Source organism: Reinekea sp. (assembly GCF_046710285.1).
Lineage (GTDB): Bacteria > Pseudomonadota > Gammaproteobacteria > Pseudomonadales > Natronospirillaceae > Reinekea.
The window spans coordinates 1-57,671 of the sequence record NZ_JBKEGY010000003.1 but is presented as its reverse complement, the minus strand read 5'-3'; the positions used below and the strand labels follow the sequence as shown (position 1 = coordinate 57,671).

Here is a 57,671-nt window from a genome sequence, read left to right as displayed (position 1 = left end):
TCTTCGAGCCAATCCTCTAGCTCTTCGGTATCTTTTTCATCTAAATTCTCGAAAAGTTCTACTAAGTCCTCATCGCTCATATTCAGTCTGAGGTTCAAATCAATTAACCACAGCTCTAAATCTCCCGTAGATTGATTCGGATTGTTTACGAACAAGCGATCGAGCTCACTGATTAACTCCGAAGCATTTGTATCCCAAAGAAGGTTATCGGGCAAGTCATCCCAAGTTCCCCATTCATCGGCTAATGCGTAATAAGGAAAAAACATAACGAGTAAAGTGAGTCGCCATTTCATACTGAACCTCGCTTGCGGTCATGCTGGCTACTTTTAAGGCCGGGTAATTTGGTCAAATTGTCTTCTAGCGCTAATGGTAGGCTTACTACAATACAACAACCGCCTAAAGCCGATGCGCCAAGAGAGAGTTGTGCGTTGTAATGTGAACACACGGCGTGCACTAAACTTAATCCAAGGCCGTGGTTTTGCCCTTGTGATTTTCGACTGACATCTTTGCGTTGAAAAGGCATTAAAAAGCTTTCAAAATCGTCAGGTGATAAACCTTTGCCATCATCATTGACCCTCAGTTCAATGTTATCTTTAGACAGCAATAAATGTATCGACATCCGTTTGTTGCCATACTGCATAGCATTATCTATTAGGTTTTGTGATAGCCGACGCCAATGAGTGGGCTCTATTGGGTAGCTTATTTCAGGGTGGCTAAGCGTTAGGTTTATTTCAAAACTATCCGTAGCCGCTTCCTTTACTTGCTTTTGTAAAGCCTTGGAAATATTAAAAGGCTCAAAATTATCGTGTGTTGTCGAACTTAGCTGGTGGTATAGCAGTAATTCATTTATTAGGTTAGTGAGCAAATCTAGGTCGCGATTCATGTGCCCTAAAAAATCTAATTTATTAGTTTCTGCAGTCATTTGTAAGGCGAATTTTAATCGAGCTAAGGGTGTTTTTAAATCATGTGATACTGCAATGTTCAATTGACGGTTTTGTTCGACCTGCTTGATTAAACTATTGGCCATTTCTTCAATGTGCTGTGCCATTGCGCCTAAACTATCGGAATAGTCAGTTGGCAGTTTGATCAACCCTTGGGCGTGTGAAAAGCCTTCTAAGCCAATTCGTATTTCTTCAATACGGTGGTAAATGGGCCGAATGATTAAAGTGAGAGCAATAGCCAAAATAGTTAAAGCTAAGGTTAATACGCCAAACCACTGCGCGTTGCTAAAAGCTTCAAAGCGATCAATTGAGCCAATTTTAATTGCCTGCTCTGCTCCGGCGGGTAAGTATAACCAGTCAGATGTTTGATCTTTAGAAGGTAGCATAACCGCTTGACCTGCCTTCAGTTGCCTAATAGATAAGCGTGAAAGCGACTCAGCTTCTCTATCGACTCGCATTAGTTGCCATGGCACCTGCAATTGCAATTGTTCGAAGTATGCTTGGCGCTCGTTGGTGGGTTGCAGTGAAATGTTATTGAGCAGCAGCCAGCCGAAGCCAATGTACCAATCACGCCAATTACTGACTTGAACATTCGCAGCAAGGTTATTATTTAGGCGTATATTCACATCGGCAGTTTGCGTCGTCCAAGAAGAGCTAGACACTTCAATAGGGGCTTCTAAGTTAACAGGGTTTAGCGTCCAGCTTGAATTGGTCAAACTTGAAACGAGCTCAAGCCAACTGGCTCTATTTTCAGGTTCTAGAGCTAACCAACCTACTGATACCATATCACCCACTGGCATAACGTTTTTGCGGACAAAAGATTCATAGCGTTTATCGCCTAAAAACATTAGAACTGACAGCATCAAAATAATTGTAATAACCAACCCAAAGGCCATTCGGATGTAAAGTTGTGTAAACAGGTTGTTCATGAAAGCTCTCAGTACTATTCAGTGCCTACTTTAATGGACTCAAGCGTTTAATTACAGTCCTGCTACAAATAGGGAACGAATCAAGAACATTGTAGGTCAAGCAAAGAGCGTACTCTGTGTCCACTCACTCAAGCAAAGGATACTGACAATGAAATACGTAATACCAACGATCCTCTTTACTTCTATCGCACTTGTTGGCTGTAACCCAGGTGATAGCAGCAAAGGCACAATGACTCTTAACATTAAGGCAGACAAGGCACCCACCGCTAAGCAAGCGACCCGTGCAATTAATCGAGCAGCAACAGCAGCGCTAGCAATTGATGTGATAGATGTACTAGGAAGCGTGAAAGGCACGGTTACTTTGACCGATGCCTGGGTTGTGATTGAAGAAATTGAACTTGAACATGAAGACGATTACGCGCCTAACGAAACTGAAGTTGCCAGCGCAGAAGACATCGAGTTTGAAGGTCCGTTTGTTCTTGATCTAAAAACCAATACGGTTTACCCAGAATTGCCAATGATCAGCATCAAGTCAGGTACTTATACTGATATTGAGTTTGATTTAGAGCCACTACTTAATGAAGATTTGGCTGGATTGGTTGACCTAGATGAAGCCACGAAAGCGCAGCTAACAGGTAAAACGATTTATTTCAAAGGTGATTATCAGGCTTTAGGTAGTGCTGATACTGTTCCATTTAGCTTAGAAACCAGTGAGGAAATCGACTTTGAGTTGAATGCACAATCACTAGATGCTAATGGCTTTGTGATTGACAGTATCGGCATCAACGATGTGATCGTGGCATTTAAAATGGCAACTTGGTTTGATTTTTCGAACCTAGAAACAAATGAATATGATCACTTAGACCTATCTGTTTTTGATAGTACAACAGGGATCGCCTTAACAGACAATAACGCGCAGATACTTGATGTTATTGCTGAAAATATAGAGTTTTCTGCCGATTACGGTGTAGATGAAGACGATGATGGCGAGCTAGATGATGAAGACGAAGATTAAGCGTTAGTTCTAGTTAGAAAAATAACAGTCTATAGCGATAAAATTATAACGCGAACAGATAGCCAAAATTGGCTGAGTGTTCGCGTTTTTTTTGTTAAAATTGTAAGCTTCTTAGCCCAGACTAACTAACTACCGTTAGCTTTATCATGGTCGGTAAACTTGTACTGCTGCATACGAGCTTGCTGTCTTTACGATCAATAGGAAGCTTTATAGCTGCATGTTCATTGCTATGACGTTTATTGGATGATACAAAAGCAAGCTCTAGTATCTCAGACCACATGTCTTCAGTAACATCAATAAAGGTTTCGTGTTGGCTCACCGCACTAATAAAATCTTGATAAGTCAATTCAGTTTCTCTCGGCGCTTTTGATACTTCGGTAGAAAAATTTCGTCTATGGTAAAGGTGCGCGGGATACACTCGCCATGAAAAAGGTCTATTTAAAAGATAGGCCAACACTAAAATAAGGAGTGAGCTAAATAACACTGGACCCAGGGTATAATAAATCCCCAGAGGCTCAAGTGTACTGCCACCTAGGACCACACCTAACGCGGTAGCCCCTCCTGGTGGGTGTAAACATCGAAGTGCGCTCATCACGAGTACTGATAAACCCACAGCAACACTAGCGGATAAAAGATCAACAGGCAGAAATATCTGACAAAGTACGCCAACGAATAAGCTAATGATCTGACCACCTAATACTGGCCACGGCTGAGAAAGCGCACCATGAGGCGCAGCAAAAACTAATACAGCACTTGCGCCAATTGAAACAGCAATAAAGTGATTCAAAGGCAGGTCCAACCTGACACTTAACTGTTGCGCTAGCAATGAGAGAGTTAACATTCCCAAGGTACAGACCAACGCAGCGGTTAGTTTCTCTTTAGCTGAATTGGTTGTGCTGCCTATTCCCAAATATAACTTCACTTCAGGAAAAAAACGTTGAGTTGGTTTTAGGTTTTCGCTCATTTGATGTCGAAGTCCGGTTTCAGAACAGTATGATAGGTAACCAACATGTAGTTTTTTATATAAGTTAGGAATACTGCAATTCCACTATGGAATAAGATGTTTTTTAGCAATAGGTAATCAACTTCATTGTTACTTGGTTTATCAATACTCGTCTGTGCTATAAACCGACTAGTACTTATAGGTTTTGCTTGGATCAATTTAATGCCTTCAATTTTTAGTTGGAAAAATAGCGAATGATAGCTGTATGATGCGCTGCCAAATTATTCGACAGTCGACCAGCTTGAGCGGCGGCAGTATAGAAATTTCAATTTAATTAAGATAATGAAATAAAATGAATCACAGTATGAATATTTTTGATGGCCATTCCGATCGAGATTTCACATGGATGTAGTTTTAGCTAAAACCTTTTTAACTATTGTACGAACCGGTAGTTTTGTTTCTGCAGCAAAGTACCTAAATGTATCTCAAACGACGGTGACTGCGCGAATAAAGAATCTTGAAAGATCGCTGACGTGTACTCTGTTTAACCGCATACGCAGCGGCGTAGAGCTCACCGAACATGGGTTGCACTTTGCAACATACGCCCAGCAAATTCTCGATCTATGGGAAGCGTCGAAGAGGGAATTACCATTATTGAATAGCTCAGATGAGCGATTGGTGATCGGTTGTGCATCTTCATTATGGAATCCTTTAATCTCTTATTGGGTGGCAACGATACGAAAAAAGCACCCTCTGTTAAAACTAACGATTGAGGTGTTAGACCAAACTGTTCTAAATAGGAGATTGACCGAAGGCTTGATAGATTTGGCTGTTGTACATTTACCTTCTTATTCAAGCGAGGTGTATGTTGAGCATATTCTCGATGAGAAGTTAATTATGGTGAGTTCAATCGGGCAAGACCCGAACTATGTTTTTGTTGATTGGGGCTCTGAGTTTCAAGAGCAACACGATACCGCTTTACCAATGCTGTCGACCGATTCACTTAAGTTTAACTTAGGACCTGTTGCCCTTCAGTACATTTTGAGAGAAGGCGGCCGAGGTTATTTTAGAACAAGGGTAGTTAACCGTCATATTGAATCAGGGCAATTATTTAAAGTAGAGGATATGCCGGAGTTTTCTTATCCCGTGTTTGTATTGCAACGAGATCGAACGAATGCTATTGCAAATGACTGCCTTGTCAGCTTAAGAGGTGTCGCAAATAGCCAGGCCGATTGGTTTTAATCCGTGTTTACGGAGTCAATTCGCAAAAGGGTCACAATGATAAGCCTTTGGCGTCTCAAGATAAGTGACTTTGCCACATAGCCCTTAGACTGTCCGCTCTATAACGAGGGCAGTTTAATGAAACCTATTTATTCCTTTTTGGTTTTAGCGTTTTTAACCAATTTAGCTTCTGGCTTACTTGCGAATCAGACTCTATCTGAAGGCTGGTCGCAGCTACTAGAAGAGCATGCAGGCTTAGCCGCGCAAAATAGACAAGTTGCGGCAATGGAAGCGCAGCTGAGTGTGAGCAAATCGTTAAGATTGCCCGATGTTAAACTCACTGGTCAATGGAATGCCTTAGACCAAGAGGTCGGCGTTTGGTTTGATTCAAGTGCATTAATGCCGGGTGGCAGCCCGATTTATATGCCAGTGCAAGATCAACAATACGTTGATGCTGAAGTCACCGTCACCTTACCGCTCTATACGGGTGGAAAATTGAAAGCCGCTGCTCTAGCCAGCCAAGGTCAACTGCAAGAACAAGTAGCGGTGCAGCAGCAATATATAGATCAACTGTTTGTGGCCTATATCGAGCGATACCTCACGGCAAGTTTAGCCCATCACAACGCCAATATTCGACAATTAGCCGCAGATAATCTTCAGCAGCATTATCTTCGGGCTGTACGTATGCAAGAAGAAGGCACAATCGCCTATACACAGCGTCTCAGTGCTCAGGTTGAGCGCGATAAGGCGCGTCGCCAGTTAAACCAAGCCACGGTCGATGTGCAATTATCGAACTCGGCCTACCAAGCCTTGTTTGCATCTGAAGTGCCATTACCAGCAGCGAATTTATTGTTCGTAGAAAATGAGCCCTTATTGGTCACGGAACTTAGAAATCAAGGTATAGAGTATGCACCGGCTCTTAAACAAATAAATGCCAAGCAACTGCAAGCGCAAGCCGGACTGAAGTCGATCAAAGCGCAGTGGTACCCAAGTGTTGCTGCCTTTGCTCAATTCGAACTCTTTCCAGATGATCTAACCGATCTCGACCCACAGTGGGTCGCTGGTATCGCATTAGAGTGGCAGCTTTTTGGCCGAGGCAATCGATTAGCCGAGTCCCATCATTATGCTGCCCTAGCTCAGGCAGCAGACTTTAGCGCGATACAAGCTCAACGTGATCTATCGGTGTTAATAGAAAAAACCATCTTCGAAGTAGACAGTGCGAGAAGTGCGTTTAACGCCTTGCAATCGAGTAAAGCACTAGCAGCAGAGAATTTGAGACTGCAAGAGAAGGCATTCTTACAGGGTATAAATACTTCACTCGATATTATCGACGCAGAAATATTAACAACGGGAATCGCCCTGGAGAGTCAAAAAGCACTCTTTGATTTTTATCTTGCCCAAGCCAAACTTAGCGCCCTTATGGGTCAGCATGAAGCGTTTCTTGTGGATCTACAACATGCCCAGAAAACCAAACTCATTCAACAATAATTTAGAGAGTCCACGATAATGAAACGCACGACCAGCATCATCACTTCAATATATATTGCCGCGTTGATAGCCTTTATTGGCTATGGCTATTTTCTGCAGGAAAAAAGCGATATCGACATTATCCAAGGCACAATCGATGCACCCGAAATACGCATCAGTGCAAAAATACCCGGCCGAGTCAGCTCTGTCTTTGTAGAAGAGGGCCAATTGGTTGGGGCAGGAGACGCTATATTTTCATTAGAGAGTCCAGAACTCAACGCCAAACGTTCACAAGCACTTGCATTAGTTGAAGCTAAAAAGTCTTTACGAGACCGCGCGGAGCGTGGCGCTCGCTCCGAAGAGCTACAAATCGCAAGTGACAACTTGGTTAGAGCCCAAAACAATGCAGAGTTAGCGCAAAAATCACTCCAAAGACTGGAGAACTTGTTTAACGATGGTCTAGTATCGGCACAAATGTTAGACGAGGCAAAAGCCCAAGCAAGCTCAGCTTCGTTTGCACAAAAATCTGCACAGCAGCAACTACAGATGGCAAAAAAAGGTACCGAGCAAGAACTTAAAGATGCTGCAGAAAGTGACCTCAATGCGGCGCTGGGAGTGTTAGAAGAAGTTGATGCCGCACTCGCTGAAACAATGGTTTCGACCGTCAAAGCAGGCGAGGTAAGTTCAGTGCTCATTCACGAAGGTGAAATTTCACCTGCGGGCTTTCCGGTAGTTTCATTGATTAATACTAAAAAGGCCTATGTTCGCTTTCATCTTTCTGAGAACAAGTTAAAGGGTCTCAGCATTGGCTCAACGATTGGGGTAACAATACCGGCTCTCGACAAAACTGAGACGATGGAGATATTTTATATTTCTGCAATGGGCGACTACGCAACCTGGCGCGCCACAAAACCGGGTGAATACGATTTAAAAACTTTCGAAGTAAAGGCTCGTCCCAATACTTTTGATACTAATTGGCGAGTAGGTATGACAGCGATTATTGATGTATTAAAGGTAAGTGAATGAATCTGTTCATCACCGGTCTAAACCGTGAGTGGCAAAGAATTATTAGTCAGCCAAGTTATTGGGCTTCGTTGTTTCTTTTGCCTTTGGTTGCCTTTGTCATTGTCTGGGCCATTGTTATAACTCCAAATATCACCGATGTATCGTTAGATATTGTGGATTTAGATGGCAGTAAAGCTTCTCGTGATTTAGCATTTCGTTTAGACGCCAGCGCTTCGGTTGTCGTTGAGCATATACTGCACAGTGAACAACGGGCGTTGGAACGCGCCAAAGGTAAAGAGAGCTTTGGCTTTCTGGTGATCCCAAAAGGTTATCACGGCAAACTGGTTTCAGGGCAGTTCGTTGAGTTAAATGCTTATGTGAATCAGCAGAACTTTATGCTCGGCAATATACTTAGTAACCAAATTATTCGCCAAGTCATAGAAGACGGCACTAAGGAAAGTGCATTAGAACTCATGATGGGTGGTCAAATAAAAGAGCAAGCGCTGGCCAATGTTTACCCATTGAAATTATCACGCAGTGTTTTGGGTAACAGCTATCTGAATTACCAAAGTTTCTTGCTTGCTGCTTTGTTGCCACACTTATGGCACGTTATAGTCATGATGGTCACTGTTATTGCGTTAGGCAGTGAATTCAAAAATGGTAGCGTTAAACAGTGGATGCAGGTAAGCAATAACCGGCTATCATTGGCCATGCTGACTAAGTTTAGCGTACCCGTTTTGGTGATGGCAATTTGGATTTGTCTCATAGATATCTTTGTTTTTCGAATGCTAGGTGCTGGCGGTTATGCTTCACTAGGCAGTTTGTTGGTGGCCAGCTGGCTGACGCAGTTGTGCTATCATTTTGCCGGATTCCTCATTGTCGCTATTACGACAAACTACCGTTTAAGTTTGAGTGCGGCTGCATTTTATACCACGCCCGCCTTTGCGTTTGTCGGTGTGACATTTCCAACTTTCAATATGAATTGGATGTCGCAGTTGTGGCAATCGCTTCTACCCATCAGCGTACTCATACAAGTGCAGAACGACATCTTGCATTGGGGGGCAACACTCTTTGATGTTTGGCCAAAATTAACAATCGTTGCTCTATACGCTTTGCTTTTTGGTGTCTTAGGTATGTTGACGATTCGCAAAAAACTCTATGACAAACACTATTGGTTCAAGCATTGAGGGCAAGCAATTGAAAACACTGATACAAGAACTAGCCTGGCTATTTCGACATAAAGGCGCCTTGATCATTTTATTAGGGGCGCCCATTTTATATGCCCTATTTTACCCTTTGCCATACCAGCATGCGGTCGTAGATGATATTCCGCTGGTGGTTTGGGATGACGAGCAAAGTAATACGACCCGAGACTGGATTAACCAGCTCGATGCAAGTGCTAAACTTAATGTCATTGCAACACTGCCGGGAGAACCTAACACCCAGGTCTTCGATCGCTTTAGCAATGCCCAGCTGTTTATTCATTTTCCGAAGGGGTTAGACAAAAACCTCGCCTCGCAACAGCAAACCGTGATTGCATACGGTGGGAAAGCCGATAACTTTTTGGTGTACAGCGAGGGCGTGAAAAGCATGTCATTGGTGTTAGCCCATATTAATCAAAGTTTAGCACTTAAGGCATTTTACTTTTCGGAAGGTAATGCGGTTACGGCGAGTGCTGCCGCGCAGCCAATCGAGGTTAATGTAACACCATTATTCAATGCCGATTCCAGTTACATGCAGTACCTAGTGCCATCGGTTTTTATATTGATCGTGCAACAGGTGTTGATGATGACATTAGGAATGCACTGGGGTTATCGTTTTGAAATGGATCGCGATGTTGGACCTGTATTTTATGTCTGGTTGGCTCATATTGCTATTTATAGCTTACAAGGCTTGGCATTAATCGTATTCTTTTTTCGTATTATGTTGCCATTGCAGGGCGTGCCCTATACTGCTGATGGCTTAAGGTTATTGTCAGTCGCGTTGCCATTTGTCTTGGCTGTGGTGGGTTTTGCTATGGTGGTCAGTGTGCTGTTTAAAGAGCAGGAATCGGCAATTATTTGGTTACTGCCACTGTCGGTGCCGATCATGTTGATGGCAGGCATTAGCTGGCCTAACTTTGCAATGGCGTCGTGGGTACAAGTTTTAGCGCAATGCATACCGTCAACTTGGGGGATGAATGCGTTAATCGATGTTGCTTTTATTGGTCACCTTCCGAATTATAAAGTAGGTTGGACCGGTGCGTTTATTTGGCTTAGTTTAGCCCTTTGCGTTCGGAAAATTGTTGTCGATAGAGTACCGGTGGTTGCCCCGTCCATTGTTTGAAGGCTCGGGTAAAGTTAGCTGGCTCTGAGAAACCGAGCCGGTAACCAATTTCTAGTACGGGGATATTTTCGTACTGAATATACTGCAATGCGAGCTCTTGGCGCGTTTCATTGAGTAAACGTCTAAAGCTCTGTTCATTGTCGGTGAGTTTTCGTTGCAGGGTTCGTGTAGACATATTTAAAGCCGCGGCGACAGAAGCCTGAGTTATATCGCCCGACGGCAGCTGTTTTATAATTTCAGAGGTCACCAATACCACAACATCTTCTTTGAGCATGTTTAAATAGCTTTCGACTATTTGGTCGTTCAGTTTTGCTAAAAGAGGATTCGCAGACGGTAAAGGTTTATTTAAATCAGATTTTGAAAACCAAACCTCATCGTATTCCGCTTGATCAAGTAGGGTGCATTGAACATGTTCTTGGTACGGCTTATAAAGCTCACCTAGTGAGCGTTTAAGGGTCATGCGCTCTGCACTAAATTGAATACCAAAAAAACTGCGACATAAGCTTAATAAGCCTAAGGCGGCCGACTCCCGTAATTGACTAACAGACTCCGCAAGGGTGTGATCGGCAAATTGAGCTTTTAATGCTTCCAATAAATCTGAAGAAGAAAGTCTAATGCCGACTAAGTCATCCGTTTCAAGCAACGTCAGCTGCACCGAGGTTGTCAGCATTGGGTAGTATTGCTCAAGCCTCCTAATCGCCTCCATTCCGGTTTGGCTGGTTGCCATAGCAAAGCCTAACGCATGGAAAGTGCCCGCATTCACACCTCGGGCGACAATCAGTGGTAGCTCTGCCGGGCAGCTTTGTGCCGCGAGTTGCCAAAACCGGACCACCGCTAATGTCGGCAGTCGAGCATTAGGGTCTTCAAGAATAGAGGCGTCGATATTTAGCTTTTTCAATAAGGCTTGGGTATCGACACCTTGTTGTTCAAACACTTGAACAAATAATCTTGGCCAGCTGCTTAGTACCGAAAGCTGCACGAACGACTTCCTTTATTTGTGTGAATTAAAACTGATCTTTGGTTTTCAACCGAGGCTCAAGATAAGTCACAGCTTTTAGACCAGCTTTATATTGATCAAGCATGGTTTGCTGCTCTACCAACGGCAAGGAAGATTCAGTGAGCTGACGTTGAAAACCGCTCAAGATCATTTCTTTACTGAAATCGACATAACCTAATACATCTTGAATTTGATCGCCTTCTTTTAAGTTTGAAAGCACCAATTGCCCATCTTTATCAAAAATAACATCGAGGCTATTGGTGTCTCCAAATAAATTATGTAAGTCGCCCAAAATTTCTTGATAAGCACCGGCCATGAAGAAGCCTAGCCAAGGGCGCTCTTCATCTTTCCAGTCTGGTAGCGGCAGGGTCGACTCAACGCCTTCGCCGTCGACGTATTCATCAATTTTGCCATCGGAGTCACAGGTAATATCTTGAACCACACTGCGAATAGTTGGCTCACGGTCTAATCCGGTTAACGGCAAAATCGGGAAGATTTGATCAATACCCCAGACATCGGGTAACGATTGAAAAATGGAGAAGTTAACAAACAGCTTCGTCGCTGTTTTTTCATTAAGATCAGTGAGCATTTCTTGATGCGTGCGCTTTGCAGGGTTTAGTTGATCTCTAATCAATACATTAATGGCTCGTGCGATTTCTTCCGCTAGTGCGCGTTGAGTTAATGTTAGCTGGCCTTGGTTGTAAGCTTGATGAGCGTCGTTCATAAAATAGCCGGCGTCATGGTATAGCTCTGCATAAGGGCGCTCATGCTTTAGGGTACTCTGGTAGCAATACCAAAGCTCTTTAAGAATATTCGGATCGTCATCTTCTGGCTTATTTGGTGCTTCTAAACTAGGCGATTCTTGCTCGGCTACATCGGTAATAATAACCGCGTGGTGAGCAGTAACGGCTCGGCCAGACTCACTGAAGATTTTAGGATGAGGCAGTTCTGCTTGCTCGGCTGCTTCACGGAACGCATAAACAACATTGTTCGCGTACTCTTGTGTTGAGTAATTCATTGAGCAAGATTCACGTGAGCGAGTACCTTCGTAGTCAACACCAAGACCGCCGCCAACATCGACAGACTGAATCGGCACACCGAGATGACGTAGTTCCACATAAAAGCGAGCACACTCGCGTAAAGCGACTTGAATATCTCGGATATTTGCAACTTGAGAGCCAATATGAAAATGCAATAACTGGAAACAATCGAGCCGGTCGTGCTGCTTTAATTGCTCAATGACATTAATGATTTCTGATGCAGTTAAACCGAATTTTGATTTTTCTCCACCGGAGGTTTGCCATTTACCACGACCCACACTTGACAAGCGCGCACGAACACCTATGCGTGGAATTACATTCTGTTCTTTCGCAATGTCCAAAATCCAGTCAACTTCGCTGGCCTTTTCGACAACGATGTAAACTAGATGACCAAGCTTTTCGGCGCTTAAGGCAAGGCGAATATATTCTTCGTCTTTATAGCCATTACACACAATGGTCGTTTTGCCTTTTGCAGCTTCGGCCATAACTGCAATAAGTTCTGGCTTACTGCCCGCCTCTAAACCAATGGTTTCAGTCCCGGCTAGTTTCTGGCCTTGAATAATTTCCTCAACAACACGGCGCTGCTGGTTAACCTTAATTGGGTATAACGGCTGATAGGTATTTTGGTAACGCTCAGAGGTGATCGCGTTTGAAAAAGCCGTGGTAATTTGGCTAACACGGTCATGTAAAATATGCGGAAAGCGTACTAATAAAGGCAGCTTTAAGCCTTTGTTTCGCGCTTCAATAGCGATGCCCTTAAGCGTCACACCTGAGCCATTGTTTAAAATAGTGTCACCTGCCTCATTGACTGAGAAGTAACCTTCAGACCAGCGGTTGATGTTGTAAAGTTCAATCGCGTCATTTACCGTCCATTTCATAAGCTCTCTCCTGAAACGTTCATTAGCATTCTGCACCGTTGGCCTATCGTAGCATAGGTGTTTTTAAGGGGGGCTTATTGTATGTATTTATCGGCAATTGAATAGTGTTTTTTACAGAAAGGGAGTCGTAATGCTTAACAGTGTTGCACATGAGTAGAGGTGCTGTAAAAATGGGGCGTTCATTGGCATAGATGCCAATGACGAGCCCCCATGGATGGGTTTACGGCGTCCCCAGTTTTACAGTACCTCTGCTCAGACGGCCACTGGGTATTGGGCTGACTACGTACCTGCATTTAAAAATTGACTTACCGAGTAAGTCTTAACTTTTGCGGAACAGCTTCACAATAGGGTGGTGCAATAGGTTGTCGATGTAAACTTGTTGTGCCATTTGACGCAGTGCATCGGAGTAAGTTGGGTACGGGTGAATAACCGCCTGAAGCTTACCGAAGTTTAAGCCTAGGGTTTTCATCACCTGTACTTCGGCGATGAGTTCTCCTGCTCGTTCGGCAATAATATGGGCACCCAATACTCGGCCTTTGCGATTGACGATGAGTTTGATTTTGCCAAAATCACCGGCTTTGGTGATGGCGCGGTCAAGCTTTTCAAAGTCGTAATGGTAAACCCGAATGCTATCGCCATGCTGCTCTCTTGCTTCTGCTTCGGTCATACCGGCGCGGGCAAACTCAGGGTCGGTAAAAGTTGTCCAAGCCACATGCTGGTAATTTACTTTGCGGTTAATGACCGGGAGCAGCGCATTCATGGTGGCAATTTTGCCTTGGTAGTTTGCCATGTGCGATAACAAGTAAGGCCCAGCAACATCTCCACAGGCGTAAACGCCTTTAGCGCTCGTTTGCAAGTGAGCATCAACGACGATGCCGCGATCTACATTAATACCAACGCCTTCTAAGTTCATGCCTTTAACATTAGGAGATCGTCCGAGGGCAACCAGAATAGTTTCTGCTTCAAATACTTTTTCTGTACCGTTATTGTCGGTAACTAAGCGAATGCCCTGTTCTGTTTTTTCAACCTTTACGGCTTTATGATTTAAGGCGAATTTAATCTGTTCTTGTTCAAGCTTTTCGCGAATAATTTTAGAGAATTCAGGCTCTTCGCGGAACATGACTTCAGGCATCATCTCAACCACTTGAACATCAACATTCAAGCGTGCCATTGATTGTGAAAGTTCCATACCAATGGCGCCAGCACCTAATACAATGACCGACTTAGGCAGTACGGTCTGTTGGAAGAAATTCTCATTGGTTAAAAATGGCACATCGGCCAAACCAGGAATTGGTGGCACCATTGGGCTTGAGCCCGTCGCAATGACCACTTTTTTGGCTTTATATTGCTCGCCACTAACTTCTATTACCTTTGGCTCAATAAATTTAGCATTGCCTTGAACGAAAACAGCTCCGGCTTTTTCAAGCACCTCAGGCGTTTCGTGGGTGTAAATTTTTTCACTGGTGGCGCGGACTTTGTCGAGAATGTCTGCGCTATCAATAGTGATGTCAGCATATTTTTTAGCAATATGGATATCTTTAGCTTGGTTAATTAAACCTTTGCTAGGAACACAACCTGACCAAGTACACTCACCACCGGGCCGGTCTTTTTCAATAATCAGTACTTTTTTTCCAAAACCCAGTGCAGTAAATGCGCTGGTTAATCCGGCTGCACCGGAGCCGATAACGATAAGATCATAAACTTTCACGGTAAATCCTTAATGAATGAGTTGCAGGTTTGCGTAACAATTTGACCTAAAGCGCTTGGTAAAGTTCAGCAATTTTATTGTAGCGCTCACGGTTTAGACCCATATCTGAATAACCGGCGCGGCTGGCAGAACGAAAATGAACCTCTTTGTTGGCTTCATCAATGTAAAACTCAACGTCATCGCGGTACTTCATCAACGCTGTTGTGAACACAACATAAAGGTAGTGGTCGGTTTGCTCTATGATTGAGGCGTTGCCGTACTGCGCAGATGCTGCCACTAAAGCCTGCATTGTTGCAGTTGCCGTGCTTTTCATTGCTAGAGGTGCAACGTGCTTTTCAGGGACGTCGGTTTGGCTAGAAACGTTGTTAGGCTTTTTATCAATAGCTGACAACTGGCCATCCGTAACACCTAAAGTAGGCGCTTGGCTATTTTGATAATAAATACGGCCAAAGTTAAAGACGATGAATATAGCGATAATGATTAATATAGTGTTCATGTGTGTTCTCCAATGAGTAAATTACTTTGTGCGCAAAATAATGCATGGAAAAGATTGACTCGTCAATAGTTTGTGCGCAAAATAATGTTTTTTTATTGCTGTAGGTATTCACGTGTCAGAATATGCTCAATTAAAGCTCGAAAATCAGATTTGTCATTCTTTGTACTCAGCAACGAATGCGTTAATAAGAGCCTATCGACCACTACTTGAGGTGCTAGATCTAACCTACCCCCAGTATTTGGTGATGTTAGCGTTATGGGATGAAGATAATGTGATGATTAAGCGCTTAGTCGAACGGACGCGCTTTGATGCCGGTACCTTAACGCCTATTTTAAAGCGTTTAGAACAAAAAAATATCATAGTACGGCAAACCAGTGCGGTTGATTCAAGACAGAAGGTGATTATTGTCACTGGTAATGGGCGGGCATTGGAAGCACAAGCAGCCTCCGTACCCGAGGCCTTAGCGTGTAAAATAAAGTTCAGTGAAGAGGAAGCTGTGATGTTGAAGCAGCTAACAGAAAAGCTCTACAGCGCCATTTAAGACGCCGTTACTAGTTATTAGAAAACGTAAAACAGCACTGTGAAGAAGTGAAGCCCGGCGCCCATCAATACAAATAGATGCCAAATAAAGTGGTTCAACCAAATGCGATCATTTAAGTAAAATACTAAACCCAAAGTATAAGTGATGCCGCCAGCGACGAGCATGCCAAACCCGATGGGCTCTATGGCTTCAATGAGTGGCACTACAAGTAATAGGGCAGACCAACCCATGATCAGGTTCAATAACACCATAAATAAGTGGTAACGGCGCAAAGGCGTTAGGTGAACAATGGTTCCGGTGATGGCGCAAAACCATACAAAACTAAATACTAGCCAGCCCCAAACACTTTGTAGGCTAACCAGTGCAAATGGCGTAAAAGTGCCTGCTATCAAATACAAAATGGCAATATGGTCAAAGCGTTGCATTAACCTGCGTAATTTGGGGTTTTCAATTGAATGATAAATAGCAGAAGCGGAGAACAACGTAATCAAGGAGGCACCGTAGATAATCGCACTGACGACAGCCCATGAATTGTGGCTGTTAATAGCGACAATCAGTAATAAAACAGTGCCGACAAATGAAAATAAACTGCCAATGGCATGGGACGCGGTGTTTAGATTATCTTCTAAACGCGAGTAAGCAGGAAGTGACATGGTCATAATAAACCTTCTTTAAAACGACGACGGTTACTCCTTATTATCGGCCCTAATCTGTATTTCGCCACAAAAACATCGTTCGAAAAATGAAACATTACAAACTGTCAACGGCTTGGCGCAGAAATGGGTCGCACCGAAATTATGATGCGACCTGATTGCTATTATTCGTTGATGCCGAGTAATTCAACTTCAAAAATAATAACCGCACCTGGTGGAATTTTACCGGCTGCTTGCTTGCCATAGCCAAGCTCACTCGGAATAGTTAACCGAGTTTTTTCACCCACAACCATCAATTGTAGACCTTCAGTCCAGCCTTTGATCACTTGGTTTAAGCCAAAGCTGATCGGCTCGCCACGATCAACAGAACTGTCAAAAACAGTGCCGTCTGTAAGTGTTCCATGGTAATGTACTTTTACTCGATCAGAGGCTTTAGGGTGTTCGGTTCCAGTGCCTTTCGTTAGTACCTCAAGCTGCAAACCAGACTTTGTCGTCACGACATTAACGTTTTTAGAATTCTCAGCTAAATACTCGATACCTTGTTGAATGTTTTCTTCAGCCAGTTGGCTGTTACCTGCGTTGCGTTTTATTAACACCACAACCGCAATAATAACGATGACAACTAAGATTAATTTGGACATGCATTACCTCTTTTTAAAAACGCCTTTTAGAGCGTATGTTTGGATGTATTGAAATTTATAATGAAGCGCTGCTGCGATCTTGCAGTTCAGCCCATTGTTCCCTAAGCGCCATTAAATGCTCACTCCAATAGCGATCGGTGCCAAACCAAGAAAACGCCACAGGAAAGGCTGGGTCTTGCCAGCGTTTAGCTATCCATAGGGCGTGTTTAATCATGTGGACTGTTCGCAACGCTTCTGCGAGTGGGATTTCTTTGCGCGGAAACTCACAAAACTGTTCGTAACCTTCTTCTAATTCATTTAGTTGTTGAGCTTGTTCGTGAGCACTGCCAGAAAGTAGTTTCCAAATATCCTGCATAGCAGGTCCCGTTACCGTATCGTCAAAGTCGACTACCAACAGTTGATCATCGCGCGTTAGAATATTTCCAGGGTGAAAGTCACCGTGAATACGGAACTGCTCTGATTGATCAAAAATACGTTGAAAATAAGGTAACTGGCTCTCAATGCCCGTTAAGCAATCTAAGTAGTTGTGCTTTATATCTGCGCTCATCATGTCGCTATCTTGAAAAAACAAACGAGCTTCTTGGATTGGTTCGAGTAGCGTCATAACCGGGCGGGTTTTAAATGAAGCTTGCTTGCCGACACTGTGCAAACGTCCCAAAAGCTGGCCTACTCGGTACAGCTGATCGGGATTATCTAACTCAAAAGCATGGCCAGCCCGCATCGGGAAACTCGCGAATAAAAAGCCATCTTGCTCATGCAAGTTTGCTCCATTAATTTGCTGTGCCGGTACAACAGGAATTTCCGCCTCAGCAAGTTGATCGGTAAAGTCGAGCTCTTCTTGAATTTGCGCTTTGCTCCAACGATTAGGGCGGTAGACCTTAATAACAACGGGCGAGTCGTCTTCTACCCCTACTCGGTACACTCGATTTTCATAGCTATTAAGCGGGTAAATTCGGTAATCGGTATAAAGCCCAATTGCTTCAAGCCAATCAATCAATCTGTCTTGTGTAAGCCGTTCGTACGGGTGTTGAGTTTCCATAGCACCGAATCACAAAAAAGTGGAATTGGCCGCAGTATAACGGAAAGCCCCAGAGCACGACACGGGAATTATTACCTCTACTCAGTCTTGACATAAACTGCTATTGAGCTCGCTTTAACGGTGTTCTGGCGAGAACCCATACATCGACACGTAGGACTCCTGCTTTTTTAAGTAAGCGCGCAATTTCTCCGACAGTCGCCCCAGACGTAAAAACATCATCGACCAGCACAACATGAGATGGGGGTGACTGGGTTAGCCGAAATGCACCTTTAAGTGTTTGCCGCCGCTGACGCTTGTTTAACCCTTCTAATGGCTTGGTTTCAATGATTTTTTCAAGCCCTTTGAAAATAGGCACTTTATGTTGCCTTGAAAACTGTTGTGTAATCCAGTGCGCTTGATTGTAACTACGGCGAATCTCTTTGCTAGCGGTCATGGGAACAGCGATAAACGCCTCGGGCAAAATGAACTGCCTTGTATGTTCTTGCCAGTATTCGGTTAAAGCAAAACCAGCTGAGAAGCTTTTATGGTATTTAAACTGGAGAATTAGATGTCGAGCCAAAAATTCAAATGACCAGGGCACATATAGCTGATCCCAGCGAGCCGGGTGTTTTAAGCAATATCCGCATTTATGGCCATTAGATTCGGGTTCTCCACAAGCAGGGCAAGCTAAGGTAATGGTTGGCAAAAAACTTTGGCAAACTAAGCAAAGGCTTTGGTCTTTAAGGGGTTGCTGGCAACCAGGGCAAATGGGCGTGAAAAGTCGGTTCACCCATCGACGCAAATCGAGGTTTTTCATGGTTCGTCCTTGAACTCTGAGATTAGTTCTAGACTAGTGTTCTAACGGGAAATTCTCAATCAGCAGACGTCTAAAATGCGATAGAAGTCATGATTTCAGTGTTTCATAAAAATAGTGTGAAAAATCCACCGTTTAGATGTTGCTCAATGGGTAAAACAGGGCTATACAGCATAGATACTTAACACTATTTGGGATGACCCAAATAAAACAATTTGGGTGGCGAATGAGCCACCTTTTTAATAGGAAATTCAGTGTATAAAACGCTTATAGTTATTGATGAAAATAGTCTCGTTGGTGATGACTTACCAGGGGTTATAAATTTTCATACCTACCTAAAAGATTACCCAAAACGCAATGAACCTAAAACGCGCATTATTAACTTATGCGACAGTGAAGCTTATTTGAGTAAAGGGTACTACTGTTCGCTGCTTGCTGAAGCAAGAAGCCATAAAGTTGTGCCGAGTGTTAAAACCTTGAACGCGTTACGTAACCAAACGGCAGGTCAACCTTTTTTAACCATAGCCTCTGAAAGCAAGCTAATGGCCGAATTGGCTGGTCAACAAACGGTTTATGCTTTTTTTGGCAAATCGGGCCAATCAGAAATACAAAAGTTAGTGAGCCGTGTTTACGCTCAGCTACAAACACCCTTGTTAAAGCTAACGATACAGCCTAATAACGAGCGATTAAGCATTTACGTCGAGCAACTTTGCCTGTCTGATTTACCAGAGGATCAACGGGTTATATTTTCTGAGCGCCTACAAAGCTTCTCTGAATCTATTTGGAAGGTGCAGGCGACGAAAAAGCAGGCACGTTGGGACATGGCCATTCTCGTTAACCCAGAGGAACCGTCACCGCCCAGTGACAAAGCCGCCATTACCCATATGATTCGTGCCGCTGCGAAACACGGAATACATGCTGAAGCCCTAACGATTGATCAGATTTCAAATATTGGCCATTTCGATGCCTTGTTTATTCGTGAAACCACAGCAATAGATCACCACACTTATCGGCTCTCGGTAAAAGCAGAAAATCATGGTTTGGTGGTGATGGATGACTCTCAGTCAATTTTGCGCTGCTGTAACAAAGTGTTTTTGCACGATGCCTTTAGCTACCACAATGTGCCAAGCTTAAAGACTGAAGTCGTCACCGATGCCGAAGACGCGACCTTAGATTTTATTGAAACTAACTTTGCCTACCCGGTGGTGTTAAAAATGCCAGAAGGGTCATTTTCACGTGGTGTGTTTAAAGTAGCCGATCGTTTTGCTTTACGAGAAAAATTATTATTGTTGTTAGCAGACAGCGCACTGGTGTTGGCGCAAGAATACCTATACACCGATTTCGATTGGCGGATAGGCGTTTTAGGCGGCCGAGCCATTTTTGCCTGCCGTTACAAAATGGCTCGTAATCACTGGCAAATTTATAACCATGGTGCTAAACGGAACGTCTCGGGTGATTTCGAAACCTTGCCTACATTTGAAGTACCAAAAATTGTTTTAGATGCAGCTTTAAAATCTTGTGCGATCATTGGTGATGGTTTATACGGTGTCGATATCAAAGAGCTTAATGGTAAAGCCTATGTGATTGAAGTTAACGATAACCCAAGCTTAGACCGCGGCGTAGAAGACTTGTATTTAGGCGATGAATTGTACATGCAAATTATGGGCGAATTCCAAAAGCGATTAGAAAATCGTGGCCGTTAATATTCGCAGAGCGCAAAAACAAGACTTAAGCGCATTACATAAAATAGAGCAGGGCAGTTTTCAAACAGACCGGTTGAGTAAACGCAGTTTGCAACGATGGATTGCTGCCAAAGATGATATCTTGCTGGTAGCTGAAAACGAAACTCAAGCATTGCTGGGCTATGGCTTGGTCATGTGTAACAAGGGTACCCGACTAGCGCGCCTTTATTCATTAGCTGTCTCAGCAGAAGCACGAGGCCAAGGCATTGCGGGAAGGTTATTAGCAGAGCTAGAAGCAACGGCGGCTAAAGCAGGTCGCTTGTATATGCGCCTTGAGGTTGCGAAAAACAATCAAGCAGCCATTCAGCTATACGAGCGTCGCGACTATCGTGTTTTTGGTGAATACTCTCATTACTACGACGATGACAGTGATGCTTTGCGAATGCAAAAAACCATTCGTCTGGTCGATGAAACAGAAGTGCTTCGAAAAACAACTTGGTATCAACAAACCACAGACTTTAGTTGCGGACCCGCTGCGGTAATGATGGCAATGTCTAGCATGGACCGGGTCGCTGCGTTATCGCAAGAGCTAGAACTTGATATTTGGCGTGAAGCAACGACTATTTTTATGACCTCAGGCCACGGTGGCTGTCATCCTATTGGCTTGGGGTTATCGGCAGCTAAACGCGGCTTTGCAGTTAAGGTATTTATTAACACCCAAGAACCTTTATTTTTGGATGGCGTTCGGTCGACTGAAAAAAAGAACATCATGACCACAGTGCATTATCATTTTGTTGAACAAGCAAAAGAAAGTCATGTTGAGATTGTCTATGGTGACCTTGTTCAAGCGCAAGTAAATGAATTGCTCGCAGAAGGTTACGCCATTTTAGTGTTAATTAGCACTTACCGGCTAGATGGTAAAAAAGCGCCGCATTGGGTGACGGTAACGCATGCGGACGATGCCTGTATTTATGTGCATGACCCAGATCTTGATGATGATCGGCAATTGCCGATAGACTGCCAGCATGTGCCTATTGCGCGTGCTGACTTTGATAAAATGTCCGCCTTTGGTTCGACACGGCTAAGAACCGCGATCGCCATTAAAAAGGAGGTATAAATGCCTGGCTCAAGGCAAGAAACGCAGAAGCTCAGACGCAGCCTTAGCTTATCTCAAAAGGAGAGCTTTGCGTCCTCATTGATGACGGGAAGCTTTGATCAATTTGTGAATGCGTTTGCAATTTTCCTTGGTGCAACGGCAGTACAGATTGGCTGGTTAACGGCATTACCGCAATTAATCGGCGGATTGTTTCAATTAATCGCGGTTTGGTTTGGTCAATGGATTCATCGGCATCGGCTGATTGTTGTCAGTGCTGCTATGCAATCTACTTCATTGGCGGTGATTGCATTACTGGCATTGCCTTACTTTAAAGATGACTCCTTAGGGGTCATGCTAATTGCCCTCGTTGTCTTCCATGTCAGTGCAAACTTAATAATGCCGCATTGGCGAGCATGGATGGGGCAATTAGTGCCTGACCAAATTCGCGGACGGTTCTTTGGGCGTCGCAGCAGAATTGCCATGCTAACGTCTTTTATCACCTTCTTAACGGGCGGCGTGTTGCTGACTTTTTTTGAGTCGATTGCCTTAACCTGGCTCGGTTTTTTTATTCTATTTATTGTCGCGGTCGGCGGACGAAGTGCATCAACGTCGTTACTGTATAAAATGCATGATGACCATACTCAGCCTACGCTAGGAGAGCGCCATTCATTAGCACAGTCGTTTAAGCACTTATACCTGCTCTGGGGTGATATTGACTTTCGCCGCTACAGCTTTTTTATGGCGGGTATGCAGTGTTTCGTTGCCTTATCGGGCCCGTTCTTCGCTGTTTATATGTTACGTGATTTAAACTTTAGTTATCTGCAGTTTACCATGAGCACCGGCAGCTCCATTCTGATGCAGTTCCTACTGTTACCGCTGTGGGGCAAAATATGTGATCGTAAAGGCAATCGCTATGTGATGGCGATCGGCGTGACGGTTATTCCATTGTTGCCCGCCTTGTGGTTATTTTCAGATAACTTCTACTACATTATTTGTGTGCAAATGCTTGGTGGTGCTGCCTGGAGTGGCTTTACCTTAGCAAGTGCTAACTATTTATATGATCAGAAGCCGCGGCATATCCATTTTGCCAGTTATTCCGCCATACATTCGTCATTGTCGGCCTTAGCGATTTGCTTGGGAGCATTGAGCGGAGGCTATATTATTAATTGGCTGCCAGAAAGCATTTCGTTTGCGGGCATTTTTATTCAGATAGAGCGCCCCATTGCGATCATCTTTATTTTGTCTTCGGTGCTTAGGGGCGCGATTGCCATTTGGTATATTCCTAAAGCACCTGAATTACGAGTGGTTAATCGTGGCCGGGTACGCGATCTAATGATTCGTATTGCCCGATTTACACCTATTTCAGGTGTTGTGATTGATGTGGTGAACCGCCGTCGTCGAGATACTGATTGATGCTAATGCTTCAAACCCACCCTGTTGCGGTGTTATGTGAGTCGAGTCAATATACGATATTCTATATGTTGTAACCTAATTGTCATAAAAATAAGTAAAGATTGCTCACTTCACTTATTAGAGATATGACTTATGAAACGTGTGGTTGCTTTACTGATGTCATCGGCATCCCTTTTGACCTTAAATATGGCGCATGCTGAATTTTCACTAGACAGTCGTTATGTTGATAACGATAAAGATCTTATTGCTGACATCCAACCGACAAAGCAAAACTTATTGATCCAAGTACGCTAGTTTTTGCTTACACGCCGGTTGAAGACCCCGCAGTATATGCAGATGTTTGGTCTGGTTTTTTAGAACATATGGAAGACGTTACTGGTAAAAAAGTTCAGTTTTATCCAGTTCAATCGAATGCTGCACAAATCGAAGCCATGCGTGCAGGTCGTCTGCATGTAGCTGGATTTAACACTGGTTCGAATCCGCTCGCGGTTGCCTGTGCTGGATTCCGTCCGTTCACGATGATGTCAGCAGAAGATGGTTCTTTTGGTTATGAGATGGAAATTATCAGTTACCCTGGTTCTGGTATTGATTCTCCTGCCGATATTAAAGGCAATAAACTAGCCTTTACATCACAAACGTCTAACTCTGGCTTTAAAGCACCGTCAGCCATTTTAAAAGCCGATTTTGACCTGATTCCTGAACGTGATTTCGAACCGGTTTTTTCTGGTAAACATGATAATTCAATATTGGGCGTTGCGCATAAAGATTATAAAGCGGCGGCAGTAGCTAACTCTGTCTTGAAACGTATGATAGAACGTGACGTTGTGAAAGCTAACCAAATTAACTCAATCTACAAGTCACAAACCTTTCCCACTACTGGTTATGGCGTTGCTTATAACCTAACCCCAGAGCTTCAAGAAAAAATCAAACACGTCTTTTTTAGCTTCCAATGGGAAGGCTCCAAGTTAGCCGAAGAATTTAAAAGTGAAGGTCAGTTTTTACCAATATCCTTTAAAGATCATTGGGATGTTATCCGTAAAATTGATACCGCCAACGGCGTAAAATACAGCTGCATATAGGTCGTTCAGTGCTTAAAATAGAAAATTTAAAAAAGCGATATAAAACAGGCCCATGGGTACTCAGAGACATTAGCTTTCAAGTACCTAAAGGTGAAATCGTAGGACTTATCGGCCCCAGTGGGGCCGGCAAGTCTTCGTTGATTCGTTGCATTAACCGCTTAATCGACCCAAGTGGCGGCTCCATTTACTGAGACAATGTATGTCTAAATAAAATATCGTCCAAGCAAATACGCGAGCAACGCCGCCATATTGGCATGATATTTCAAGAGTATGCACTCGTCGAACGACTCAGCGTTATGGAAAATGTGTTGTCTGGTCGTCTAGGTTACTTACCTTTTTGGCGTTCGTTTTTCGGCGTTATCCAGAGCAAGATATTGAAAGCGCCTTCGAATATTTAGATCGCGTTAGCCTGATCGACCATGCTAATAAACGCGCGGATGAACTTTCTGGCGGTCAACGGCAACGAGTCGGGATCGCCCGGGCTTTGGCTCAAGATCCTCAGTTATTGTTAGTGGATGAACCAACTGCGAGTTTGGACCCTAAAACCTCTCGACAAATTATGCGCTTGATACAATCCATTTGCAGAGAAAAAGGATTGCCTGCAATTATTAATATTCATGATGTGCCATTAGCCGTTCAATTTATGGACCGCATTATTGGCCTGCAAGGCGGCGAGATTGTGTTTGATGGTAAACCAGTTGAATTAACCGAAGATATGTTGACTCGGATCTACGGTGATGAAGATTGGCATGCCATAAAGCCAGACGAAGAAGAACTCAGTGAGGCGTTAGTCTAATGCGTACATGGCAAAGACCTCATTATCTCGTTCCGGATAAACGCTGGCGAATCGTTCTTTGGGCAGCTTTCGCACTTTACCTAATCGTTGGAGTAGGCAGTGTTGACGTAAATTGGCAACGCGTGTATCAAGGTATGGAAAGAGGCGTACGCTTCATGGAAGGCTTTTTACGCCCAGATTTCATCACCAGATCAAAGGATATATACGCTGGAATTTTTGAAAGTTTAACAATCACTGTGACTTCAACTGTGGCCGGCATCTTATTGTCTGTTCCGTTTGGGTTAGGTGCCGCTCGAAATATATCGCCAAAACCAATTTATCTTTTTTGCCGTTCTTTTATTGCGATCTCACGTTCAATGCAAGAAATTATCGTCGCAATATTTCTCGTCGCATTATTTGGTTTTGGTGCGTTTGCAGGTTTTCTAACCTTGACCTATGCCACGATTGGGTTTTTAGGAAAACTCTTAGCAGAAGAAATAGAAGGTATTGATCGCAAACAACTTGAAGCCATAACCTCAACAGGTGCGTCTTGGCTTCAAAAAATTCACATAGCTGTATGGCCGCAAGTTATGCCAAGAATGATAGGGCTCTCCTTTTATCGATTGATATTAATTTTCGAGAATCTGCCGTGATTGGTATTGTTGGCGCGGGCGGGATAGGCGCTACTCTTAATACTTCTATTGATCGTTATGAATACAATTCGGCCGGTGCGATCCTAATTATCATCATTGTTATCGTAATTGCGTGCGAATATTTATCTGGTTGGATACGAAAATGGGTAAGTTAGAGCAAGAAGTATTGTGGCACAGCCACAACCGACGGAAGTCATTAATTGTTTGGGGTGGTTGGTTTGCACTCGCCTTATTAAGTGTGTTTTGTTGGCAGTTAATGACAAAAAATACCATTTGGATGTTTGTATCGGATGCCCCAGAGCAAGCCGCAGATTTAATTAGCCGCATGTTTCCTCCAAACTGGCGTTATATTAACCAACTTTATCAAGCGCTATGGGATACCCTAAATATAGCAACATTAGGGACATTGTTAGGGGTGGTACTCGCTATTCCCGTCGCGTTTTTGGCTGCCCGAAACACAACGCCATCCACCGCCTTTGTAAGGCCGATCGCACTGTTTATCATTGCCGCCTCACGCTCTATTAATTCGCTTATTTGGGCCTTGTTGTTGGTTGTGATTTTAGGACCGGGAATCCTCGCTGGGATCATCGCGATTGGATTGAGATCAATTGGATTTGTAGGGAAGTTACTTTATGAAGGTATTGAGGAAATAAACAGCACGAGTGTAGAGGCGGTTCAAGCCACGGGCGCCTCACGCTTTCAGATTATCGATTACGCTATTATCCCGCAAATTTTGCCCACCTTTTTTAGCATTGCTATCTTTCGTTGGGATATCAATATTCGAGAGTCAACTATACTAGGGCTTGTTGGTGCGGGAGGAATTGGTTTATTTCTTTCTTCATCGCTGAATAGTTTAGCTTGGTCCCAAGTAACTCTTATTATTTTGGTTATCTTGGCTACCGTTGTCGTATCAGAAGCACTGTCTGCAAAGGTCAGGAACATGCTAATTTAAGTTCCTCCGATTAGGTTCTGGCCAATCAGCAGACTTAATACTTCAAGCACGGGCATTTAACCAATGGCCGATAGCAGGCTTTTAAAAAATAAAGCAGCACCCGCTAAGTACAGCGAGTGTTGCTTTTAACGTGATAAAAACAGATTAGATTTAAGGCACAGTGATACCCATATCCAACGTTGGCAGCATGCTGCTATCGCCAAATAACCACGGGCTGATGATGTCGGTGTTGTCATCGTGGTCAATCGCCTCCCAACCTTCATAAAACGTTTCGCCAGATAGGCAGGTGGTGTTATTGGCTGAGGTTGGGCATTTGAGTTTGCCTTTTAAATAGGTAGTAATAACTTAATAACGAACTGGATACTCACTTTGGATGCATTGATTTTTAGTTTTTAAGTTCTGCCTTTAACTTGCGGACGAGTCGTATGGAAATGCATCATTTTCGTTATTAATACCGTCACCATCAAAGTCGGCCAGGCTAAAAACTATTCTGACTTCAACGGGCGCGAGCGTATCGGTAACGCCATCAGTAGCGACCACTATCACTTCATAGATACCGTCAATGTTGGCATCGGCCGGAGCGGAGAAAAATTGGACGTCGATAAAATTAAGTTCACCTGTTGTGGGGTTAATTGTGAAAAAGTTAACATCGTCTCCGCCATTAATGGCAAAGGTTGGGATTTGGCCATCGGCATCAGTGGCGGTGAAGGTTTCAACGGTAGTTTCGCCTTCGGTTACATTTATTTCTAATAAGGCGGCGTTTTCGTACCTATTGATACCATCACTGGCGAATTGAGCAGTCACAATATCGGCACGGTCATCATTATTTGAGTCGATAACCAATACGTTGGATAGACTCTTCACGCTAGCGATAGTGGTCTCGCTGAAGTTTTCATCGCCGTCGTTTTGGAACCAAATCAAGGTGCTGTTGCTTTGCTCGGTGATAATGTCAATGTCGCCATCGTTATCCATATCCGCCGCTTGGGCAAATCCATGCTTGGTGTCCGTGACCAATGTCGTTTGCGTAAAACCACCTACACCGTCATTTTCGAACCACGCAACCGTCTCACCGTTGCCGGCGGTAGCAATTAAGTCGATATCCGTATCGCCATCGATATCAATGGTCACCATTGAGTTGGTGTTGGCCATCGTGGTTGTGATACTGACTTCGGTAAAGCTTTCAGAGCCGTCGTTTTCAAACCAAAGGATTGGTGTGCTGCTGTTACTTGATGCCACGATGTCCAGTTCGTCATCACCATTCACATCGATAAAGGTGATTGAGTTATAGGTACCGCCATCGGCTTTAATTAACGTTTCGGTAAAAATTTGTGTGCCATCGTTGATAAACAAGCTGACACTGCTACCTGCGCCCACAAAGTCCATATCGCCATCGTTATCAATGTCTATGGCATGGACGCGATTGACGTTGCTGAACGAAAATTGTTGGCTTACATCTACGGTAAAGCTTTCGCCGGTGCCGTCGTTTTTATACCAGCTAATGAGGTCGGTGCCGGAGTCTGCGGCGAGTACATCGTTAAAGCCGTCGCCATCGATATCCGCTAAGAAAGTGTCAGAGCCCTTTGCGCCGTCATCGGCGATCAAGCCGACTGTAAAGTCTGTGCTACTGCTCTGTATCAAACTATAAATTTCACCCGTGGTAGCAGAGGTAAAGACAAAGTCGATTTTGTTGTCGTTGTTTAGGTCACCGGCGGTAATTGCCTGAGGGTCTTTATTGGTGTTGGTCGAATTTGGCGTTACGACTTTCAACGAGAGCCTATTGGCCAGTTGTGTACTTGCAAAGCTTGAACTGACGCCATTGGTAAAGTAAGGCGCAACGCTGTTGTCCGCATCGCTAGGCGATGGGTCGTTGAGGTTATCAACACCGTCGCCGTCAATGTCGGTATCGGTATTATCGCCAATGCCATCGCCATCGGTGTCGGTAGTTTCAGCGGCATCATTAGGGAAGGCATCTTCTGAATCGAAGACACCATCGCCGTCGCTATCAATATTGGCTGTCGCGTTTGTGCTCGACGAACCTGAACCGTCGCTGCTAGGATTGCAGGCGCTGACCAATAAGGCTGCACTTAGGGTCGTTAATAATATTAAGCTATTTTTTCTCATGATCTTCAGTCCAGTCAGTATTGGTTAATATAAATACAACGCGCCAGAGTCGCCGGCATCATTATTAGTTTGGTCACCATTAATACCGGTAGCGTTGCTGTCTTCGTTTTTGCTGACAACAGCAATGGCGTTGCCATCTTCACTGACGCTGACAGACGAACCAAAGTTGTCAGAAGCATCGGTATTGCTGGCTTTTAGGGTGCCGCTTTGGCTCCATACGCCGCTATTTAAACTAAACAGGTAAACCGCGCCGGAATTATCCGCGGTGCCATCGTCGTTAAAGGTGCTGTTAATGCCGGTACTGGCACTGTCGTCACCGGTGGCACTTACGGCTAAAAACGTGCCGTTGGCCGCTAAGCTGACAGCACTGCCAAAGAGGTCACTTGCGGCGCTGTTGCTGGCTTTAAGGTAGGCGGTTTGGTTCCAACTGCTGCCGGTTCGGTTGAAAATGTAAACGGCACCTGCGTTCTCAGTGCTGTTATCGGCTTGGTTACCATTAATGCTTGTTGCGTTGCTGTCTTCAAGGTAGGCGCCAACGGCCAAGGTATTGCCATCGGCACTGATGCTGATTGTGCTGAATGAATCATTTGCATCGGTGTTGCTGGCCTTAAGGTAAGCTTGTTGGCTCCAATCTTCGCCACTGCGGCTAAATACATATACCGCCCCAGCATCTTCTGCGCTGTTATTGCTGCCGTTGCCATCAACGCCGGTGGCGTTGCTATCTTCGCGACTTGCGCTAACGGCGAGGGTGTGACCATTGGCACTGAGGCTAACGATAGAGCCGAATCCATCATCTTCCTCTGTGTTACTGGCCTTAAGGTAGGTTTGTTGGCTCCAGGTGCCAGCGTTTTGGGTAAACACGTACACCGCACCAGAGTTGGATGCACTGTTATCGTTTTGGTCGCCATCAATACCCGTAGCGTTGCTGTCTTCGCCCACTGCGCCAACGGCCAGGGTGTTACCACTGCTGTTGAGGTTAACACTTATACCAAATTGGTCACCGGCACCGGTATTACTGGTTTTAAGGTAGTCGGCTTGGCGCCAACTGTTGCCAGTTCGCTTAAAGATGTAAACGGCACCAGCATTGCTGGCACTGTTATCGGTTTGGTCGCCATTAATGCCGGTGGCATTGCTCTCTTCACCGAGTGCGCCTACCGCTAAAAAATCGCCATTACCACTTAAGCTAACGCTGACACCAAAGGCGTCACCGGCATTGGTATTGCTGGCTTTAAGGTAAGCCTGCTGTTGCCAAGTACCATTGGTTTGACTAAACACATAGACCGCACCGGCAGCGTAGGCTGTGTCATCTGGCGTGCTGTTTATGCCGGAGCTAGAGCTGCTTTCTAGAGCAGCGCCAACCGCTAGTGTGGTGCCATCGTCACTGATGCTAACGGAGCGCCCGAACTGATCATCAGCATCAGCATTACTGGCTTTTAGGTAGCCAATGGCTTGGGTTAGGTTGTCGCTCACCGATAAGGTTTGTGAGCTGGTGCACCCCGCGCTGTTACAGGCATCAATAATGTATTGGGCGTTGGTGCGTGCGTACAACGGCACAGTGATATTAACGCTTTGCTCGCCGGCAGCAATGTTATCGCCTACTTGAGAAAAGCCGGATTGGCCATCGGTGTTTTCTAAAAGTTGGTAATGGGTGGCGTCGGCGGAATCTTCCCATGTGAAGGCGAAGGTTTTAATGGCCTCAATGCTCAGCGTGGCATTGGTTGGGCTGCTGGGTAAGTTGGCGACAATATTGGCGTTAGCGCCAGAGCTGCCGCTACCAGGATCGCAAGCGCTGACAAGCAACGCTGCGCCAAGGGTGATAGAGAGTAATAACGTAGGTTGTTGCATAATAGTCAGCCCGCCATAAAAATGGATCATAAAAGAAACGAATGCAGTACCCGCTTTAGGTGCAGCGAGTACACATTTTTTATCGTCATCCGTAACGAATTAGTGTTTGTATTAGTAACGAATTGAATGCTCACTTTGGATGCAGCAGCGGAATATTTTTTTACGGTGATATTGGCTTAACTGCATCACATGGCTATGAATCGCCTGCAAGTGAGTTGAAGGGTAAATAGGTGGGCGGGGTGAAACAACCCGACAGATGTCGGGTTGAGAGCAGTTTTTATTAGACCTATTAAGGTATTATAAGTGCTATAGGTTAATGCCTAGACGTCGAACTTCTCGTAATAATACTCGAGTAACCATTGCAGTCCATCGTTGATGATGTCATAGGAATAATTATAGAGAGTGACTGATTCAAAATTGCCGTCTCCGTCCGCATCTTTTTCTTCCAATCGGCTTTGTTGTTTTCCGTTCGCATTATAGGTTGAAGCTGTTTTTGTCGTGCTGTCTATAGTGCCATCCGCATTATTATCTATTTGGTAAAGTTCGCTTAGTTGGTTACCGTTATCATCATAGGTGTAGATACGGGCATAGGTGTAATCGATATCGCCGTTGCCATTGTTATCCCGTTTGTGTTGCCGCGTTAAATTGTTGCCATCGGCATCATAGGTATAGGTTGTCAGAGAACTATAATCGATCTCTGCTTCAGCGTCTATCGCACCATTACCGTCAGAGTCTTTCTGATATAACTCGGTTAATTTGTTGCCGTGCGCATCGTAGGTAAAGGTAAAGATGCTGCTATATCTAATAGCGTCGGGGTTGTCGCCGAAATAAAAGACACTGGTTAATTGGTTGCCATTGGCATCGTAGGAATAGCCATCAAAAGAGTAATAGTCGGTACTGCCATCGTGGCCATTGTCTTGTATGTATTCGCTTGTTATTCGGTTACCTTGCGTATCGTAAGTATAGGTGTAGCTATGGCTATAATCGATGATGCCATTGCCTTCAGAGGAGCTTTCGTAGCTATAGGTTAAGGTTTTGCCATTCGCATCGTAGGTATTAGTAGTGGTTGATATATAATCAGCCGTGCCGTCGGCATCATCGTCACTTACCGAGTGGGAAGTTAATCGGTTACCCTGCGTATCGTATGTGTCGGTTTTGAGCTTGTTAGAATCGACGATACCGTCAGCTTTATCGTCTTCTTCCTTTAATTCGGTGAGTTGGTTCTGTTCCGCGTCGTAGGTGTAAGTATAAAGAACACTTTTGTTTATGGTGCCGTCGTTCCCATTATCGGTTTTAGTTAAAGAGGTTAATATTTTCCCTGCGTCGTCATAAGTGCGCGTATAAGTATATTTGGTGTCGCCATCGGGGGTGGCGTTCAAGTAGCTTAATTGATTACCATTACTGTCGTAGCTGTAGATTCTTGTGATTTCAGCGGTGCCGTCAGCGTTGGTGTCGTATTCATAAGTGCGACTCAGTCTGTTTCCGTTCGCATCAAAGGTGTAGGTTTCTGTTTCAATGCTATCAACAACACCTTCATCGTCATCATCGTCTTTTATCACGGCCGATAGTAGGTTGCCGTTGGCGTTATAGCTGTAGGCTTTAGTGGCGTCGTTAATGCCGTCTCCGTCTTCATCTTCTTCATAGATTAAGGTGCGCCCAGCGTCGTCAATTGTTTGGTTCTCGGTGTAGTCGAGAAAGCCATCATTGCCGTCGTCTCGGGTTTCCATCGTTTGTATGGATGCTGCTATTTGAATGCCAAGTGCGTTATAGAGGTGTATCAGCCCATGCTCTTTGGCGTCTCGGGTTATATTGTATTGCTGAGCAAAATCATAGAAGTCGCCGTAATTGTAAGCAGAAAATACATATAAATTACCGTTGAAACTCAGACTGGCATCGGCGAGCGTTCTGTCCCAGCCCGTTAAGTCTAGGCCGTTATTTGGGTCGTTATCGTTATCGAGTTCGACAAGGAAATGGACGATGTTTGCAGCTCGATGGAAGTCGTTAGTCTGGTAAGTGTCGAGCACTCGGGCCAACTCAGTTTCAGTTGTCGGCAACGGAACACCGGCGGCATCAAACGGGTTCATCTGAGCCTTAGCTGAAACCGACCCCAGTTCAATACCGCCAATGGAAAAGGTAATGGTTTCGTTATCTTGGTATTTAAACCGACCAGCAGTATCGGTTACACCAGACTGGGTCGCCGTGGTATAAGTCACGCCAGAAATGTCGGTTAAAAAGCCGGTTTTAGTCGATGAACTTGACTCATCAGAGCTGCAAGCGCTGACCAGTATCGCCACACCAAGGGTGATCGGCAGAAATAAGGTCGATTTGTGCATAATTTAGAGCCCATTATAGGTTTGTAATATAAGAAACGAATGCAGTGTCCGTATTGGATGCAGCAGCAGAAAATTTTTTACGGAGACTTTGGCTTAACGGCAACAAATGCTATTTCTTAGCCTGCAAGTGATATAAAGGATAATTTGGCATAGAGGGTGAAACAACCCGACAGATGTAGGGGTTGGCGATGTTTCTTTAGCTATTAATTAAGCGCGCAGTGGCTCGAATAGAAAAACAGCTTTACCCATAATAAGCAGGTAACTTATATTCAGTTTGGAATTTAATGAAAGCTTCATTAGGTATAGCCCTAAAAGCTTAACGTGTAGAAATGGCGATTGCAGGAACATACGTTTGAATAACAATATAATAAACAATACGACAGGGTTTAGGCTTGCATGGTTTGCAATGATGTTACTCATGTTTGCTACGGCATATGGTGATAGCACTGCGTCATTACCACTACAGCATTTTACTTCTGTAGAACTAACTCAAGTCGATAGCCGATATTCTTTAGCCTCATTGCCGTATTCCTCAGGTTTTATGCAAGTTAACGAAAAAGATGAATTGGAATGGGCTCCTGACATTCCTAGTAGTACACAAAAACCTTTTGGTTTAAATCCTGATTTTGGTCAGTTAAAACGATATTGGTTGTACACGCGGGTGGCGAATCTCAGTGATTCAGATAATTGGGTGTTACACATTAGTAACTTTGGCTTTAATGCTTTTAAGGTTTTGGTTCGTGGAGATAACGAGCAAACTGTAAAGGTTTTTGATAATTCAATGCCTAGTCCTGAAGTAGATATCAATGCTTTAGGTCGAGCTGTAGAGGTGACGCTTAAACCAAAAGTAGAATACTTGATCATTGTTGAGTTAGCTGCAAGTCACGCAGTCTGGCATCCATATATTGGTTTGATGGCAGAAGGATACTATCAAGACTGGCAAACAAAAATGGATTTTACGGCTAAAGTTGCTATTGGCGTTGTGCTCGGTATGATTTTACTCGCCGTTCTTTGTTGGGCCTTACTAAAAGACGTAACTTTCTTTTGGGCGGCTTTCTCATCATTTTTATTACTTTGTTATTATTTAGAACACAGCAGTTTGCCAGCAGTTTTTTGGGGTTACAATTACGAAAAAACTGGCTTATTCTGGTTTCTAGTATCTGCAATGTTTATTTCTGTACTTGGGTTTGCCGCTAGTTTTTTACAGGTAGGTCGGAAAGAAAAATGGTATTACCTTTTTGCTGGAGCAGTTTTAATGACTGTTCTAGTATATGCCTTGAGTACAGTCACTACGTTTTATATAAGCTCACTTCTGTATGCATTTAACTCGATTGTTGTTTGGATTGTCATTTTAAGTTCAGGCATTGCAAAGGTTCGTAGTGAGGGTCGTTATTATCTTATTTATATCTTAGGTTGGCTGCCTTTGGTGTTGTCTATACTTCAAGTTATTTGGGTTGTCAATACACAACAAAAATATGTACATGAAGTAAGCATCTCTTATAAAGTTATCGAAGTGCTTTATATTCATATTGCTCATATGATTATTCACGCCATCGCGATGATCCAACGCTATAAAACAATGCGCGCAGATAAGCAAAAAGCCGAATATTTGAGTTTTGCTAAGTCTCGATTTATTGCGCAAAGTAGCCATGATTTACGTCAGCCACTGCATTCGATGCACATATTTTTAGAATATCTGAAACCTCATATCAACGGAGAGGAGGCCAGTGATATTTTTAATAAGCTCAATAAAACCTACAGGCATATGGATGAATCGTTTAGTATTTTGATGGATCTAAGTAAGTTAGAAGCTGGGGCAGTTCGAGCAGATATACATCAGGTTGAGTTAACCCATTTGTTTTTAAAGCTTGAACAAGAATATAAGTGGCAGGCTAGTGAAAAAGGCATTCAATTTATTGTACAAAAAAGTTCAGTCGCTGTATTTACTGACCCTATTTTATTAGAGCGTATGTTAAGAAATTTAATTTCTAATGCTTTGAAATTTACGCCGTCGGGTAAAGTAATTTTAGGGTGTCGACGACGTGGTCGTGATGTTCATATTCAGGTTGTCGACAATGGTAAAGGCATCCCTGAGCAGGAAAAAGAAATTATTTTTGATATTTACAGTCGATCAATGTATTTTCCCGATCAAGTTGAAGGCTCTGGCATTGGTTTGTCGGTTGTGAAACATTTGGCCGATTTGTTGAACCATCCGTTGTCAGTCTCATCAAAGCTCAACCAAGGTTCGATCTTTACCTTAGCGGTACCAAACGCGAGCGAGTTAAGCATGGAGAGCGAGCAAAAAGAAGATAAGAAAATCGCTTCAGTAATAAATGTGGGTCTAATTATCCGTGATGATCAATGCAGGCAAATCGTTGAGCAGCGTTTGCAACAGTGGAACTGTCGTTATCAGCTTTATGATAGCTTCGATTCGGCTGTAAATAGCGGTGCAGCAACAGGTGCTTTAATTTGCGATGATTTTAGTGTAACCAATACACTTATACGAGCATCAGACTTAGCGTACATATCGCAACAGAAGGCGATTGCTTGTATTACTTATTCGCCTGAGCGTTTACCTTCGACTTGGGCAATTTTATCTTATCCGGTACTACCGACTCAACTACGAGCATTTCTCAATTTTGCTAATCGCCGTGTAAAAACAATAGTGGAACAATCTTGAGAGTGATAAAGTTTTAATGAATTCTGATTCAGTGTTTTTGAAACCGGTGAAAATGGACGTTAAAGTGTTAATTTCTGAAGACCACGAATTGTATCGTGATGGTTTACGAACGCTTTTGCTTGATACCTTTCCGAATATTCAAATTACGGAGTCGGCTCATTTTGCAACCACACAGACTATTTTGGCTAAACATAGTGACTTTGCTCTGGTGTTGTTTGATATAAATATGCCAGGTACTTCCGGTTTGGATGGGCTTAGTGTAATTAAAACATTGTATCCGGCGCTGCCGCTGGTTGTGATTTCAACCGTTGATTTTAGCGCCACTATTGATCAAATGTTGGCATTAGGCGCAGATGGTTTTATTACAAAAACCAGTTCAAAAACTGTGATGGTCAATGCATTACGAGCCGTTATGGATGGTGAGCGTGTGGTTATTAGCGATCATCAGCAGGTTGATGCGTTTAGCTTGTCGCCTAGACAAAGCGAAATTCTCAGCCTCGTTGCGCAAGGATTATCTAATAAAAGTATCGCGCTGAAGCTAAACATCGCGCCCTCTACAGCGCGCGAGTACGTTTCTGATCTATTAGAGTTGTTTAATTGCGGGAATAGAACGCAAATGGCATTGAAAGCTAGGCAACTAGGTTTTCTATTGGATTGATCGATATTTGATCTATAGTAAAGTTTCATTGTTCAATCGATTGACATAACAAGTGTCCTCACTAAAATCGCCGTTATTAATCAATAATGACGCTACCGACGTATGGCTGGTGGCTTGCTAAGGACTCGCTTTATGTCGGCATCAAAAACTACAATGACTCGCCATGACTGGACAACGGATGAAGTCGTTGCTTTGTTTGAACTTCCCTTTAACGAACTGATGTTTCAAGCGGCCTCAGTACATCGAGCCAACTTTGACCCCAATGAAGTGCAAATTAGCACCTTACTTTCTATTAAGACTGGCGCATGCCCAGAAGATTGCAAATATTGTCCGCAATCGGCGCATTATAATACGGGTCTAGCCAAAGAAAAACTCATAGAAGTACAAAAGGTCATCGACCAAGCCAAGGCCGCAAAAGCTGCCGGAGCGAGTCGATTTTGTATGGGGGCTGCTTATCGATCACCTGCCGCCAAAGACTTTCCTCACATTATCGACATGGTAAAAAGCGTTAAAGACTTGGGGTTAGAAACCTGTATGACGCTGGGCATGCTTAAAGACGAACAGGCATCAGCTTTAGCCGATGCAGGCTTAGATTATTACAATCATAACCTCGATACCTCGCCAGAGTACTACGGTGAAATCATTACCACCCGTACTTACGGTGACCGTTTAGAAACCTTACAAAATGTTCGCAATGCGGGCATGAAAATATGCTCTGGCGGTATTTTAGGTATGGGTGAAGGCGTGTCCGACCGCGCGGGCTTATTTATTCAATTGTCTAATATGAATCCACATCCTGAAAGTGTGCCGGTGAATATGTTAGTGAAAGTTGAAGGCACGCCAATGGCCCAAGAAGAAGAGCTAGACTCACTCGATTTTATCCGTGCCATCGCTGTGGCTCGTATTATGATGCCTACTTCGCATGTACGACTTTCAGCAGGCCGCGAAGAGATGTCAGAAGAAATGCAAGCCATGACATTCTTTGCCGGCGCCAATTCTATTTTTTATGGTGAAAAACTGCTTACTACAGCCAACCCAGAAGCGAATAAAGATAAAGAACTCTTCAAAAAATTAGGCATACGCCCAGAGCGTGCTGAAAGTTTCGATGGCGATGTTGTGCATCCGTTTGATCCAATGAACTGTCCAAAGCGAAACAACGAAAAATTCTACGACGCGACTTTGTAATTGAAGAATTTTTCAGACATCGCTGGGCTTTTGGCTCAGCGTAAAAACAATCAGCTGTATCGCTCACGAATCGAATTGCAATCTGCACAGAGTGTTCGAGTTATTGTTGACGGCACACCGATGTTGTCGTTTTGCAGTAATGACTATCTCGGCTTAGCCAATCATCCTAAAATCGCTCAAGCAATGACAGCGGCCATCGAGAAGTACGGAGTCGGTTCTGGTGCCTCACATCTTGTTGATGGGCACCACCGCGAGCATGAACTTCTCGAACAAGAGTTGGCTGTTTTTACCGGCCGAGAAAAAACACTGTTATTTTCAACCGGCTATATGGCGAATGTCGGCGTTATTTCTGCATTGCTTTCGCGTCACGATAGCGTCATTCAAGACAAGCTCAACCACGCATCCTTAATAGATGGCGGTATACTTTCGCAAGCAAAACTTAAGCGTTATCGACATAACGATGTAGGTCATCTGGCGCAACAATTAGAAAGAGCAGACGGTAAAAAGCTAGTTGTGACCGATGGCGTATTTTCAATGGATGGCGATTGCGCGCCCTTATCTGCCATTGCCGAGCTTTGTCAGCAACATGATGCATGGCTGTTGGTTGATGATGCTCATGGTTTTGGTACGTTGGGAGAAACCGGTGCGGGTTTGGTGTCGCAGCTCAATCTTACCAGCCAGCAAGTACCGTTGTTAATTGGCACCCTAGGTAAAGCATTCGGCACATCGGGGGCTTTTGTTACTGGTGATACTGATACCTTAGACTACCTTATGCAGTTTGCTCGCCCCTATATTTATACCACCGCAACACCGCCCTCAATAGCAGCGGCTACGCGCGCCTCGTTGAAATTAGTCATAGCTGGAGAAGCTAAGCGTGCACAGCTCAATGCCAATATTGCGCATTTTCGAGCTGGAGTGAGTCAGCTAGGTTATGAACTCATGCGTTCAAATACCGCCATTCAGCCCATAATTGTCGGCTCGAATGAACGTGCTCTAAGCATGAGTGCAAAGTTAAAAGCGAAGGGGCTGCTCGTAACGGCCATTCGACCACCGACAGTTCCAGTCGGGACTGCGCGTTTGCGAATCACCCTTAGTGCTGAGCATACAAAAACGGATGTCGATGAATTATTGAGCGCCTTAGAGGCCATTCAATGACGCGGCTCTGGATACCCGGTTGGCAAATGAAGCAACATTGCTTAGACGCCGTTAAGCAAAAATTAAACGCAAGCCACGAACCGACACTCACCTATCAAGACAATAGTGATGAACTGGAATCGTGGCTGATTAAAACAAGCAACGCGATCATAGAGCCAACCGAAATAGTCGGCTGGTCATTGGGCGGTTCACTAGCGTATTTGTTGGCTAGTAAAAATAAATTAGTTACAAAGGTGTGGTTGATCAACACCAACGTACAATTCAGCGGCGAACCGGGTTTGCCGATCAACGTCGCCGCAGATTTCATGTCTCGTTATAAAAACAACAGCTCCGCAACTCGCAAGCGCTTCGCAATGTTGGTCGATAGCCAGCGTGCGAAAGATGTTTCTACTTATTTGCTAGAGGGCGATCACCAGAAAACATTGCAATGGCTATTTGACTTTAACGCTCGTGACCATCAAGTCGATGTGCCTTGTCATATTTTGTTGAGTCAACATGATCAACTGGTACCGTTGGAAAAATCAAAAAAAGCTTGGCAGGCAAATGGGTCTTGCTCTATTAGTAGTATCAAGGCTCAACACAGCGCACCTATTTTTGAGCCTGAGCAAGTTGCACAATGGCTGCAGCGCAATGGATAAACAAGCAGTCGCAAAAACCTTTAGCCTTGCTGCGGCGCATTATGATTCGGTAGCGCATTTACAACGTACAGTTGCAGATAGGTTAATGGCTATTGTAGTAAACTTGCCGATAAATGACGCCGAGAAAGTTGTCGATTTAGGCACCGGCACTGGTTATTTACTCCCAACTTTAGCGCAACGATTTAAGCCTCAGCAATTATTTGGCTTAGACTTATCAAGTGAAATGCTAGAGCATGCGAGTGATAGAGAGCCCAGTGTCATCAAACTCCAAGCCGACTTAGAATGTCCCCCTTTTGAACATAATAGCATCGAATTAGCCACTACAAGTTTAGCGGTACAGTGGCTCGAGCAGCCGACAAGATTTTTAAAGAACTTGAATGAGCAACTAAAACCCGGCGGCTATCTAGCCATAGCCACCTTAGGCCCACATACCCTAAATGAGCTAAAAAGTGCGTGGCAACAAGTAGATCATGTTCGGCATGTCAATGAGTTTCACAGTGCACAAGAGTGGCTTGGCGCGATAGAGCACTCTGAACTTGAAGCCACTTTATGGCGTGAAGAGCATATTGAAGTGTTATACGAATCACCGTTAAAGCTGCTTAATGAATTAAAACTGCTGGGTGCTAGTCATGTAGATCGCCAAGACCAGCCTAAGGTATCGAGCGTTCGCAAAATGTTGCGAGCTTATCAGGGCTTTCAAAAGCCGACTAAACAATTCCCCGCTACTTGGGAGGTTTATTACGCTCTATTACGCAAGCCTAAAACTAAGCAGTTTGTTTAAAGCCACTAAATTTAATGCCACAATAGTTATCTTAAAACCCTCTTAAGAAGCGAACTCGAATGAAACGAAAATATTTCATCACCGGTACAGATACCGACGCCGGTAAAACATTTATCACCGTAGCGTTACTGAGGGCGTTTGCAGAACAAGGCTATTCCACATTAGGGCTAAAACCCATTGCAGCGGGTTCTGAAATTATCAATGGCGAAAAGAAGAACGACGATGCGGTCATGCTTGCGCAAGCATCGAGCGTGCAAGTGGCTTATCAGCAAACCAACCCAATATTGCTTGATGCCGCCATGGCGCCGCATATTGCAGCAGAGCGTGAAAATCGAACAATCTCAGCCTCTAAAGTCACCGGTTTTGTTCGCGGCACCTTAATGACAGCACCAGCGCAAGTGACGCTGATTGAAGGCGCAGGTGGCTGGCGAGTACCCTTGAACGCACGCGAAACCTTTGCCGATGTCGCCAAGCAACTTAACATTGAGGTAATTCTCGTCGTGGGTATGAAGTTAGGTTGTTTAAACCATGCACTTTTAACAACAGAAGCTATTAAGCGAGATGGCTTAACCATAGCTGGCTGGGTGGCTAATGCAGTAGATCCAGCAATGGAAGGGCTAGATGAAAATATTAAATCGCTAGTCAACCGAATTGGAGCTCCATTAATTGGCGTTATGCCTCATCTAACTAACCCTAATGACAAGCCTAATCAATGGATAGCATCGAGCTTTTTGACCAACTCTACTTCCCCGAGTGCGAGCTAACTTTTGTTTATTAGTGTCACTACAGGTCAATAGCATAGAAGCGGCCCACTGCTTGGAATTCGGGTGTTTGAAACATGGATGTTTCAATCAAGCCTCCATGGACGGGTTTACGGCGACCGAAATTTCAAGCAGTGGGCCGCTGAACCCTGCGTAAACTTTGAGCTGACTATGGAACAGTAGTGCAATAGTGTATAAATAGTTATCGACTTTTCGCCGTTTCTCTTAGATCATTTGCATCTGTGCTGGGAGGGTGAATCTCTTTCCATCGTTTAAAGAGTCACTAAGGGTTCCCTATGAAAATCGCTGTACTATCTCGAAATGAAAACCTCTACTCAACACGACGCCTAGTTGAAGCGGGCCGTGCTCGTGGTCATGAAGTCGATGTAATCGATACGCTTCATTGTTATATGGACATTACGCGCAGTCGTCCAGCGGTTCGTTATCACGGTGAAGAGCTGCCTTACTACGATGCCGTTATTCCGCGCATTGGTGCTTCCATTACGTTTTATGGCACTGCGGTCGTGCGTCAGTTTGAAATGATGGGCACGTTTTGTGTTAATGAATCTGTCGCTATTAGTCGATCACGCGATAAATTACGTTCATTGCAGTTACTGTCGCGTAAAGATGTGGGGTTACCGAGAACGGGTTTTGCCAGCAAGCCAGATAACGTCAAAGATTTAATTAAAAACGTCGGCGGCGCGCCACTGGTTATTAAATTGCTCGAAGGCACACAGGGCATTGGTGTTGTTCTAGCTGATACCAATAAAGCCGCAGAAAGCATTATTGAAGCTTTCATGGGTTTAAAGGCGAACATTCTAGTTCAAGAGTACATTAAAGAAGCCGGTGGAGCCGACATCCGTTGTTTCGTCGTTGGCGGTAAAGTAGTTGCCGCGATGAAACGACAAGGCGCGGAAGGCGAATTCCGTTCAAACCTACACCGTGGTGGTTCTGCAAAGCTGGTAAAATTGAGCAAAGAAGAGCGTGCAACTGCAGCCAAAGCGGCTAAAGTTATGGGGCTCAATGTTTGTGGTGTCGACATATTGCAATCTAAAAACGGCCCAGTGGTAATGGAAGTTAACTCTTCGCCAGGCTTAGAAGGTATTGAAATTGCGACGAATAAAGACGTGTCAGGTCTTATTTACGACTTTATTGAAGAAAACGCCAAGCCACATAAGACCAAGACAAAAGGAAAAGGCTAAATGGCCGCAGAACCTCTCATTATTGGTGGTCAGGAAATAAAACCCGGCGAACGTTGCAGCATTGAATTGCCTGTAGCGAAGCTTTACACCAATACAGACGTGAATATGCCGATCCATGTGATTCGTGGTAAGCGCCCTGGGCCAACAGTTTTTGTCTCAGCTGCGATACACGGCGATGAACTCAACGGCGTTGAAATTGTTGGCCGTTTAATTAAGTCAAAGTCACTCAAGGTGAGTGCGGGGGCGGTGATTTTAGTGCCTATGGTTAATGTTTATGGCGTACTTAACCAAAGCCGATACATGCCTGACCGGCGTGACCTTAACCGTTGCTTCCCAGGTTCTGCGAAAGGTTCATTGGCAGGACGAGTGGCAAATATTTTCATGGAAGAAATTGTTAAGCAATGCGAATACGGTATCGACTTACATACGGGTGCAATTCATCGATCAAACTTGCCGCAAATTCGTGCAAACTTAAAAGATCAAGAAACCTTAGACTTAGCCATGCAGTTTGGTGTGCCGGTGTTGCTTAACTCAGATTTGCTTGATGGTTCATTACGTGAAGCAGCCGTACAAAATGGTACCAAAATTCTACTCTATGAAGCAGGTCAAGCCCTGCGGTTTGATGAGCTATCGATCCGTGCTGGCGTTAAAGGCGTCTTAAACGTATTGATATCTTTGGGGGTGATAAACCGAAAACCGCCCAAAATTAAATTTACGCCATACGTCGCTAACAACAGTTCGTGGGTACGTGCCAGCTTAAGCGGTATTGTAAATACCGTGCACAATTTGGGTGATCAAGTTCAAAAAGGCGATGTGCTGGCCACCATAAGCAACCCGTTTGGAGAGGTTTTATCTGAAATTACCGCATCACGTTCGGGCATTATTATCGGTAAGCAAAACATTCCGCTGGTACAAGAAGGTGAAGCTTTATTTCACATTGCATTCTTTTCTGAAAACGATGAAGACATTGCCGATAACATTGAAGTAATGCAAGACACTTTGATCCCCGAGTTATCAATGAAAGTCGAAAGTAATTAACCTGAGTTTTGTAGGGAAAAATAAATGAGTGTAGAAAAATTCATGGTAGGTTGCACCGAAAACTGTGACCTACCAGGGCTAGGCATAAAGGACTTGGAAGTACGAGTAGATACCGGTGCTAAGACGTCATCGTTGCATGTCGATAACATAAAAAAGTTCAAAAAAAGCGGTAAAACATGGGTCTCTTTCGACATTCATCCGACAGTACACAACGTTAATGACATAATTTGCTGTGAGGCACCGTTAAAAGACGTTCGGAAAATTAAGTCATCGAATGGCACATCCGAAGAGCGATATATTGTTCGAACGCCGATAAAAATGAATAAGCAAGAATGGAAAATAGACATCTCTTTAACTGACCGATCGGATATGAGCTACTTAATGCTGCTCGGCCGCGAAGCAATGTTAGATCGTATTATTGTCGACCCGTCAGAAACCTTCCTGTTAACCAGCGAATAACACTAAATATTGGCGCGACCAAGTTGAAGTTACGCCAATATTTTAACAGTACTGCCGTTGATAAAGTCAACTCAATTAAAATTAAAACTTGATGCCTTTGTGAGTTCAGAGATTCGTACTTATCTTTGCGCAGGAATCTGAGGCATGGATGCCGAAGCTTAGCGGCACATGGACGTGCGAACAGCGACCGAGCAAAGGTAAGTAAGACTCTCTGGGCGGGCCAAATATTCAGAATTCACCGTAGCCTCTCTTGTAACGACCAATCCCCAGATAACTTAAGCAAATTCACAAATCATTACAGTAATTACCAGCTGATTGGTTAAAATATAGTCAAGGGTAGCTATCGCTATGGAATTTGTTGAGGAGTTTTAATGATTAGCTCAGTCATGAACACAGGTGTGTACGGTATTGCGCGTGGAACTGACATGCTCAATCGTAGCGCCGATCAAATTTCAAAAGCGAATATCCCGCCAGAAGAAGGCGGCCCAGAAGAATTAGTGACACCGATCGTTGAGCAGAACTTGGGTAAAATTCAAGTGCAAGCCAGCGCGAAAGTGGTCCAAGCCGGTAGTGATATGCTTGGTACCTTAATTGATATAAAGGTTTAGAAGAACATTATGTCGACAGTAAGTGGCGTTTTTCCGAATGCAATAACCCCTTCCTTTGCGTCTTCTAATGATCCCGCAGAGCAGTCACGGTTGCGTCGCGAAAATGAAACGGCTGTATTTTCGCCAGTTGAAGAACCGGAGAAAACAACCTCATCGCGTCGACCTCCCGTTGAACAGCCAGGCCGATTAGAGGCCGAGTCTTACATATCGATTGCTACGCAAAAAAAATCAGATCAGGCAGCTGTTGCAGCTGAACCCAGTGCATCAGAGGGCCGAGAGTCGCAACAAGCCACGGGTGATTCAGAGCAGGCGCGTATCGATGCACAAGTTGAGCAGCAACAGAAAAAAGCTAAAGCTGAAGACGCAAAATTACAAGCCGATTTAGACACTATTCGTGAACTTGCCGCGCGCGACCGAGAAGTGAAAGCACACGAGCAAGCGCATCAAACTGTTGGTGGGCAGTATGCGGGTGCGATGGAGTTCAGTTACACCCAAGGTCCAGATGGCAAGCGTTATGCAACAGCAGGTGAAGTTGGAATTAGTGTTGGCCCTGTGCCAAACGACCCAGAAGCAACGTTACGAAAAGCTGATCAAGTACGTCGAGCAGCGTTGGCACCAGCAGAGCCATCTGCGCAAGACCGCCAAGTAGCAGCAATGGCAACACAGCTATCGATTGAAGCGCAAAATGATATTCGTCTGATGGAACGCCAAGTGGCGGAACAAGCCGAAGCAGAGCGTTCGGAACAGCAAGAAATAAAAAGCGAAGACACTACAAAAGTAGAAGCCAGTAGCCAAACTGACGATGAACGAAATGAAGAGGTCTCCAACTCAAATAAAGAGCGTCTAAATGAAATATTTAGCAAAACCTCAGAAACAGTCGAATCTGCCCTAGACGCAGCTTATCAAGTGAATCGTCAGCAGGAAGTTGGCTTTAACCTCGATACTCGGGTGTAGGTCGTTCTTAGGCAGTCACCAGTGTATCGTATTCTTTCTCTGTGGGTGGCTCATAGAAAGAATCGAAATGTTTCAAGTCATGCGTCTCTATCTTGAATGAAGATTTGTCATCGCCTAAATTTCTGGTGGTATTCCATTCTAGGCGAAGATTATCAGGAATATTAAAATAGATGATTTCCACCTTAATCCCTAACTTTTCCAATTGATTTTTATAAAGCGCTCTTTGTGCTTTACTCCAGAGCCCCCAATCAAAATAAACATCTATCCCTTTTTGTAAGAATTTCAGAGCCTGTTTAAATTGATAAGCGCGTGCGCCTTCATAAGTAGAATCGAGCTGTTCCCGAGTCGGTGTTTGACCGAACATACTAAGTTGTAATTCATCAATTGAAAGGAATACTGCATTTTCCTGCGCTTCCTTTTTTCGGGCAAAAGTTGTTTTCCCGCTCGCTACTTTACCTGTCAGTAAATAGGCGATTCCAAAATTCATGTTACCCTCCTTTGTGTTATTTCAACCACTGGCCGAGATGTAAATTTATACTTGTTTAAATTTTTTCGTATTTTCTACACGACGAAACTTCGCGAATGTACTCAGCTCCCAAGGGCGCATAGCTAGTACTAAACCTGTACCATAAGTTTCATTTAGTGGCAGCTTGCCATCTTCTTTGCTGAGCTCATCGAATTCACGAGCCAAGCGACGAATGCTAGTTTGCATTTGGCTGTTGCTTTGGCGCGATAACATGCCCGCCATGAATATGAGTATTTCACCGTTTTTTTGTTCAAACTTACAGTTAAAAAATTCACGAGCTACATGTTCTTCAAAATACTTATAAACAGGGCCATTCGGTATCCATTTAAAATCACGTGAGATAAGGTTTCTCACTCGATCTCCCGGTAACAGCTCAATAATGCCAAGCCGATCTAGCTTCGCCATTAATTGCGTTACCTCATGATCTTCAAACTCATAAGTTTCAACAATGTCTTCAATTTCCCAGCGGTTAATAAGCAGCTGGGCCATCATTAATAATTTGATGTTATTGCACAATTCCAGCTCGGCTTCTTTGCTGAGCGTATCAATAATCATCGAGCCTTCATGCATGCGCGACATTAAATAACCTAAGTCGGCATCGGCCATCGCACAGACTTCTTCAAGACGAGCCAAGGTGAAATGCCGCTTAGAAAACATTCGCTTGACGTTGGCTTCACTTAAATCAAGCTTTTCAGCGACTTCAAAGTAAGTGATTTTGCGCTCGCGCAGGAGTTTTTTTAACGTGTCGACAAGTTGAACTGTCTGTGACATGAAAACCTCAAAAAAGTAGCGTTATTTGCTACGAATGATGCCATTTTTTTTAAATTACCGCTAGGTCTTAAAGTATCCAATTGAGTTAGAAGGAGCCGTATTAAAAGCTACAATCATAGCGACACCGCTTAATGAGGGTGAACCGATGAGGGGCTTTTAATAAGCCTCAGCGAGAGGGATCTCGCTGTAGAGTGTCACAAGGATGTGCTTGAACGACTTATTAAAAGCAACCCTTTGGTTAATCCGTACCAAACCACCGTTCATAGTTGGGTACTAATCAGTAGTATCTTAAGTAACATGGATATTGGTCTAATTGCGCCAAAAGGATGAGTTTTTATAGACTTTTGATGTCGCATTCATGTAAAATCCGCCAAATTTTGAGTTGTTTACGCAACTCGTTGACATGACAGATTATAAGAAAACCACAGTTTCAAAACCGCATCAAGCACTGCTAATGCTTGGCACGAATAATAAGAAGCGGGATGAGGGCAACTTCATCTCGCTTTTTTGCGAATTAGGAACTGGGTTTATGGTCTGAAAGGTCAGATTTCTCAATCCATTTGATTAATGATAGGGGAACAGATCTTGGCTAAGCTTGCCATTCTCGCGCTCGAAGACGGAAGTATCTTTACAGGAATCGGCATTGGTGCCGTTGGTGAATCTGTTGGTGAGGTAGTCTTCAATACCTCAATGACCGGCTATCAAGAAATTCTCACCGACCCATCCTATGCACGACAAATCGTTACACTCACCTATCCCCATATTGGCAACACCGGCGTTAACTTTGAAGACGAAGAGTCCTCTCAAGTTTGGGCTGCTGGCCTTGTTATTCGCGACCTACCTTTGTTGGAAAGTAATTTCCGCAGTGAACAATCACTGCAAGACTATTTGGTTGATCGAAAGGTTATTGCCATTGCCGACATTGATACTCGCCGCTTAACTCGGCTACTCAGTCAAAAAGGCGCACAGAATGGCTGCATCATGACGGGTGACAACATCGATGAAGCCAAGGCACTTGAACTAGCTCGAGGCTTTGCAGGCCTAAAAGGCATGGACTTAGCAAAAGAAGTTACCGTAGCAGAAAGCTATGAATGGACAGAAGGCAGTTGGGTGCTTGGCCAAGGCCATACCCAGCCCGATACCAGCAAATTCCATGTAGTTGCTTATGACTATGGCGTTAAACGCAATATTTTGCGAATGCTTGCCGATCGCGGTTGCCGTATTACCGTGGTTCCGGCGCAAACCCCAGCAGCCGATGTACTAGCGATGAATCCAGATGGCGTCTTTTTGTCGAATGGCCCGGGTGACCCAGAGCCATGTGACTACGCAATCACAGCGATTCAAGAAGTGCTCGAAACCGATGTTCCGGTTTTTGGCATTTGCTTAGGGCACCAATTGCTCGGTTTAGCCAGTGGTGCGAAAACGCTAAAAATGAAATTCGGTCATCACGGCGCCAACCATCCAGTTGAAACTGTTGCCGATAAGACCGTCATGATTACCAGCCAAAACCATGGTTTTGCTATCGATCAAGATTCGTTGCCAGACAATTTAGTGATGACGCATCGGTCATTATTCGATAAGTCATTGCAAGGCGTTCGACGTACAGATAAAGCCGCATTCAGTTTCCAGGGCCATCCAGAAGCAAGCCCAGGTCCACATGATTGCGCACCGTTGTTCGACCTGTTTATTGACGACATGAATAAACGTAAGGCTTAAAGGTTAAGCGTTAAAAGTGAAACGAAACTGACATTAGTTTTAGAGAATTAGCGAGTTATCATGCCAAAACGTACAGACATAAAAAGTATTTTGATTCTAGGCGCTGGCCCGATCGTTATCGGACAGGCCTGCGAATTTGACTATTCAGGTGCACAAGCCTGTAAAGCGCTTCGTGAAGAAGGCTTTCGAGTTATTCTAGTTAACTCAAACCCAGCCACCATCATGACCGACCCTAGCATGGCCGATGCAACCTATATTGAGCCTGTGGTTTGGCAGGAAGTGGCAAAAATCATTGAAAAAGAAAAACCAGATGCATTGCTGCCGACCATGGGTGGCCAAACGGCATTGAACTGCGCACTTGATCTAGAGAAATACGGAGTTCTTGAAAAGTTTGGCGTAGAAATGATTGGAGCAAATGCTGACACCATTGATAAAGCAGAAGACCGTGATCGTTTCGATAAAGCCATGAAGGCGATTAATTTAGAAACCCCCCGCTCAGGTATCGCTCATAGCTTAGAAGAAGCTTGGGCTATTGTAGAACGATTGGGTTACCCGTCTATTATTCGACCTAGCTTTACCATGGGTGGATCGGGCGGTGGTATTGCATACAACAAAGATGAATTTGAAGAAATCTGCCGTCGCGGTTTAGATTTATCACCCACCAATGAGCTGTTGATTGATGAAAGCTTAATCGGTTGGAAAGAATATGAAATGGAAGTGGTTCGTGACAAAGCGGACAACTGCATTATTGTTTGCGCGATTGAAAACTTTGATCCAATGGGCATTCACACCGGTGATTCAATAACCGTTGCACCCGCACAAACCCTAACGGATAAAGAATATCAAATTATGCGTAACGCTTCTTTAGCCGTGTTACGTGAAATTGGTGTTGAGACTGGCGGTTCGAACGTTCAATTTGGCATTAACCCTAAAGATGGCCGCATGGTTATCATTGAAATGAACCCTCGTGTTAGTCGTTCTTCGGCATTGGCTTCGAAAGCAACCGGTTTTCCGATTGCGAAAATAGCCGCGAAGTTAGCGGTGGGTTATACCCTAGATGAGTTACAAAACGATATTACCGGTGGCATTACACCGGCATCGTTTGAGCCAAGTATCGACTACGTGGTTACTAAAATTCCACGTTTTGCGTTTGAAAAATTTCCACAAGCCAATGATCGTTTAACCACACAAATGAAGTCGGTAGGTGAAGTCATGGCCATTGGTCGTAACTTTCAAGAGTCATTGCACAAAGCGTTGCGCGGTCTTGAAGTCGACGCCTGTGGCTTTGATAGCTTTATCGATTTTAAAGCCGAAGGCAGCCAAGAGAAAATTTTACGTGAATTGCAAGAATGCGGTCCAGATCGTATTTGGTATATTGGTGATGCATTCCGCAGCGGTATGAGTGTCGATGAAATATACGGCTATACCGGCATAGATCCATGGTTCTTAGTACAAATTGAAGACCTCATAAAAGACGAGACATTGTTGGCGACCAAGGGTATGAAAGACATGGATGCCGTTGAGTTGCGCCGTTTAAAGCGCAAAGGCTTTTCCGATGAGCGTTTAGCAAAAATCTTAGGTGTCGGTGAAAAACAATTCCGTAAAAAGCGTTGGGAACTAGGTGTTCGCCCAGTTTACAAGCGTGTTGATACTTGTGCCGCCGAATTTGCCTCTGATACTGCCTATATGTATTCCTCTTACGATGAAGAGTGTGAATCTGCACCGACTGATCGTGAAAAGATCATGGTAATCGGTGGTGGACCTAACCGTATTGGTCAAGGTATTGAGTTTGATTATTGCTGTGTTCATGCAGTGTTAGCTGCGCGCGAAGACGGTTATGAAACGATTATGGTTAACTGTAACCCTGAAACTGTTTCAACCGATTACGATACCTCAGATCGTTTGTACTTTGAGCCGGTTACGCTCGAAGACGTACTTGAAATTATCGAAATCGAAAAGCCAAAAGGCGTCATTGTTCAATACGGTGGTCAAACACCCTTGAAATTAGCTCGTGAACTCGAAGCCGCAGGCGCACCCATTATTGGTACCAGTCCAGATGCCATTGACCGAGCTGAAGACCGTGAACGGTTTCAGGTTATGGTTGAAAAGCTTAACCTTCGCCAGCCTGAAAATGGCACGGCGCGTAGTTTGGATGAAGCTGTTGTCATTGCGAATCGTATTGGCTATCCGTTAGTGGTTCGTCCTTCTTATGTCTTAGGTGGCCGTGCAATGGAAATTGTTTACGGTGAAGAAGAGCTACGCCGCTACATGAACGAAGCCGTTCAAGTGTCGAATGATGCACCGGTCTTACTTGATCACTTCTTAGATAACGCCATTGAGCTAGATATCGATTGCGTGAGTGATGGCGAGCAAGTTGTTATTGGCGCGATCATGCAGCACATTGAACAGGCTGGTATTCACTCAGGTGATTCCGCCTGCTCACTGCCGCCGTATAGCTTGTCGACCGAAGCACAAAACATTATTCGCGAACAAGTAAAAGCCATGGCGTTAGAGCTTGAAGTGGTTGGTTTAATGAACGTCCAGATGGCTTGGCAAGACGGTAAAATGTACATCATTGAAGTGAACCCTCGTGCATCGCGTACGGTTCCATTTGTTTCTAAAGCCATTGGCCAATCATTGGCGAAAATTGGTGCACAAGTGATGACCGGTCGAAAGCTTTCTGAACTTGGCTTTACTCGAGAAATTATCCCGACTTATTTCTCGGTAAAAGAAGCGGTCATGCCGTTTAATAAGTTCCATGGTGTTGATCCGGTGTTGAGCCCTGAGATGAAATCAACGGGTGAAGTTATGGGTACAGGCAAAACTTTTGCCGAAGCGTTCTCAAAAGCGCTTATCGGTGCAGGCTCTGCCATGCCGACTTCAGGTAAAGTTATTATTTCAGTGAAAAGCACAGATAAACCTGCTGCATTAGCGATGGCTAAAAATCTTGATGCACTGGGTTTTGAAGTTGTCGCAACCAAAGGCACAGCTGCTTACTTCACGGAAAACGGCTTACCAACGCAAGCGGTTAATAAAGTGAAAGAAGGCCGACCTCACTTAGTCGACCTAATTAAAAACGATGAAGTCAGCTACGTTATGAATACCACGGAAGGTCGTCAATCGATGATCGACAGTGCGGAAATTCGTCGCGGAGCCCTGCAGCATAAAGTTTATTACACCACCACCTTAGCCGGTGCCGAAGCTTCGGTAATGGCCATGATGATCAAAGAAGAAAGCGGTGTTAACCGTTTGCAAGATCTTCACTTAGGTCAAGTGGTAAATTAACCATGTTGTGAGCTAAAAGCCCTTGAATTGCGATTCTCGGGCTTGCACCAAATTGTAAGATGGTCATAATAGCTTATTGAGTACTTAATTAAGAATTATCGTGCCATCATACTTAAAAGAGCCTAATTTGGGCTCTTTTTGATTTTTAAAAGAAGGAAATCCCATGCAACGTTACCCAATGACTGTTGAAGGCGAGCAAGCTCTGCAAAACGAGCTAAAAGAACTTAAAACGATTAAGCGCCCAGCCGTAATTGCTGCCATTGCAGAAGCACGAGAGCACGGCGACCTGAAAGAGAACGCCGAATACCATTCTGCTCGTGAACAGCAGGGGTTTATTGAGGGCCGTATTCAAGATATCGAAGCCAAACTGTCTATGTCGCAAGTGATTAACGTGCATGACATTCCACAAACAGGAAAAGTCATCTTCGGTACCACCGTGACAATTTTGAACACCGAAACAGATCAAACGGTTGTTTATAAAATTGTCGGAGACGATGAAGCGAACGTTAAGGTTAATAAAATATCTGTTAACTCACCCATTGCGCGCGGACTTATTGGCAAAGAAGAGGGCGATGTTGTCGGCATTAACACGCCAGGCGGAATTGTTGAATTTGAAATTGAAATGGTAGAGCATATTTAACAAGCGCTGTTTAGCTTGCCTATAAAAAAACCGTGATAATCACGGTTTTTTTATGCCCTTGATGAAGAGGCAGTTAAGTCACTGTTATGCAATAGAATAGAAGCGGCCCATTGCTTGGAATTCGGGTGTTTGAAACATGGATGTTTCAATCAAGCCCCATGGAAGGGTTTATGGCGACCGAAATTTCAAGCAGTGGGCCTCTGAACCCGGCGTAAACTGGGAGTTATTTATGGGGAGGCAGAGGCAGTTAAGGTAGCTCATCACCATACTTTTCTTTAGCTTTGTTGATAGCGCGATCAAAAGTCGCTGCGGCGCTTTCTGATACTTCTTCAAATACCGCACGCAGGTCTCGGCCAGAGGTAAAGCCACTGTCGAGCATCATAGTTCGTAAGAAACTTTCATAGTCTTTGCCATTGTGAAAATAGCCACCCGACGCTATTTGGTAGCGCGCGACAAACTCATCACATTTTCGGCATTGCACAACGACATGTTGGCTTGAGGTTCGAGCGAGAATATTACGCATTTCTCGCGAGCCACAGTTTTGGCATTTCTGAATGTTTACGTCCATAGAACTTGCACCCTCACAAAATCATAAACCAATAAAGTGGACCTACACTCAAACCGATTACCAGCCCGATTAACGCCATCAGGAAGCCGATGCGGATGAGGTCTTTTACCGCGAGAACACCAGAGCTAAACGCAATCGCGTTCGGCGGTGTACTGACCGGTAATATCATCGCAGTTGAACAATTTAGTGTAATTGCTAAAACTAACACAGTCAGTTGAGTTGCAGGTAGCGATAAGCTAATAATCAATGGAATCATCAATCCTGCGGTAGCGGTGTTGCTCATAACACCCCCTAGCACCATGGCAACTATCAACAATGGAATGAGTAATGATAGAAAACTGCCATCTAAGGGTAGTACCGTGATGATGACATCGCCTAAGGCGGTTGCATCCATAGCGACGCCCAACGCGATACCGCCAGCGACCATAAACAAAACGTCCCAAGGCAGGCCACGGAAATCGTTTTGATCGAGCAAGCCTAACCAGAAAGAGGCGATAATTGGAAACAAGGCCACCGTGCCCGTTTCTAAACCAAATTGCCCGCCTATTAGCCAGCCTACGACGGTAATCGCAAAAATGGCGACAGTCAGCCATTGGCGAGTACTGTAGGGTTCTGAGTCCTGTACATCAAAAGAAAGCTGTTCATCATCAGGTGGGTAAAGCTTCAAAAGCGCAAACCATAATACACCCAGCGCGATTATTAAAAATGGTATCGTGAGAATCATCCACTCAAGAAAGCTTATTTGGATACCCTTGCCTGCTAAATAGCTCATGGCAATAGCATTAGGTGGTGTGCCAATGGGGGTGCCAATGCCGCCTAAGTTACAAGCCATGGGAATAGCGAGTATGAGAGCCATTCTAAACGGCGCATCGGGTCTGAGTCGCTTAACTAAGGGCAGAACCAGTGTCAGCATCATTGCGGTGGTTGCGGTATTACTCATCCACATTGATAAGAAGGCACCGCCAATGATAATACCGAGTAAGGTATGGGCAGGTTGGCCCTTAGTGACCCGTAATATGAAGTGGGCGAAACGTGCATCAAGTGATGCCTTTTGCATAATGCTAGAAAGTACAAAGCCACCCAAAAACAATAAAATAATATTAGAGAAAAAAGGCGCAAAAAATATTTCTTCGCTGACATTGATGCCAAGCTGGGTCAAGCTTGGGAAAAGCCAAGTGAGCTCCAATGCTAATATTACAAAACTGACAACAAACAATGGTAACCATTCGGTAACCCATAACACCGCAGCCAGCACGAGAATCAGAATGGTCTTTTCTTGGGCAGCGTTTATCGATAGTGTTTCGGCTAAACCAAAATAGGGTGCAATAAGAATGCTAATAAATGTTAGCGCCGCCCAGATTTTTGGGCGGATTTGTTTGAAGCGTGTCAGCATAGTGCGTTTTTTAAGCCAAACAGTGAATTAGGGATGAGTCTAGCCAAGTGAGGCGTTTTTGCACTGAGTTAAATCAAGATAGAGTCAAGGCTAGCATGTATTACAATTATGACGTGGCTTTCTTGAACGCTTTTAGTGCACTGCGAGCATCGCGCCAACCTTGATATTTGATCTGCCAGAATTGCAGTTGGCTAATCAACTTGTGCGCTTGCTGCCGACTAGTTAGAAATTTTGGGAGAGCTTTTGCCATGGTATTTATCTTCATAATTGGGTTTATGGCTTTAGTATAAGCGGCTTTTGCTACTGACAAAACCTTAAAGCACGGTACAATTGTAAAATACATCATGGAGTTCGTTTTTAATGTCGCTAGGTAAGTCACCTCGCCGGGGTAAGCAAAAGCATTCAAATGTTACCGGGTACTATCAGTACAGAGACTTTATTCATCCGAAGTACTGGTCAACATGGCTCGGAATACTGTCTTTGCATACCATCGCTCGGATTCCCTTTCCCATTCAGAAACAACTGGCCAAAGGGTTGGCGGTTTTATTGTTTCGGTGGGTTAAAAGCCGTAAGCATGTCGCTTTAACCAACATTCAATTGTGTTTCCCCGAACTCAGCACTGAGCAGCAATTAGCGTTAACGCGTAAAACCTTCTATTCCTACACTCTAGGTCTATTTGAAACCGCCCGGGCTTGGTGTATTCAAGAGAAAGGCCTGTTGTACCGAGTTGAGGGCTTAGAGCATTTGCGCGTCGCCGAAGCAGACTCGCGCGGAGTATTGCTGCTAAGTGGACATTATGGGCCACTCGATATTGCCGGTGTCGCGCTTGCGCAGTACGCCAAGTATTCAATAACCTATCGCAATGACGATAATCCATTATTTAACTATTTTATGGTAAAAGGGCGCGAAAAGTTCGTTGATAAAACCATCGCCCGACAAGATATGCGTGGTTTATTGGGGGCTTTTAAACGTGGCGAAATAATATGGTACGCACCAGACCAAGATTATGGACGACGAGCCAGTGTTTTTGCGCCATTTTTTGGTATACAAACGGCTACAGTCACCATGACCGGAAAACTAGCTAGCTCTGGAAACGCTATCGTTTTACCGTTAAGCTCGTATCGTGATGTAGATAATCGAACCATCGTGTTGAAATTCGAAGCGCCATTAGATATTCCCAGTGGCGATAACATTGCTGACGCACATCGAGTGAATGAATGGTTAGAAGCCAGCATTCGCCGACACCCTGATCAGTATTTGTGGTTACATAAGCGTTTTAAGACTCGTCCAGAGGGTGAATCCTCAGTTTATAAATAGGCATGGTATATGAAGTTATTTGACTACCCAGACATTGATGTTCAGTTCTCGCAACAAGTGCCTAGTGCGGCGCAAAGCTGCATTGAGTGGCGTGAAACATCGACTCAAGATGTGATTAACCGTCACCTCAATGGCGAGTCTGAGTTACGAACGCTGCTAGTCTCAGGGCAGCAGTGGACATACCACAAGGTGCCCAAGGCACAAGGTGCTTTTGAAGTCTTAACGGCAGCGCGTGAGTTAACCAACAACAGTTGGCGCAAAGATGATCAGCATATAGCCTTATGCTTTGATGAGCCCATTTTGGGTGATGCCTTACTCTGTGCTGTTTTGGCGGCTTGGTATCAAATCCCTAACTTTAGAAAAGATGGTAAAGCAAATAAGTCTCTTACTTTGTCTATAGTTGGTCCATTGGCAAATGATGAAGTAGACAAGCGTCTCGCTGAAGCAGAAGGTAATGCCTATACACGTTATCTATCGGAACTGCCTGCAAATGAACTGAACCCCTGGTCTTATCGTGAGCTCGTCGAAGAGTTAGCCGAAGCACAGGGATGGGATTGCAAAGTTTTTCGCTATAAAGAACTAGAGCAAATGGGTGCGGGTGCCTTTTTAGCCGTAGCCCGTGGCTCAGAACACAATGAAGCGAGCATCGTACGGGTGCATTACCGCGGCGATGTCGATTCAGTAGAGTCTGTCGCGCTGGTGGGTAAAGGTGTCACCATCGACACAGGCGGATACAATTTGAAAATATCCGGCTCTATGTTTGGTATGAACGGCGATATGGGTGGCAGTGCCTTGGTATTGGGTAACTTAATCACCGCATCGCGTCGTAAGCAAAAAATTAACTTAACGGGTTGGTTGGCAATTACCGACAACTACATTGGCCCTAGGGCTTTCCATTCGAATGAATGGGTGCGAGCTCTCAATGGGACGACTATCGAAATTGTCGATACCGATGCCGAAGGCCGAATGGTCCTCGCTGATACTCTCACGCTAGCCTCTCGCGAACATCCAAAGGCAGTTATCGATTACGCCACCTTAACCGGTGCTTGCATTGGTGCACTATCCACCCGCTACTCTGGCTGCTTTACTAACCATGACCCATGGTTTTTACCACTCATTGAAGCTGGCAAAATCAGTGGCGAACGTATTTGGCCATTCCCAATGGATGCTGATTATGATGAGAACATAAAGAGTAGCGTTGCTGATGTTATGCAGTGCAATCCAGGCAAGTCGTCAGATCATATAGACGCTGCACGCTTTTTAAGCCGCTTTGTTGAGCCAACTGTGCCCTGGGTGCATGTTGATTTATCATCGGCTCACCATAAAGGTGGCCTTGCTCAGGTACCGACCGATGTGACGGGTTTTGGAGTGCGCCTTACTCAAACCTTGCTTGCAATGTTGTTTTAATATATCGAAATTTAGCAACTTTTTTAGTACCGACTACACTGACATTAACTTTATTTAAAAGGTGATGCACGTGCAGTCGGTACTCATTGTAGAAGACTCCCCAATGGTGCTTAAAATTATTAAGCACCTCGCCGCGAAAACGCTCAACTTCAAGTTGGTTTATGCCACAACGCGCGCAGAGGCTTTAACGCACCTCGCACAAGAAGTTGATTGGTTAGCAGCCATTGTTGATTTGAATCTTCCCGATGCACCTGATGGCGAACTCGTTGATGATTGCCTCGAACAGGGTATTCCTTCCATTGTGCTCACGGGTTCTGTTAATAAAGAAAAACGTGAAGCTCTCACTAAAAAAGGCATTGTTGATTACGTCCTTAAAGAGGGTCGTTTTAGCTATCTGTACGCCGTCAATTTGGTGAATAGATTATCTAGAAACCGGTTTATTAAAGTTTTGGTTGCCGAAGACTCAAAGATGACCCGTCGCTATATGGTAGAGCTTCTCAAACGGCATTTATTTGAGGTGGTTGAAGCAGAAGACGGTGAGCAAGCGCTGCAAAAAATATTATCCGATAACCAAATTAAACTGCTTATAACCGATAACAACATGCCTAAAATGGATGGCTTCGATTTAGTTCATCAGCTTCGTCATAAATATAATAATCATGATCTTGTTGCTATTGGTTTATCTTCTGCTGAGGATAAGTATTTATCAGCAAAATTTATTAAAAATGGCGCAAATGACTTTCTTTATAAACCCTTTTCGCACGAAGAGTTTTATTGTCGCGTGATGCAAGGTGTTGAATCAATGGAGCGTCTTGAGTCGATGAAAAAAATCGCCTATTCCGATGCCTTGACCAGCATTGGCAATCGCCGATACTTTATTGAAACCTCGCGTGAAGAGCTAAAAAATTGCACTGAGCAAAACTTACCAGCGGCATTGGCCTTAATCAATGTCGATCATTTTAAAGATATTAATGAAGATTATGGTCATGATGTTGGTGATGAAGTGCTAGTGCATATAGCGAAAATGATGGCAGCGACATTTGATCGATTTATCTTGGCTCGCACGGGCGGAGAAGAGTTTTGTGTTTTATTTCCGGGGCTTACTGGCGATAGAGCATCGCAACTATTGGAGGTTTTCCGTTCCCAAGTAGAAGATGGCTACGCACAAACAGACGCGGGCAGTGTCAGTATGACCATCAGCATAGGCGTTGCCCAAGCACCGAATCTTAGTTTAGAGAGCCTAATGAAAAACGCCGGCAGTGCCCTATACAGAGCCAAAGTCGCAGGCCGCAATACTGTGATAATCTCTGAGTAACGTTAATCGTTTTTCAAGCAAATCACTGTCGCG

The 57,671-nt window shown here is 44.3% G+C and carries 50 protein-coding genes and 1 pseudogene (1 of these 51 running past the window's edge); 33 read left to right on the top strand and 18 right to left on the bottom strand.

Features of this window, described 5'->3' with window-relative positions:
• Both ACI882_RS03130 and ACI882_RS03125 read right to left on the bottom strand, forming a co-directional pair.
• A protein-coding gene (locus ACI882_RS03130) for a hypothetical protein (RefSeq protein ID WP_411742978.1) crosses the window boundary here: on the bottom strand, window positions 1-293 show its 5' portion. 121 nt of this gene lie to the left of the window's left edge; only the first 293 of its 414 coding nucleotides appear in the window; the start codon lies at window positions 291-293; the stop codon falls past the left edge of the window.
• Window positions 290-1,870, bottom strand: coding sequence for a sensor histidine kinase (locus ACI882_RS03125; RefSeq protein WP_411742979.1), 1,581 nt, complete (start codon window positions 1,868-1,870; stop codon window positions 290-292). The genes ACI882_RS03130 and ACI882_RS03125 overlap by 4 nt, the downstream gene beginning before the upstream one ends.
• Window positions 1,871-2,018: 148 nt before the next feature.
• On the opposite strand from ACI882_RS03125, the gene ACI882_RS03120 reads away from it, so the two are divergent.
• On the top strand, window positions 2,019-2,885 hold the full coding sequence (locus ACI882_RS03120; RefSeq protein WP_411742980.1) for a hypothetical protein: 867 nt from the start codon (window positions 2,019-2,021) through the stop codon (window positions 2,883-2,885).
• A 121-nt stretch (window positions 2,886-3,006) separates the two neighbouring features.
• Here the strand turns inward: ACI882_RS03120 and ACI882_RS03115 are convergent, their stop codons facing one another.
• Window positions 3,007-3,849 (bottom strand): HPP family protein, encoded by an 843-nt coding sequence (locus tag ACI882_RS03115; RefSeq protein WP_411742981.1) that lies wholly within the window; start codon window positions 3,847-3,849, stop codon window positions 3,007-3,009.
• Between the two features lie 381 nt (window positions 3,850-4,230).
• On the opposite strand from ACI882_RS03115, the gene ACI882_RS03110 reads away from it, so the two are divergent.
• The 5 genes from ACI882_RS03110 (at window position 4,231) to ACI882_RS03090 (ending at window position 9,846) form a co-directional block, all read left to right on the top strand.
• Window positions 4,231-5,070 (top strand): LysR family transcriptional regulator, encoded by an 840-nt coding sequence (locus tag ACI882_RS03110; protein WP_411742982.1) that lies wholly within the window; start codon window positions 4,231-4,233, stop codon window positions 5,068-5,070.
• Window positions 5,071-5,187: 117 nt separating this feature from the next.
• On the top strand, window positions 5,188-6,537 hold the full coding sequence (locus ACI882_RS03105; RefSeq protein WP_411742983.1) for a TolC family protein: 1,350 nt from the start codon (window positions 5,188-5,190) through the stop codon (window positions 6,535-6,537).
• Between the two features lie 18 nt (window positions 6,538-6,555).
• Window positions 6,556-7,542, top strand: coding sequence for an HlyD family secretion protein (locus tag ACI882_RS03100; RefSeq protein ID WP_411742984.1), 987 nt, complete (start codon window positions 6,556-6,558; stop codon window positions 7,540-7,542).
• The gene (locus ACI882_RS03095) at window positions 7,539-8,708 is read left to right on the top strand and encodes an ABC transporter permease (RefSeq protein WP_411742985.1); all 1,170 of its coding nucleotides are present in this window, start codon (window positions 7,539-7,541) and stop codon (window positions 8,706-8,708) included. The genes ACI882_RS03100 and ACI882_RS03095 overlap by 4 nt, the downstream gene beginning before the upstream one ends.
• On the top strand, window positions 8,680-9,846 hold the full coding sequence (locus tag ACI882_RS03090) for an ABC transporter permease (protein ID WP_411742986.1): 1,167 nt from the start codon (window positions 8,680-8,682) through the stop codon (window positions 9,844-9,846). Before ACI882_RS03095 ends, ACI882_RS03090 begins: the two co-directional genes overlap by 29 nt.
• Here ACI882_RS03090 and ACI882_RS03085 read toward each other — a convergent pair.
• From ACI882_RS03085 to ACI882_RS03070, 4 genes are all read right to left on the bottom strand, one after another.
• Window positions 9,776-10,825, bottom strand: a complete 1,050-nt coding sequence (locus tag ACI882_RS03085) for an AraC family transcriptional regulator ligand-binding domain-containing protein (RefSeq protein ID WP_411742987.1) — start codon at window positions 10,823-10,825, stop codon at window positions 9,776-9,778. The genes ACI882_RS03090 and ACI882_RS03085 overlap by 71 nt on opposite strands.
• A gap of 25 nt (window positions 10,826-10,850) precedes the next feature.
• Window positions 10,851-12,761 carry a biosynthetic arginine decarboxylase gene (gene speA, locus ACI882_RS03080; RefSeq protein ID WP_411742988.1) on the bottom strand — a complete coding sequence of 637 codons (1,911 nt, stop codon included), beginning with the start codon at window positions 12,759-12,761 and terminating at the stop codon, window positions 10,851-10,853.
• A 319-nt stretch (window positions 12,762-13,080) separates the two neighbouring features.
• Window positions 13,081-14,469 carry a dihydrolipoyl dehydrogenase family protein gene (locus tag ACI882_RS03075; protein WP_411742989.1) on the bottom strand — a complete coding sequence of 463 codons (1,389 nt, stop codon included), beginning with the start codon at window positions 14,467-14,469 and terminating at the stop codon, window positions 13,081-13,083.
• 46 nt (window positions 14,470-14,515) lie between these two features.
• On the bottom strand, window positions 14,516-14,965 hold the full coding sequence (locus tag ACI882_RS03070) for a DUF1499 domain-containing protein (RefSeq protein WP_411742990.1): 450 nt from the start codon (window positions 14,963-14,965) through the stop codon (window positions 14,516-14,518).
• A 112-nt stretch (window positions 14,966-15,077) separates the two neighbouring features.
• Between ACI882_RS03070 and ACI882_RS03065 the strand changes: the two genes are divergently transcribed.
• Window positions 15,078-15,506 (top strand): MarR family winged helix-turn-helix transcriptional regulator, encoded by a 429-nt coding sequence (locus ACI882_RS03065; RefSeq protein WP_411745411.1) that lies wholly within the window; start codon window positions 15,078-15,080, stop codon window positions 15,504-15,506.
• 17 nt (window positions 15,507-15,523) lie between these two features.
• Here the strand turns inward: ACI882_RS03065 and trhA are convergent, their stop codons facing one another.
• The 4 genes from trhA to ACI882_RS03045 form a co-directional block, all read right to left on the bottom strand.
• Window positions 15,524-16,165: a PAQR family membrane homeostasis protein TrhA gene (gene trhA / locus ACI882_RS03060; RefSeq protein WP_411745410.1), complete on the bottom strand. Its 642-nt coding sequence runs from the start codon at window positions 16,163-16,165 to the stop codon at window positions 15,524-15,526.
• 158 nt (window positions 16,166-16,323) lie between these two features.
• Window positions 16,324-16,800 (bottom strand): FKBP-type peptidyl-prolyl cis-trans isomerase, encoded by a 477-nt coding sequence (locus ACI882_RS03055; RefSeq protein WP_411745409.1) that lies wholly within the window; start codon window positions 16,798-16,800, stop codon window positions 16,324-16,326.
• 55 nt (window positions 16,801-16,855) lie between these two features.
• On the bottom strand, window positions 16,856-17,839 hold the full coding sequence (locus ACI882_RS03050; protein WP_411745408.1) for a serine/threonine protein kinase: 984 nt from the start codon (window positions 17,837-17,839) through the stop codon (window positions 16,856-16,858).
• A gap of 100 nt (window positions 17,840-17,939) precedes the next feature.
• The gene (locus ACI882_RS03045) at window positions 17,940-18,635 is read right to left on the bottom strand and encodes a phosphoribosyltransferase family protein (protein WP_411745407.1); all 696 of its coding nucleotides are present in this window, start codon (window positions 18,633-18,635) and stop codon (window positions 17,940-17,942) included.
• A gap of 251 nt (window positions 18,636-18,886) precedes the next feature.
• On the opposite strand from ACI882_RS03045, the gene ACI882_RS03040 reads away from it, so the two are divergent.
• From ACI882_RS03040 to phnE, 8 genes and pseudogenes are all read left to right on the top strand, one after another.
• A complete protein-coding gene (locus ACI882_RS03040) occupies window positions 18,887-20,335 on the top strand; it encodes a RimK family protein (RefSeq protein WP_411745406.1) in 1,449 nt (482 codons plus the stop codon).
• On the top strand, window positions 20,325-21,431 hold the full coding sequence (locus ACI882_RS03035) for a peptidase C39 family protein (protein WP_411745405.1): 1,107 nt from the start codon (window positions 20,325-20,327) through the stop codon (window positions 21,429-21,431). Before ACI882_RS03040 ends, ACI882_RS03035 begins: the two co-directional genes overlap by 11 nt.
• Entirely contained in the window at window positions 21,432-22,823 is a 1,392-nt protein-coding gene (locus ACI882_RS03030) for an MFS transporter (protein WP_411745404.1), read from the top strand.
• 132 nt (window positions 22,824-22,955) lie between these two features.
• A complete protein-coding gene (locus ACI882_RS03025) occupies window positions 22,956-23,117 on the top strand; it encodes a hypothetical protein (protein ID WP_411746492.1) in 162 nt (53 codons plus the stop codon).
• Window positions 23,099-23,902: a phosphate/phosphite/phosphonate ABC transporter substrate-binding protein gene (gene phnD, locus ACI882_RS03020; protein WP_411746494.1), complete on the top strand. Its 804-nt coding sequence runs from the start codon at window positions 23,099-23,101 to the stop codon at window positions 23,900-23,902. The genes ACI882_RS03025 and phnD overlap by 19 nt, the downstream gene beginning before the upstream one ends.
• An 8-nt stretch (window positions 23,903-23,910) precedes the next feature.
• Window positions 23,911-24,698: pseudogene (gene phnC, locus ACI882_RS03015) on the top strand (phosphonate ABC transporter ATP-binding protein).
• Complete coding sequence (locus tag ACI882_RS03010; protein WP_411746491.1) at window positions 24,698-25,330, top strand: PhnE/PtxC family ABC transporter permease; 633 nt, start codon at window positions 24,698-24,700, stop codon at window positions 25,328-25,330. Before phnC ends, ACI882_RS03010 begins: the two are co-directional and overlap by 1 nt.
• A 142-nt stretch (window positions 25,331-25,472) precedes the next feature.
• The gene (gene phnE / locus ACI882_RS03005) at window positions 25,473-26,282 is read left to right on the top strand and encodes a phosphonate ABC transporter, permease protein PhnE (protein ID WP_411746490.1); all 810 of its coding nucleotides are present in this window, start codon (window positions 25,473-25,475) and stop codon (window positions 26,280-26,282) included.
• A gap of 405 nt (window positions 26,283-26,687) precedes the next feature.
• Here phnE and ACI882_RS03000 read toward each other — a convergent pair whose 3' ends face one another.
• The 3 genes from ACI882_RS03000 to ACI882_RS02990 form a co-directional block, all read right to left on the bottom strand.
• Complete coding sequence (locus ACI882_RS03000; protein WP_411746489.1) at window positions 26,688-28,403, bottom strand: FG-GAP-like repeat-containing protein; 1,716 nt, start codon at window positions 28,401-28,403, stop codon at window positions 26,688-26,690.
• Window positions 28,404-28,427: 24 nt separating this feature from the next.
• The gene (locus ACI882_RS02995) at window positions 28,428-30,248 is read right to left on the bottom strand and encodes a beta strand repeat-containing protein (RefSeq protein ID WP_411746488.1); all 1,821 of its coding nucleotides are present in this window, start codon (window positions 30,246-30,248) and stop codon (window positions 28,428-28,430) included.
• A 320-nt stretch (window positions 30,249-30,568) separates the two neighbouring features.
• Window positions 30,569-32,581, bottom strand: a complete 2,013-nt coding sequence (locus tag ACI882_RS02990) for a hypothetical protein (protein ID WP_411746487.1) — start codon at window positions 32,579-32,581, stop codon at window positions 30,569-30,571.
• A 352-nt stretch (window positions 32,582-32,933) separates the two neighbouring features.
• Here ACI882_RS02990 and ACI882_RS02985 point away from each other — a divergent pair, with 352 nt between their 5' ends.
• From ACI882_RS02985 to ACI882_RS02930, 12 genes are all read left to right on the top strand, one after another.
• Window positions 32,934-35,261 carry a sensor histidine kinase gene (locus tag ACI882_RS02985; protein ID WP_411746486.1) on the top strand — a complete coding sequence of 776 codons (2,328 nt, stop codon included), beginning with the start codon at window positions 32,934-32,936 and terminating at the stop codon, window positions 35,259-35,261.
• A gap of 16 nt (window positions 35,262-35,277) precedes the next feature.
• Window positions 35,278-35,919: a response regulator gene (locus ACI882_RS02980; protein WP_411744948.1), complete on the top strand. Its 642-nt coding sequence runs from the start codon at window positions 35,278-35,280 to the stop codon at window positions 35,917-35,919.
• 132 nt (window positions 35,920-36,051) lie between these two features.
• Window positions 36,052-37,104: a biotin synthase BioB gene (gene bioB / locus ACI882_RS02975; RefSeq protein WP_411744949.1), complete on the top strand. Its 1,053-nt coding sequence runs from the start codon at window positions 36,052-36,054 to the stop codon at window positions 37,102-37,104.
• The gene (gene bioF, locus ACI882_RS02970; RefSeq protein ID WP_411744950.1) at window positions 37,105-38,259 is read left to right on the top strand and encodes an 8-amino-7-oxononanoate synthase; all 1,155 of its coding nucleotides are present in this window, start codon (window positions 37,105-37,107) and stop codon (window positions 38,257-38,259) included. It begins immediately after the preceding gene.
• On the top strand, window positions 38,256-38,897 hold the full coding sequence (locus ACI882_RS02965) for a hypothetical protein (protein WP_411744951.1): 642 nt from the start codon (window positions 38,256-38,258) through the stop codon (window positions 38,895-38,897). Before bioF ends, ACI882_RS02965 begins: the two co-directional genes overlap by 4 nt.
• Window positions 38,890-39,678 (top strand): malonyl-ACP O-methyltransferase BioC, encoded by a 789-nt coding sequence (gene bioC, locus ACI882_RS02960; RefSeq protein WP_411744952.1) that lies wholly within the window; start codon window positions 38,890-38,892, stop codon window positions 39,676-39,678. Before ACI882_RS02965 ends, bioC begins: the two co-directional genes overlap by 8 nt.
• 59 nt (window positions 39,679-39,737) lie before the next feature.
• Window positions 39,738-40,442 carry a dethiobiotin synthase gene (bioD, locus tag ACI882_RS02955; RefSeq protein ID WP_411744953.1) on the top strand — a complete coding sequence of 235 codons (705 nt, stop codon included), beginning with the start codon at window positions 39,738-39,740 and terminating at the stop codon, window positions 40,440-40,442.
• 293 nt (window positions 40,443-40,735) lie between these two features.
• On the top strand, window positions 40,736-41,641 hold the full coding sequence (gene rimK / locus ACI882_RS02950) for a 30S ribosomal protein S6--L-glutamate ligase (RefSeq protein WP_411744954.1): 906 nt from the start codon (window positions 40,736-40,738) through the stop codon (window positions 41,639-41,641).
• A complete protein-coding gene (locus ACI882_RS02945) occupies window positions 41,642-42,679 on the top strand; it encodes a succinylglutamate desuccinylase/aspartoacylase family protein (protein ID WP_411744955.1) in 1,038 nt (345 codons plus the stop codon).
• A gap of 24 nt (window positions 42,680-42,703) precedes the next feature.
• The gene (locus tag ACI882_RS02940) at window positions 42,704-43,138 is read left to right on the top strand and encodes an ATP-dependent zinc protease (protein WP_411744956.1); all 435 of its coding nucleotides are present in this window, start codon (window positions 42,704-42,706) and stop codon (window positions 43,136-43,138) included.
• Window positions 43,139-43,509: 371 nt separating this feature from the next.
• On the top strand, window positions 43,510-43,746 hold the full coding sequence (locus tag ACI882_RS02935; RefSeq protein WP_411744957.1) for a hypothetical protein: 237 nt from the start codon (window positions 43,510-43,512) through the stop codon (window positions 43,744-43,746).
• 9 nt (window positions 43,747-43,755) lie between these two features.
• Window positions 43,756-44,700: a putative metalloprotease CJM1_0395 family protein gene (locus ACI882_RS02930; protein ID WP_411744958.1), complete on the top strand. Its 945-nt coding sequence runs from the start codon at window positions 43,756-43,758 to the stop codon at window positions 44,698-44,700.
• A 7-nt stretch (window positions 44,701-44,707) separates the two neighbouring features.
• On the opposite strand, the gene ACI882_RS02925 is transcribed toward ACI882_RS02930, so the two are convergent.
• Window positions 44,708-45,187 (bottom strand): AAA family ATPase, encoded by a 480-nt coding sequence (locus tag ACI882_RS02925; protein WP_411746485.1) that lies wholly within the window; start codon window positions 45,185-45,187, stop codon window positions 44,708-44,710.
• A gap of 45 nt (window positions 45,188-45,232) precedes the next feature.
• Window positions 45,233-45,997 carry a helix-turn-helix domain-containing protein gene (locus ACI882_RS02920; protein WP_411744900.1) on the bottom strand — a complete coding sequence of 255 codons (765 nt, stop codon included), beginning with the start codon at window positions 45,995-45,997 and terminating at the stop codon, window positions 45,233-45,235.
• A 585-nt stretch (window positions 45,998-46,582) separates the two neighbouring features.
• Here ACI882_RS02920 and carA point away from each other — a divergent pair.
• From carA to greA, 3 genes are all read left to right on the top strand, one after another.
• The gene (gene carA, locus ACI882_RS02915) at window positions 46,583-47,713 is read left to right on the top strand and encodes a glutamine-hydrolyzing carbamoyl-phosphate synthase small subunit (protein ID WP_411744901.1); all 1,131 of its coding nucleotides are present in this window, start codon (window positions 46,583-46,585) and stop codon (window positions 47,711-47,713) included.
• 60 nt (window positions 47,714-47,773) lie between these two features.
• On the top strand, window positions 47,774-50,998 hold the full coding sequence (carB, locus tag ACI882_RS02910) for a carbamoyl-phosphate synthase large subunit (protein ID WP_411744902.1): 3,225 nt from the start codon (window positions 47,774-47,776) through the stop codon (window positions 50,996-50,998).
• Window positions 50,999-51,161: 163 nt separating this feature from the next.
• Window positions 51,162-51,638 carry a transcription elongation factor GreA gene (gene greA / locus ACI882_RS02905; RefSeq protein WP_411744903.1) on the top strand — a complete coding sequence of 159 codons (477 nt, stop codon included), beginning with the start codon at window positions 51,162-51,164 and terminating at the stop codon, window positions 51,636-51,638.
• Between the two features lie 247 nt (window positions 51,639-51,885).
• Here the strand turns inward: greA and ACI882_RS02900 are convergent, their stop codons facing one another.
• Window positions 51,886-52,206, bottom strand: coding sequence for a hypothetical protein (locus ACI882_RS02900; protein WP_411744904.1), 321 nt, complete (start codon window positions 52,204-52,206; stop codon window positions 51,886-51,888).
• Window positions 52,207-52,219: 13 nt separating this feature from the next.
• Window positions 52,220-53,599 carry an SLC13 family permease gene (locus tag ACI882_RS02895; RefSeq protein WP_411744905.1) on the bottom strand — a complete coding sequence of 460 codons (1,380 nt, stop codon included), beginning with the start codon at window positions 53,597-53,599 and terminating at the stop codon, window positions 52,220-52,222.
• A gap of 360 nt (window positions 53,600-53,959) precedes the next feature.
• Here ACI882_RS02895 and ACI882_RS02890 point away from each other — a divergent pair, with 360 nt between their 5' ends.
• From ACI882_RS02890 to ACI882_RS02880, 3 genes are all read left to right on the top strand, one after another.
• Window positions 53,960-54,916 (top strand): lipid A biosynthesis acyltransferase, encoded by a 957-nt coding sequence (locus ACI882_RS02890; protein ID WP_411744906.1) that lies wholly within the window; start codon window positions 53,960-53,962, stop codon window positions 54,914-54,916.
• 9 nt (window positions 54,917-54,925) lie between these two features.
• The gene (locus ACI882_RS02885; protein WP_411744907.1) at window positions 54,926-56,323 is read left to right on the top strand and encodes a M17 family metallopeptidase; all 1,398 of its coding nucleotides are present in this window, start codon (window positions 54,926-54,928) and stop codon (window positions 56,321-56,323) included.
• A gap of 70 nt (window positions 56,324-56,393) precedes the next feature.
• The gene (locus ACI882_RS02880) at window positions 56,394-57,638 is read left to right on the top strand and encodes a diguanylate cyclase (RefSeq protein WP_411746600.1); all 1,245 of its coding nucleotides are present in this window, start codon (window positions 56,394-56,396) and stop codon (window positions 57,636-57,638) included.
• The last annotated feature ends 33 nt before the right edge of the window (window positions 57,639-57,671 follow it).

Coding starts and splice junctions, on each gene's coding strand:
- ACI882_RS03125 (WP_411742979.1), bottom strand. CDS start 1,870: ATGAACAACCTGTTTACACAACTTTACATCCGAATGGCCTTTGGGTTG.
- ACI882_RS03120 (WP_411742980.1), top strand. CDS start 2,019: ATGAAATACGTAATACCAACGATCCTCTTTACTTCTATCGCACTTGTT.
- ACI882_RS03115 (WP_411742981.1), bottom strand. CDS start 3,849: ATGAGCGAAAACCTAAAACCAACTCAACGTTTTTTTCCTGAAGTGAAG.
- ACI882_RS03110 (WP_411742982.1), top strand. CDS start 4,231: ATGGATGTAGTTTTAGCTAAAACCTTTTTAACTATTGTACGAACCGGT.
- ACI882_RS03105 (WP_411742983.1), top strand. CDS start 5,188: ATGAAACCTATTTATTCCTTTTTGGTTTTAGCGTTTTTAACCAATTTA.
- ACI882_RS03100 (WP_411742984.1), top strand. CDS start 6,556: ATGAAACGCACGACCAGCATCATCACTTCAATATATATTGCCGCGTTG.
- ACI882_RS03095 (WP_411742985.1), top strand. CDS start 7,539: ATGAATCTGTTCATCACCGGTCTAAACCGTGAGTGGCAAAGAATTATT.
- ACI882_RS03090 (WP_411742986.1), top strand. CDS start 8,680: ATGACAAACACTATTGGTTCAAGCATTGAGGGCAAGCAATTGAAAACA.
- speA (WP_411742988.1), bottom strand. CDS start 12,761: ATGAAATGGACGGTAAATGACGCGATTGAACTTTACAACATCAACCGC.
- ACI882_RS03070 (WP_411742990.1), bottom strand. CDS start 14,965: ATGAACACTATATTAATCATTATCGCTATATTCATCGTCTTTAACTTT.
- trhA (WP_411745410.1), bottom strand. CDS start 16,165: ATGACCATGTCACTTCCTGCTTACTCGCGTTTAGAAGATAATCTAAAC.
- ACI882_RS03055 (WP_411745409.1), bottom strand. CDS start 16,800: ATGTCCAAATTAATCTTAGTTGTCATCGTTATTATTGCGGTTGTGGTG.
- ACI882_RS03050 (WP_411745408.1), bottom strand. CDS start 17,839: ATGGAAACTCAACACCCGTACGAACGGCTTACACAAGACAGATTGATT.
- ACI882_RS03045 (WP_411745407.1), bottom strand. CDS start 18,635: ATGAAAAACCTCGATTTGCGTCGATGGGTGAACCGACTTTTCACGCCC.
- ACI882_RS03030 (WP_411745404.1), top strand. CDS start 21,432: ATGCCTGGCTCAAGGCAAGAAACGCAGAAGCTCAGACGCAGCCTTAGC.
- ACI882_RS03025 (WP_411746492.1), top strand. CDS start 22,956: ATGAAACGTGTGGTTGCTTTACTGATGTCATCGGCATCCCTTTTGACC.
- ACI882_RS03010 (WP_411746491.1), top strand. CDS start 24,698: ATGCGTACATGGCAAAGACCTCATTATCTCGTTCCGGATAAACGCTGG.
- phnE (WP_411746490.1), top strand. CDS start 25,473: ATGGGTAAGTTAGAGCAAGAAGTATTGTGGCACAGCCACAACCGACGG.
- ACI882_RS03000 (WP_411746489.1), bottom strand. CDS start 28,403: ATGAGAAAAAATAGCTTAATATTATTAACGACCCTAAGTGCAGCCTTA.
- ACI882_RS02995 (WP_411746488.1), bottom strand. CDS start 30,248: ATGCAACAACCTACGTTATTACTCTCTATCACCCTTGGCGCAGCGTTG.
- ACI882_RS02990 (WP_411746487.1), bottom strand. CDS start 32,581: ATGCACAAATCGACCTTATTTCTGCCGATCACCCTTGGTGTGGCGATA.
- ACI882_RS02980 (WP_411744948.1), top strand. CDS start 35,278: ATGAATTCTGATTCAGTGTTTTTGAAACCGGTGAAAATGGACGTTAAA.
- bioB (WP_411744949.1), top strand. CDS start 36,052: ATGTCGGCATCAAAAACTACAATGACTCGCCATGACTGGACAACGGAT.
- ACI882_RS02965 (WP_411744951.1), top strand. CDS start 38,256: ATGACGCGGCTCTGGATACCCGGTTGGCAAATGAAGCAACATTGCTTA.
- bioC (WP_411744952.1), top strand. CDS start 38,890: ATGGATAAACAAGCAGTCGCAAAAACCTTTAGCCTTGCTGCGGCGCAT.
- bioD (WP_411744953.1), top strand. CDS start 39,738: ATGAAACGAAAATATTTCATCACCGGTACAGATACCGACGCCGGTAAA.
- rimK (WP_411744954.1), top strand. CDS start 40,736: ATGAAAATCGCTGTACTATCTCGAAATGAAAACCTCTACTCAACACGA.
- ACI882_RS02945 (WP_411744955.1), top strand. CDS start 41,642: ATGGCCGCAGAACCTCTCATTATTGGTGGTCAGGAAATAAAACCCGGC.
- ACI882_RS02940 (WP_411744956.1), top strand. CDS start 42,704: ATGAGTGTAGAAAAATTCATGGTAGGTTGCACCGAAAACTGTGACCTA.
- ACI882_RS02935 (WP_411744957.1), top strand. CDS start 43,510: ATGATTAGCTCAGTCATGAACACAGGTGTGTACGGTATTGCGCGTGGA.
- ACI882_RS02930 (WP_411744958.1), top strand. CDS start 43,756: ATGTCGACAGTAAGTGGCGTTTTTCCGAATGCAATAACCCCTTCCTTT.
- ACI882_RS02925 (WP_411746485.1), bottom strand. CDS start 45,187: ATGAATTTTGGAATCGCCTATTTACTGACAGGTAAAGTAGCGAGCGGG.
- ACI882_RS02920 (WP_411744900.1), bottom strand. CDS start 45,997: ATGTCACAGACAGTTCAACTTGTCGACACGTTAAAAAAACTCCTGCGC.
- carB (WP_411744902.1), top strand. CDS start 47,774: ATGCCAAAACGTACAGACATAAAAAGTATTTTGATTCTAGGCGCTGGC.
- greA (WP_411744903.1), top strand. CDS start 51,162: ATGCAACGTTACCCAATGACTGTTGAAGGCGAGCAAGCTCTGCAAAAC.
- ACI882_RS02900 (WP_411744904.1), bottom strand. CDS start 52,206: ATGGACGTAAACATTCAGAAATGCCAAAACTGTGGCTCGCGAGAAATG.
- ACI882_RS02895 (WP_411744905.1), bottom strand. CDS start 53,599: ATGCTGACACGCTTCAAACAAATCCGCCCAAAAATCTGGGCGGCGCTA.
- ACI882_RS02890 (WP_411744906.1), top strand. CDS start 53,960: ATGTCGCTAGGTAAGTCACCTCGCCGGGGTAAGCAAAAGCATTCAAAT.
- ACI882_RS02885 (WP_411744907.1), top strand. CDS start 54,926: ATGAAGTTATTTGACTACCCAGACATTGATGTTCAGTTCTCGCAACAA.